Below are 52,187 nucleotides of genomic sequence, written 5' to 3' on the forward strand. Positions count from 1 at the left end.
AGTCCACCGCTTGGGGGGCGATCGCCAACATCTGACAGCGGCCATGGAGGGGATTGTTGTTGTCGCCCGTGGGGTCAAGGCACCAAATCAGGGGATCGCAGGCACTCAGCCATTCCCGCAGGGCTTTACTGGTGGGCAGCGGTCCCAGTTGAATCACCCCTTCAGGACGCAGATATTCCCGAAGGTGGGCATCTCGCAGCAGCAGATCGTAATGGCTAATCCCGTGGGGCAGTCCCCGCGCCGAAGAGAGGGCATCGGCAAGCACCGGCCACTGAAGAAAGCGACTCAGGCGATCAATCGCGGCAGCTTCCGCCAGAGGATCCACCCCATGACTGGGCCCCGCAATAATCAACCCCCGCTGTATCTGTTGCCATGTTTGCCAAGGGAGAGAGGTGACAACCCGAGGCGGTACAAAGGGCTGCACCTGATCAAAGAAGCCTTTTGGAAGTACCCCATGAAAATTGGCCTCAGAGCGCAGGTCAAGGGGATCCCGTAGAGGAATATTCAAATGTACTGGCCCCGGATCCGGCCAGAGGGCAGTTTGCCAGCTATGGCAGAGGGTTTGCCGTAGGTAGGGCAGCAGGGGGAGTTCCGGCAGACTCACTTCGCGATAGTGACGTACTGCATGACCATAGAGATGCACCTGATCAATGGCTTGCCCCGCTTGGCAAAAGCGCAATTCGGGGGGGCGATCGGCAGTCAGCACAATTAGCGGTAAATGACTGAGGCTTGCTTCAATAATGGCCGGGTAGAAATTGGCAGCGGCAGTACCTGAAGTGCAGACAAGGGCAACCGGTCGCCCCTGCTGTTGAACAAGGCCAAGGGCAAAAAAAGCCGCCGAGCGTTCATCAAGAATCGGCACAGCCTCAAGATGGGGATGGGCAGCCGCCGCGATCGCCAACGGTCCAGAACGCGATCCCGGCGAGAGAACCACTGTCCGCAGTCCCAAACGGTAGAGGGTTTCAAAGAGGACACTGGCCCAGAGGACATTCAGATTTTCAGTGAGAATCATCCATCCATCCATCCAGAAGTACTGTCCTAGCCTACGGGGCTGAGCCCTAGGCCATAGAGTTCTAAATCCAGTTTGAAATTTGAGACCCTCAGAGAGCTCTCAGAATCTCTGAAATGCCCTCAATAGCTTGGTTTTGGGGGTTTTGAGTCCTAAGCGGGCAGCGGGAATCGAACCCGCGTCTCTAGCTTGGAAGGCTAGGGTTTTACCATTAAACCATGCCCGCAGCCCCAGGGAATACTACATTAGCACGACCCTTGGGGCGATCGCAAAGGACCATCCTAGGGAATCGTTGCCATCTTGACGTCGTTGCGATCCAAGATGCTTTGGAGTTCCTCAGCATCGATCGTCTCTTTTTCAATGAGCACTTGGGCAATTTGGTCAAGGACGTGGCGGTTGTTCACCAGTACCTCTTTGGCACGGCGATAGGCCTGCTCCACTAGGTTGCGCACTTCGTCATCAATGGTGGCAGCGGTTTCCTCAGAGAAGTCCCGTTCCGCCATAATGTCGCGGCCCAGGAAGACATTCCCCGTTTGCCGTCCCAAAGCCACAGGCCCTAGGCGATCGCTCATCCCAAAGCGGGTAACCATTTGCCGTGCCACCCGCGCCACCTGTTGCAGATCGTTTGAAGCACCCGTTGTCACCTCATCCTCGCCAAAGACAATTTCCTCAGCAATGCGACCCCCAAGGGCAACGGCCATTTGGTTTTGTAGGTAGGCACGGCTATAGAGACCCGAATCCATCTGATCTTCGTTGGGGGTAAACCAAGTTAGCCCCCCTGCCCGCCCCCGCGGAATGATGCTCACTTTTTGCACAGGATCGTAGTCCGGCATCAGGGCACCCACAAGGGCATGACCCGCCTCATGGTAGGCGACTAACTTCTTGCGGCGATCGCTCATGACGCGGTCTTTTTTCTCAGGCCCTGCGAGGACGCGATCAATGGCATCGTTAATCTCATCCATTGAGATCTCGGTGAGGTTACGGCGAGCCGCAAGAATGGCGGCTTCATTGAGCAGGTTCGAGAGATCCGCACCCGTAAAGCCGGGCGTACGGCGTGCAATTTTATCGAGATCCACATCCTTAGCGAGGGTTTTGCCGCGGGCATGGACTTTGAGAATATCAAGCCGACCTTTGTAATCGGGGCGATCCACCACCACTTGACGGTCAAAACGACCGGGACGCAACAGCGCTGCATCCAAAACATCTGGACGGTTGGTCGCGGCAATAATAATAATGCCCGTATTCCCCTCAAAGCCATCCATTTCCGTCAGCAGTTGGTTGAGGGTTTGCTCCCGTTCATCATTGCCACCCCCTAGGCCGGCACCGCGCTGGCGACCAACGGCATCAATCTCATCAATAAAAACGATACAGGGGGCATTGGCTTTGGCCTGTTCAAAGAGGTCGCGCACCCGTGAGGCACCCACCCCAACAAACATTTCCACAAACTCAGAACCCGAAATTGAGAAGAAGGGGACACCTGCCTCACCGGCAACGGCACGGGCAAGGAGGGTTTTACCTGTTCCTGGCGGCCCCACCAGCAAGACACCCTTGGGAATTTTGGCACCGACTTCCGTAAAGCGATCGGCATACTTAAGGAATTCCACCACTTCCCCCAGTTCCAGCTTGGCCTGATCAATCCCGGCCACATCATTAAATGTCACTTGGGTTTGGGGCTCCATCTGTACCCGGGCCCGCGACTTACCGAAATTCATCGCTTGGTTGCCAGGACCCGCTTGGGCACGCCGCAACAGGAAAAAGAGCAGTACCAAGAGGCCAATGGGAACGAACAAGCTGCTGAGGGCGCGGAACCAGAAGCCATCATTGCTTTGCGGCAAAACAGCAATGTCCACATTGTTGCTTGTGAGAATGTCGAGGAGTTCGGGGTCATTGGGAAGATTCACCAGAACTCGCGTGCCATCTTGGGTAATCGCTTGAGCTTGAGAGCGATCAGGGGTGATACTGACTTTGGTGATTTGCTTACTTTCGACCTGTTGAATGAACTCACTGTAGGGCCATGTTTGTTTGGTCGTGGGTTGGCGATCAAAGAAGGCCGTGGCCAAGGCCAGCACCACGATTGCCAGAAGCACGTATAAACCTGCGTTTCGCCATTGTTTATTCACCGATCGCCATCCTCCGCTAGGAAAACTGAAAAGTCTTTACATAAGTTCATACTAACGCATTCTTTCGCAACCCTAGGTGAGCAGTCCCGTGGTTAAGATCATCAATATCCATGATAAGCCGTCAGAAAATGCTCGATTTAGACACCTGCTACCGGGTACTGGAGTTGGAGCCGGGGGCAACCCTAGAGGAGGTCAACCGAGCTTATCGGGATTTGGTGTTTATTTGGCATCCCGATCGTATCCCCAAGGACAACACACGGCTAATCGAGAAGGCACAGGAGAAGATTAAGCAGTTTAATGAAGCACGGGATCAACTGCGACAGCATATTGCCCGACAGGGGAGGCAAAGCTCCCAGCGAGCTGCTAGCCAGCGGCAGGCCTATCGCGCTTCGCCTCCCCCCCACTCACCGCCGCCGCACTATCAGTCAAATCCCTACACCTATCGCAGCTATCATGGAACCCATGGGCCGCAGCAAGCTACACAGCACAGCTATGCTCAACACCACAACCCCACCTACAGCACCTATCAACGCCAACGGACTGCTGCCCCGCCGCCCCCAGAGCCACCCCGCACGACGCCACCCCATAAGGATATGTCGGGGGTCAATTTACAGGGGGCCAACCTCAGTGAAAAGGACTTTGAAGGCCGTAACCTCAGCCATGCCAATCTCAGCCATGCCGATCTCAGTGATGCCTTTTTGCATCGGGTGATTCTCCACCGCGCCAACCTGCGCCATGCCAATCTCTTCCGCGCCAATTTGCTGCAGGCGGATCTCAGCTATGCTGACCTCCAAGGGGCCAATCTCATTGGTGCTGACTTGAGTGGTGCCGATCTGCGGGGTGCCGATCTGCGGGGAGCAAAGATGAGTCAAGGCAATCGTCTACTCGTCAAACTAACCGGGGCACGCCTCACAGGAGCCATTATGCCCGACGGACACGTCCACACCTAGGCTTGGATCACACCCTTAGAACTGGGAATTTGCTGAGTGCGGCGCGGGTCAAGGGCGATCGCCATCCGCAGGGCACGGGCAAAGGCTTTGAATGTCGCTTCAATAATGTGGTGGGAGTTAATGCCGTCCAATTGGCGGATATGCAGCGTCATGCGGCTGTGATTCACCAAGGCCACAAAAAATTCCCGCACCAGTTGCGTATCATAGGTGCCAACCCGCTGCGTCGGAATCTGTAACCCATAGTTAAGGTGGGGACGTCCCGAAAAGTCTAGGGCAACTTCCACTAAGCTTTCATCAAGGGGCGCAACAAAGTGGCCAAAACGATGAATTCCGCGGCGATCGCCCAAGGCTTGATCCAAAGCCATCCCCAAGGTAATGCCCACATCCTCATTGGTGTGGTGGTCGTCAATATGGGTATCTCCACTGGCCTGCACCCGCAAATCCACAAGGCCGTGGGTGCAAAGCTGATCCAGCATGTGATCCAAGAAGGGAATCCCCGTGTGATTGTCCGCTAGACCATGGCCATCAAGGGTAAGTTCAATGTGAACCTTGGTTTCTTTAGTCTGGCGATCGACCGTGGCTTGGCGCAACGGAGGTGCGTGGCCATTACTGAGGAGAGAATCATTCATGAAGAATTACTGACGCGGTTGGGGATTAGTAGGGGTGGCTGGTGGCGAGGTTGCCGAAGGAATTGCCCCCGTACGCGGAAAGGGCACATCCACAAAACCTAATTCTAGCAATTGCTGATAGGCTTTTTGTCCCAGTTCACGGGTGGGGTTTTGGCTCCGGATAATTTCCACTAAAAGGGGCACTGCAAGCTCGGGTTGGTTATTGGCGCGATAGACCAACGCCAGTTGAAAAGTCGCTTGATCGCGCAGTTGTGCTGCTTCTAGGGCACGGCGACGGTTACTGTCTGCCGCAGTATTATCAATTCCCAAAAAGCTAGAGTTGAGGGACTGATAAAAGTTCGAAAGTTGGTTCATCGCCGTACGCGCCTCCAGTAGCTTGCGAGCGGCGACGGCATAATTTTGGTTATTGACTGCGGCGGCAGCCTCATCTATCAAGCGCTTGCCCCCTTCAAGGGTATAGATTGAAAGGCTGGGTGGGGGTGTGGGATTCACAATCTGGACATCGGGCCGATTAGACTGATTCTGGGCAAATACCGCCCGAGGCAGTCCCCCTAGCAGTAGCACCCCAAGGAGCAGGGATGGTCTTGACCAACGAGGAAGTGTATTCAGAGGCATGGTGTAAAGCCTTTACTAAGATAGAGGCAGTTCAGCGGACAATCAACATGGCGTATCTTATCACCAAGTAATGACAGCCCGTGCAGGATCATAGGTTCCAATTTTCCTCAACACTAGGGCCGTGGCCATGGTAAATCCCACCCCTCAGGGGACAACTGCCCATGATGCTATTCGTGAACGGCGCCGCCAGCTGCAAAGTAAACGCCGCTGGCGCCAACTGGCAGGGCTTTGGCGTACCAGTGTTCTTTTGACCCTAACGGGAGGGCTAGTCTGGGGACTGACGCTGCCGTACTGGATCATCCGCGGCCCTGAGCAAGTGGTGATTCGTGGCAATCAACTGCTGAAGAGGGAAGCGTTGCAGGCACAATTGCCCCTTCAGTATCCTGAGTCGCTGCTCCGTTTGCGGCCACAGGAGATCATTCATGTCCTAGAGACCACGCTGCCTCTGCAACGAGTGACGATCGCCCGCCAACTCTTTCCGCCCACCCTGATTGTTGAAGTTCAAGAACGCAAGCCTGTCGCCGTTGCCACCTGTAATCAATGCTGGGTGATGAGTGAAACGGGTCGGCTTCAAGGGCCTGCCAGTCGCTGGTTGGTGGATGGCCTCGGATTTGTTGCGCCGCTGAGTAGTTATCAAGCCAGTGCCGTAAAGTCAATGCCGACCCTCCAGTTGCAGGGGTATTTTGTACCAGTTAAGGAGGCGCCGCGTCCGCAAACATTGGCGGTGGATAGCGATCGCCAGCAGCAGTGGCAGCAGATTCACCGGATTCTCCAGCAGCAGGATTTACCCATTACGGGCTTAGATTGGCGCAATGAACAGAATCTTGTGGTCCAAACTCCCCTCGTGCCGGTTCACCTTGGGGTCGTGCAGTGGAATAGTCCCACCTTCAATAAACAACTCAGTGCCCTGGCCCGTCTCAAGGAGTTGCCCCAGTATTTGGATCCTCGGCAAGTGGCCTTTATTGATCTGGTGAACCCCGATGAACCCTTGGTGCAACTGCGGCAACAACCAACACAGCAGCCGCTTCCCCGCAGCAATTAAGGGTCAACAGTACAGCATAATAGAGAGGTTAGCTTGGAGTGGCTGGTCAATGAAACCCCTGAAGTGCGGCACAGGATTGCCACGATTTCTGCAACGGTTGGTGATGGTGCTCAGTGTGCTTCTGCTGGTGAGTTGTGCGTCACTCTCTTCAGTGGCTGACACGAGTTCAATTCCAGGAGCACAAAGCCCAACCCCTATGGCCAACTTACCTCGACTCAATGGCGATGCAACGGTTGTGCTGACGGTCAACGATCGCCCAATTACGATTCAAGTGAAGGGGGATGCTGCCCCAATTACTGCTGGCAACTTTGTGGATTTAGTGAATCGGGGGGTCTATGATGGCACGATTTTTCACCGCGTCGTCCGTGAACCCCGACCCTTTGTGGTTCAAGGGGGAGATCCCCAAACTAAAGACCCCAAGGTATCGCCGCAACTTTACGGTACGGGTTCATTTATTGACCCAGCAACCAATCGCCCCCGCTATATTCCCCTAGAAATTCTTGGTCAGGGCAGTGACACCCCCACCTATAGCCAAGCGGGCAAAGTCTCACCCATCCTGAAGCACACGCGCGGTGCGGTGGCCATGGCGCGATCGCAACTACCGGACTCGGCCTCAGCCCAGTTTTACATTGCCCTCGATCAACTGGACTTTCTGGATGGCAATTACGCCGTTTTCGGCTATGTCACCGATGGTATGGACGTAGTGGACAGGATCCAACAGGGCGATCGCCTGCAGTCTGCTAAGGTTGTGGCCGGTTTGGAAAATTTACAGCAGCCCTAGCAGAATGCCGGCGAAAGCGTTGCCGCAGGGGGGGTAGCAGACGCAAACACAGGGCATAGGTGAAGAGTCCAGCTATGATGCCCACCCAAACGCTGCCAAAAATGAGAATCATTGCCATTTGCCCCCCTTGTTCTAGGAGCTTTTCCCAAGATTGCCATTCACCAAAAGATAGGGCAGGCTGCCCCATCAGCCACCAACCCACCTGAAAGTTAAACCAAAACAAGGGCACATAGGTGAAAGGGTTGCTCACCCAAGTGGCAAGGGCGGCCAAGGGCTTATTTCCCCGCACTAGGAGCGCTAGGGTAACGGCAATGAGCATCTGACCACCAAACAGAGGCAGCATGCCAGCAAAGACCCCTGCCCCGAGACCACGGGCAATACTCTCGATGCTGCTGTGGGAGCGCATCAGGCGCAAATAGTGATAGCGGAGCGATCGTCGCCAACAGTAGAGCCAACGGGGCTGTCGAGAAGGCTGAGGAAAAGACAACCGCATCATAGGTGAGCTGCGAGAGGGTGCAAAGGTTGGAAAAATAAAGGAATGATAGTCTTTGCTTAGCAGTTTGACATATTTTGCTTAGAGAGTGCTAGGGGTCGCATCCTTGGGCTTGCCCAACCCCAGCGCTAAAAAGCCAAGGGCGATCGCCATCATCACACTGCTTTGCCAAGCGGGTGCCACCCCACCCCAGCGATCGAAGGCCCATCCTGCCCATGCAGGGCCAGCAATTCCCGCCACACTTTGGAGGGATTGGCTAGCGCCAAGAATTTTTCCCTGATCTTGATCCCGCACCCGATTGGAGATCACTCCCCGCAGCGAGGGCAACATGATGCCCACACCAAAGGCCAAACCGATCACACACGTGTAGAGTAAAGGCACACTCAAGCTGCCCACAGTGGGAATGGCGGCAATCCCCAACAGGGCCAAGGCCACCAGTAGCAGTCCCCCCAGGCTCAAGCGCTGCTCACCAAACCGAGGAATCAAGGATCGAATCAAGCCCGCCTGCACAATCGTACTGACAACGCCAATGATCACAAAAATGATCCCAGCTTGGGCGGGTCCCCAATTCAATTGTCGCTTCAAAAAGAGGACGAAAATACTGGTAAAGCCCGCAAAGGCAAAGTTGAAGATAAAAAAAGCCATTAGTAAGGCTTGCAGTGTGCGTTGATTGAATAGCGCCAACCACTGCTGCTGCAAGGCAAAACTCTTTAGGGTCAGGGGCGATCGCTGGGCTGCGGGCAATGACTCCGGCAAGATAAAGTAAGCCAAAACCACATTGACCAGTGCCAAAACAGCGGCAAACCAAATCGGCCACTTGAGATCAATGGCTGCTAGGCTGCCGCCAAGGGCCGGCCCAAAAATGAAGCCAATCCCAAAAGCCGCCCCCGTTAAACCAAAATTCTTAGCCCGATTTGCCGGAGCTGAGGTATCGGCAATATAGGCCTGAGCCGTTGAAACCACGCCCCCCGTAAGGCCATCAATAATCCGCGAGACAAAGAGCAACCATGGCGCTGTGGCCACAGCAAAGAGAATGTAGGACGCAGCAGTGCCGGCAATACAAATCAGCAACACCGGACGACGTCCCCAGTGATCCGAGAGGGCACCTAGTAGCGGAGCAGCAATAAATTGAGCAGCAGCGAAAGCAGAGAATAGCAGTGTCAGGCTCAACGCATCAAAGTTAAATCGCTCTACGAGGAAGGGCAAAATGGGGAGAATCAGACTCTCACCCAAGCGGTCGATGACAATTGTGAGCAAAACAATAAATAATGGTGAGCGTAGGTTTATCCCCATTGATTCTGATCCGTCCTCAACTGTGATGGATGCCTGCCCTGTAGAGTTTTGGCCCTGAGAAAAAGGCAGTACAATAAAAGACTACAAGTTAACACAATACCGCCCTTTTTCCATCGATCGAAGACTGCACAAACCATCCTACTGATGAGGTGATGCAACCCATGTCCGCTTATATAGAATCTTTGAAGCGATCGCTCTTTTTGACCCTGATTGCCCTAATTGTATCATTGACGATTTCGTTCTTGATGGCAATCTAAGTTTGCTCTGAAAATCATTTATCATCTTCTATTATTGATGTGAGTTTAGTGATGTGAGTTGAGTGAGGTATGGCCACTCCTTCTGCCGCTGCACCCCCGCCGCTGCCCCTCTGGGTCATGTTTCGCTTGGGTCTCTTTCAGATGGGACTGGGCATGATGTCGATTCTGGTATTGGGGGTTCTCAACCGCATCTTGATCAAGGAATTGGCGGTGCCAGCGACATTGGTGACCCTCACGATTGCCATGCATCAACTTGTCGCACCGGTGCGAGTGTGGTTTGGTCAGCTCTCTGATGCCTATCCCATTGGTGGCTATCATCGCACGGGGTATGTCTGGGGTGGGGCTTTGGCCTTTACCTTGGTCACCTATGCCATTGTTCAAGTGATCTGGCAGGTGGGACAAAGTTTAGATCAAACGGGCTGGAGTCTGTTCACTCAAGGATGGATTGCCCTGTTGGGATTACTCTTTGCCGCCTATGGCATTTGTGTTAGCAGTAGCTCGACTCCCTTTGCTGCCCTGCTAGTGGATGTCTCTGAAGAAGAGGATCGAGGCAAATTGGTGGGCATTGTCTGGTCCATGTTGACCGTGGGCATTGTTGTCGGTGCCATTCTCACTAGCGTGCTGCTGCGGCAATTGGAGCTAGATGCCCCCATTGAACTTCTGCAACAAAGTGTCAATCGTCTTTTTTTGGTGGTTTTGACGGTGGTCTTTGCTCTCGCGATCGCCAGCACCTGGGGAGTTGAGGCCAAGTATTCCCGCTACCATGTGCGCAGTTACACCTGTAACAACCCTGAAAACATTACCCTTGGTCGCGCCCTAAAAATTCTTACTGCTAACTCCCAAACATGGCGCTTTTTTCTCTTTCTTGTCCTGATGACCCTGAGTTTATTTATTCAGGAGCCGATTCTTGAACCCTTTGGCGGTGAAGTCTTTGGTATGACGATCGCCGAAACCACCCGCTTGAATGCCTATTGGGGCATGGGCACCCTTGTTGGTTTGAGTTTCACAGGATTTTTGATTGTGCCGCGCCTTGGCAAGATTCGAACCACCACCTATGGCTGTTGGGGGGTGGCCTTGATGTTTTTACTACTCATCATCTCAGGGGTCACGCACCAGGTGTGGCTCTTTCAGTTGCAACTCTTTCTCTTTGGCATTGCCGCGGGAGTAACAACAACAGGAGCCCTGAGTCTGATGCTGGATTTAACGGCGGCAGAAACGGCAGGGACATTCATTGGGGCTTGGGGCTTGGCCCAGGCCATTGCCCGGGGATCAGCTACCATTGTCGGCGGGACGGCCCTCGATATTGGTCGTCAACTGTTTGGCGTGCCGATCCTCGCCTACGGCTTTGTCTTTTGTCTGCCGATGCTAGGAATGCTGGCCGCCGTTTTGCTGCTCAAAGGAGTGGATGTGAGTCAATTTCGGCAACAATCTCAGGTGGCGATCGCCAAGATTTTGGCTGAGGACTTGGAATAGAAGAGCCTACCAGCGGGCAAAAAAGGAGAAATCCAATTTGCCAAAGTGGGTGGCATGGGCAATATTAAAATGCTCTAGGCAATTCACCAGCCAGCGCACCTTGCCCCGACTAAAGGATTGATAGTGGTTAAACAAGATGGCAAAGCGTTTTTCAAGGTAGGGTTTCACTTTCCGGCTGAGGAGAACAATCTTGAGCAATAGGCCAATGGTTGCCGCCGTGCCGATGTTATTGAGCAAGTCAACAAAAACCAGATGGTTGGGGTTCTGGGCGCTCTCGACAACCAGGTAGTTGAGGGTCTGGCTACAGGTGCGCACAATGGTAAATTCATTTAGAGGCTGTGGCTGCTGAAAGAGGGGCAGCGTTTCCAAATACTGGTAAAAGCGCTGGCGAAACCGACCCCGACCCACATTCGCCGTGGTGTCCGTCAAGTAGTGGAAGAAGGCATCCCGAAAGTCGCGGGTGGATTTCATCCGTTGCAGCCGCTGCTCAAATTGACTGGCCAAGTCGCGATAGGTGTGGCGGCCATCCACCTTACCGACAAAATGCTGAATTGAGGTTCTGACTTCCTCTGTAGAGAGCAAGGTGGGATTTTTGATAGGGGGGATATTTTGATGTCCCTGGGCACGGCGAAACTCACTGGTGAGGTAGTGACTCAGGTTCATTTCAAATTCCTGTGTGGCTTTTTGCTGAACCTCTTGAATGTAGCGCAGCTCTTCCGGTGGGGTGTCATCCCCCACTAGGCAGTGGTTGTAAAGATAGGGGTAGCGGCGAATGAGGGTGGCAAGGGGGCGATCGCCATTTCGTTGAATCTGTACAGTATCCTGGGCATCTTCTTGAAAGAATTGCACTATGCGCTGCAGCTTTTGAAAGGCTTCACTCTCTAAATAATCCTTGACGAGTAGCCGCAGCTTACGCACCACTGGTGCCCGGCTCAGACCGCCTGCGGGCATTCCCACAGGGGTTTGCAACATGGCCAGAAATTCCGGAACAGCCCCTTGCAGCAAAGGACGCGACTGCCAGCGGTTAATTAAAATGTGGCAGCAGCGGTTCATGAAGGGACGGAAACGGTCTGCCACCTGTGCCTCAGTCACAATCCGATCCATCGCCCCTTGAATCTGGCGATCGGGATAGGTATAGCCCATAAGAAAAAGGGCACGAAACCGCTCAATGACTTGCTGCGGGCTCTCATGTTGCACGCATTCCAGCAAGTGATCGTAAATCAGTTGGTAGTCGTTGCCCTTGATCCAAGTATTCATAGGGAGGAATGCGCTCCTAAGCCACGCCGCTACCGACAGTGCTGGAATTCGGGGGCACAACTGAAAGGTCCTAACATATCTGCATGATAGAAGGCAACATTTCGTTAGCCTGTGATCGAAACTACGTTTTTGTCGTGATCCTAATCACAAGAATGCCCTGGGTTCTTTCGATTGCCCAATAGTGCAAACGCTCTACTCCCTTGTGAGGATAAGCAACAGAGCAATCAATTGACAATTGACTATAAAAGTTTGACTATAAAAGTTAGTGCTAAATTCTCTGCCCAAAAGAGTTTTTAGGCCTCGAGAGCATCAGCGCCCCTGATACCCCGAGAGCTGAGCTAGACCCTCTAGGGGATAGACGCCCTCATAGCGTTTACCGTTGATTTCCCATGTGGGATAAGCACGGATATTGGCCTCTTTGCACAGTTCTGGTTGGCCATTGGTACCGCGTGCATCGCACTCAATGTAGTTAATTCTCTTAAAGGCGCTGCCAAAGAGCTCCTTTTGCTTCATACAGGCAGGACACCAGTAGGCACCGTACATTTTGGCATTGATTTTCTTCAGGTGGTTTGCCAGCCCTTGGGGAGAAATAGTCCGACTAGTTCCCTGTGCCATAACCATGTCGGCAGATTGAAAAACAGGTAACCGCGGTACAAGGGCGATCGCCAGCCCCACACCCAAGGCAAACAGGAGATAGCGCAAGGAGTGTTTCATCGAGAACCATCCACTAACCCGATACAGTGTACTGCATTCTACACAGTGCTAGAGCTAGAGACCGCGAGCAACGTCCGGTGGTTCCGCAGCACCGCTTTAATAGTTGGGTGGGATGCGATCATGGATGCCCCCACTCAAATTGAGCGATGATAGCTGATAGTCCTCCCTTGCGGGATGACCCAGCTCGCTAAGCTTGCTACAGGCTATGGACATGCTCACCGCCAAGCAGCAGAGCAAACGGGTTGACCACTAAGCCCCTTTCCTGACACCTTGCCATAGCTCCTAGAGGGGTTTTGACCCAGAATTGGCTCCCCCAAACGTAGTCAGCCGAAGATTCGCTGGAAAGACTGTATGGGCTGCATTCGCGCATGCCGTTGCCGTTAAACTAAAACTACACTATAGCGGCAGTGCCTTTGCGAATTGTTTAATGGCAGCAATTTTTGAGCTTCATCCTGTCAACCCCCAGCCCCGCACCATCGCCCAAATTGTTGAGGCGCTCAAAGAAGGGGCAGTCATGCTCTACCCCACGGACACGGTCTATGCCATTGGCTGCGACATGAACCACAAGGGAGCGGTGCAACGGGTACGCCAACTCAAGCAACTCTCTAACGATAAACCCGTCACCTTTTTGTGCTCTTCTCTCTCCAACATTGCCCAGTATGCCTATGTCAGTGATTCCGCTTATCGCCTCATGCGTCGCCTGATTCCGGGACCCTACACCTTTTTGCTGCCCGCTACCAAACTGGTGCCCCGCCTTGTCCAAAATCCCAAACGCAAAACTACGGGGATCCGTGTGCCTGACCACGTAGTGAGCCAAGCGCTGTTGACCGCCTTGGGGAATCCAATTATTTCCACCTCAGCACGACTACCCGACGACGAGACCTATTATGTGAATACTGCAGATCTCTTCGATGCCTTTGACAAACGGGTGGATTTGATTATTGATACGGGGGAAGGGCCGGGACAACAAATGTCGAGTATTCTTGATCTCACCGTCGAACCACCGCTGCTGGTGCGCAAGGGACAAGGGTGGGAAGCACTACCGGCAGAAATGGTGACTGTTGAGTGAGCCACTCTAGCTCTTCGGTAGGTAGAAATCGCTATGCAAGGTTGAATTCAAGAATGAGTTCATCACAATTGATTGGCAAAGTATATTTGGTGGGCGCAGGCCCCGGAGATGTCGGGCTGCTCACGCTTCGCGCCAAAATGCTTCTGGAATGTGCCGATGTGGTGCTCTACGATGCCCTGATTAGTCCGGAGATCCTAGGACTAATTAATCCCCAAGCGGAAAAAATTCATGTGGGCAAGCGGCGGGGTAACCATACCCTTTCTCAGGCTGAGATTTGCCGCCTATTGATTGAGTTGGCAGGGCGCCATGCCGTCATTGTGCGCCTCAAAGGTGGTGATCCCTTTGTCTTTGGCCGTGGCGGCGAAGAGTGTCTTGCCTTGGTTGAGGCAGGTATTGCTGTGGAAGTAGTCCCCGGGGTTACCAGTGGCGTAGCTGCACCTGCCTATGCCCGAATTCCCTTAACCCATCGGGACTTTAGCTCTTCGGTAGTCTTTGTTACGGGCCATGAGGCGGCTGGCCGCTATCAACCGCGCGTCAATTGGTCAGCTTTGGCAACTGCGGTGGATACGCTTGTGATTTACATGGGACTTCACCATCTGGGGGAAATTGTGCCGCAATTGCTGGCAGGGGGGCGATCGCCCCAGACTCCCTTAGCCTTTATTGAATCCGGAACAACACCGCAACAACGGGTGGTGGTGACAACCCTAGAGCGAGCGATCGCCACCTATGACGAGGCAAAGATTCAAACACCTGCCTTGATTGTCATTGGTGAGGTCATTCACCTGCGCTCCCAGTTAGGGGGAAGTCTCCACGAGGTCTGAAGCAACCGGTTCAGGTTCTAGGGGCAATGACAGCATCGCCCGCTCCAAATAGGGCAGTAGCTTACGTCGGGTTTGATCCAGAGAATAGGCAAGGCGGATATTCTCTCTGGTGAGTAGTCCTAACACCCGTTGGGGGTAATTGCGATCCACTACAGGCAACTGCCTTAAATCCCGCGCCGCCATGCGATCGATAGCATCCTTCAGGGGTTCATCACTATAGGCCAGCAACAGCTCCCGCGTACAGACACTCCCTACCGTTTGGGTTTGATAGGCGGTTGTTTCCTGATCCGCTTCCCAACGGGTCAGCACCCGATTAATATCCCCAAGGGTGATCAACCCCAGCAAGTTCTGCTGACTATCGGTCACAAAGGCACAGTAGACTTTTTTTTGAATGAGTTGTAAGCCCGCTTCGACCACAGGCGTCGCTTCGCTGAGAAACAGCACCTGCGATTGCATGGCCTCTGCCACAAAAAGGTTGGGGAGACTTTCCTCCTGCTCCTCCATGTGGGGCTCAATGCTGCTGGGTGCCAAGGCGGGCAGCTCACCCGGTTTTTGCACACTAAAACTATTCACTAACCAGACACTTAAGCCCACCGCTGCCATCAGGGGCAAAATAATGCGATAGTCCCGCGTCATTTCAAAAAGCAGCAAAATAGCGGTTAAGGGTGCATTGACACTAGCAGCAAGGACGGCGGCCATTCCCACGGTTGCATAAGCGGCAGGAGCAGCAATACTGTTGGCAAACATCGGTAAGAGAATAGGTAACACCTTACCGTAGGCAGCCCCAAGGGAGGCTCCCAAAAAGAGTGCCGGCGCAAAGATGCCCCCCACGAGACCACTGCCTAGACTCACTGCCGTTAAGAGCATCTTGGTAACGAGCAACACCAACAGCAAGCCAAGGGAAAAATTCACATCCCTGAGGATTGCTTCCACTGTTTCATAGCCAATGCCCAGCACTTGCGGCAAATACAGGGCAACCAAGCCAACGCAGAGGCCCCCCATCAAGGGACGCACTGGTAGGGGAATGCAACCTAAAAACTGCAGAGGTGGAATCCTCCCCTGAAAGGCTTGCGGGAGCCACTGAAGTAACTGGGTATAGACAATGGCAACGCCGTAGGCCAACAGTCCCAAGCCCAAATACAAGGGCAACTCAAGGGAACTGCGTACCTCATAGGCGGGCAGCTCAAAGGCGGGTTGTGACCCCAAGCCAATTTGGGTAATTAGGGCAGAAATCACAGCGGCCAAAAGCACCACACTCACAGCCGTTGTTTCAAAGGTGGTTCCTAAGACCACCTCTAGGGCAAAGAACACGCCAGCGATCGGAGCATTGAAGCCTGCTGCTAAACCTGCCGCTGCCCCTGCCCCAAGGAGCAGCTTTTGCCGTTCTCGCGAGACCTTCAACCCTTGACCAAGGAGAATGCCGATGTTGGCGCCCACTTCCACACTGGGTCCTTCTGGACCAAGGGACGCACCTGTACCCAGGGAAATTGCCGCCGCAAGGGTTTTGGCAATGGGGCGAATAAGGGGAATTTCCTTACCAGCTTCGACAGCACCCATCAATGACATCAGGTTGGGACTAAACTCTTGGACAAGCCAACGGACAATCCCCACCAGCAAGCCCCCAAGGGTGGGAACACAGGCCAGTGTCCACCTCCCCCAGCGACCAATGATCCCCATCAAGTTTTCAAGGGCAAGGTAATGAATTGTTTCAATCAGGTAACGAAACAGCAGCACACTGAGGCCAGCGCTGCCGCCAATGAGCACTGCCAAGACCAGTACGACTGTTTCCGGAGGGGGGTGCAATTGATTGAAAAGACGAGTGAGGCGAGATTCAGCAGTAGAAAGGGGGAAGAGGGAGGACACTGGTGGAAAAATTTTTCCTGAAACGGGATAGCTCTAACTCAATTATGCGCAATTTCCAGGGGAGAGGCTAAAAGGGCAAGAGTTGCTGTGTCACATGGTAAAAGGAGGGATGCAGCCACCACAGCAGGGCGACAAAAATAACCACTCCCCCATAGGCGGGGCGCAAAAATTCCTGCCATACCAGTTGTTGCTTACCCTCCCAAATGGCTTTGAAGGGAATGATGGAAGTGCGGTTTTTCAGGGCAGCAAATGCTTCTCCATGCCGTGCGTACCAGCGGCGATCGCCATGCCAAACCCCAAAGCAGTGATGGGCAATCAGACCAAGGGAGGTCAGCAGGCTAAAGGACGTGCCCAACCATAGGGTATGAGCCACACACCAGATCACCTGTCCCCACAACTGTGGGTGGCGGGTAATGCGAATAATGCCCGTCTCGTAGAGGTGCACCTCTGGCTTTTGCACAGCGGCAATTTCCAGCAGGTTAAATGTGGCTGGATAAAGAAAGAGAAACGAGAGCGCCGATAGTCCCCACACTAGCGCCCCCATTCCCGGCACCCCTTGAAGTTGCCACAGTTGGACGCCGTCGTAGCGATGCGCTAGAAAGTAGAGAATCAAGATTGTGGCCAAAGGCAGACTCACTAAGGCGAAAAAAATGCGATAGGCGCGGGCACCCACCTGCTTTTCTGCCCAAGGACGTAAGCTGGCCAAGCCACTGTGGGCGATCGCAAACAGGAGCAATAGCCCCACCATGATCCACTGCGAACTGGTTTGCCAACTGTGGTGATCCACGCTCATCTACTCCCGACGATTGAGATCCCTTCCCATGATCCCAAAGGGGCAGACCATTTGTAAAGCAATGTAACTGGACAGAAAAACCAAGCCTATGAGCTATAGTCAAAGCGTTGGGGGCATCCGGCATGAATTTTAATCAATTTTATGTTTAATTGGCTCGATCGCCTCGAAAACCGCCGCCTACTGCGCTTGCTCCTGCTCTTTGCTTTGGGCTGGATTGGCGTGCAACTTTTGCACTACTTTGCCTACGTCTTACTCATCTTTCTTTCTTCGTCTATTTTGGCGTTTTTACTCAACTATCCCGTGCGCTGGCTCAAACGTTACTTGCCCCATGGTTTTGCGGTTACCATTGTGTTTCTGGGGACATTGGCACTGCTCATCGGCTTGGGGATTACTCTTGGGTTGGCGATCATTGGCCAGTTGCAGGACTTAATCACCCATTTGCCCAGCCAAGTTGATCTGTGGATTGACTCCCTTGAGAGAATGCAGCAGTTTCTGGCGCAATGGAATCTAGACATCAATTTTCAGCAACTGGAGTCAGAATTACGCAACTTTGCCCTTGCTGGGATTCAGTTTGGGTTTGGTAAGCTCCAGTCTATCTTTGCCCTCTTGCTGGGGGGCATGATTGTTGCTGTGATTACTTTCTTTATGCTGTTGGAAGGGGAACAGCTATGGCAGTACCTGTTGAGTTTTTTGCCCGACCCGTGGCGCGATCGCCTGCCCCAAGCCTTAAAGCGGAACTTTTTGGGCTTCTTGAGTGGCCGTTTCCTTCTATCTCTATTCTTTGGTACCGCCACATTTATTGTCTTGCTGGTGTTAGGTGCCCCCTACGCCCTTGCCCTTGGGGCGATCGCCGGCGGCTTGGATCTCATTCCAGGGATTGGCTCAACGATGGGCATTTCCCTACTCTGTTTGATCCTGTTGCCCAAGAGCATTGCCCTGAGTGTACAAGTTCTGATCAGCTGTATTCTGCTCCAACAGGTAGAGGAAAATATCCTCATGCCCCGTGTGATGCGCAACTCCGTCAACCTCAATCCGGTGGTTCTATTTTTTTCCCTCCTGGTGGGGGCAACGGTCGCAGGAATTGTTGGTATCTTCCTGGCCATTCCCATGACGGGGACGATCGTCAGTTTGCTGGATCTCAAAGCCTTGCAGGCAAGCCGTGAGGCTGCTCCAAAATCCTCGTCCTAGGGTTGCGATCGCCCCCATCCCGTTGATATACTAGACAAGCTGATTAAGGTGCCCTCGGCACATCAGTGTATTTTTTGCGCATTTCTTGGTTGGACACCATCATCACTGTAGGTTGGGTATAGTTGCATGGCTCGATATCGTGGCCCTCGTTTGAGAATTGTCCGTCGTCTGGGTGAACTGGCTGGTCTCACCCGCAAAGTCCCCAAGCGGAGCTATCCCCCCGGTCAACATGGCCAAGCCCGCAAAAAGCGTTCGGAATACGCCCTGCGCCTTGACGAAAAGCAAAAACTACGCTTCAACTACGGGGTCTCGGAGCGACAACTCGTGCGCTATGTGCGCAAAGCCCGCCGCGTGAGTGGTTCCACCGGACAAACCCTCCTGCAGTTGTTGGAAATGCGGCTAGACAACACCGTTTTCCGCCTTGGAATGGCACCCACGATTCCAGCAGCTCGCCAATTGGTGAATCATGGCCATATTCTGGTCAATGGTCGCACTGTTTCTATTCCTAGCTATCAGTGCCGTCCCGGGGATGTGATTACTGTCCGCGATAACGAGCGATCGCGCCGTCTGGTGGAAACCAACCTTCAAAATCCCGGGCTTGCCAATCTCCCCAGCCACTTGGAACTCGATAAAAGTACCCTCACCGGCAGAGTCACCGGTATCGTTGAGCGCCAATGGGTTGCTCTCGAAGTGAATGAACTCCTCGTGGTTGAGTACTACTCCCGCAAAGTTTAGAGTATCGCCGCCTTTCCTATGGCAGAAGCCTATCTTCTGGAAAAACTCCGCACTGTCGAGCAAACCTTTACGGAACTTACCCGTCGCTTGGCGGATCCGGATGTGGCAGTCAATCCAACCGAATTTCAGAAGATAGCCCGCTCCCGTGCTGCCCTAGAGGAGACGGTAAACGCCTACCAGGAATGGCAAAGGTTGAATCAGCAACTGCTGGACGCACGTCAGCTTCTCAAGGAAGCCATCAATGAGCCTGAGCTGCGGCAAATGGCTGAGGAAGAAGTGGCGGATCTCAGTCACCGCATTGCCAAACTCGAGGAACGCCTGAAAATTCTGCTGCTGCCCCGTGATCCCAATGATGAGAAAAACATTATGCTGGAAATTCGGGCAGGTGCAGGGGGTGATGAAGCAGGGATTTGGGCCGGCGATTTGGTACGGATGTACTCCCGCTATGCCAAAACCCAAGGTTGGCAAGTGACCCTCGTGAGTGAATCCCTGGCTGAAATGGGCGGCTTCAAAGAAGCTATCCTTGAAATCAAGGGCGATCGCGTCTATAGCAAGCTGAAGTATGAATCGGGTGTCCACCGGGTACAGCGGGTACCAGCAACAGAAGCTAGCGGCAGAATTCATACCTCCACTGCCACCGTCGCTGTAATGCCCGAGGTGGATGAGGTGGAGGTCGAAATTGATCCAAAGGACATTGAACTCACCACCGCCCGATCTGGCGGAGCCGGCGGCCAAAACGTCAATAAGGTGGAAACCGCTGTTGATTTATACCACAAGCCAACGGGAATTCGTATTTTCTGCACCGAAGAGCGGAGTCAACTGAAAAACAAAGAGCGAGCGTTCCAGATTCTCCGTGCCAAACTCTACGAAATAAAGCTGCGGGAACAACAGGAAGCCATTACTTCCATGCGCCGCTCTCAGGTGGGCACTGGCGATCGCTCCGAAAAAATCCGTACCTACAACTACAAAGATGACCGCGTGACCGATCACCGTCTGGGACAAAACTTTAGCCTCAGCAGTGTCCTAGAGGGGGATTTGGAACCGATTATCCAAGCCTGCATCAGCCGTGATCAGCAGGAACAACTGGCGCAACTTGCTGCCGAACAAGCCTAGGAGGATCAAATGACCAAATTTGTGGCTTGGGGACGCTACTGTGAAGATGTCCGCGAACGGCGTGCCCCCCATCGCCAGGCACACCTCGATGGCCTTGCAGCTCAAAAAGACCAAGGGCTGCTCATCACCATTGGCCCTACCAAAGACCTGCGCTACTTTTTTGCTATTTATGAGGCGGATAGTGAAGAGACCGTGCGCCAACTAATTGAAAACGACCCCTACTGGCAGCATCAGGTGTGGACAGACTACAGTATTCATGAGTGGATCCAAGCCCTCTAAGGGCGAGGGCGGATCCGAAACTCACCTAGGGCGCAAGGGCATTGCCCCGCATCAGGCTCCCAATCGTTTTTGCCGTAATTTTCAACTGCACTAAGGGATTAGCGGGCACAACAGTCTTATAGAGGTAGCTATCGAAGGTGAGCTTTTGCACATCAAGATCACTACACATCTCCACAAAAGCCTCACGGGTGGCATCGGAGCGATAAAAGACCCGCTGCAGCAGATCCAAAACAAGATAGGTCATGCCGTAGGCTTTGTCCCAGCGCTTCAGGTAGAGCTTGAGATCGGCTTCGGTAGGGATACGGCGACCGCTGTTGGAGGTCTCGACAATCGTTTCAGCACACAGGCGGGCTGACTTGGCGGCAAAGTAAATGCCTTCTCCGGAGGACTTGGTCACGGTACCCGCCGCATCGCCCACAAGGGCCACGCGACCGACCACTCGCCGAGGTCGAGGATGCTCAGGAATGGGGTGGGCTTCCACTTTAATAATTTGCCCCCCCTCCAGTTTGGCGGCAGCGCGGTGGCGGATTCCTGCTTGCAATTCCCGAATACGGTCTTTATTGACCTTCATGGTGCCCGTACCCACGGCTACATGGTCATATTTCGGGAAAACCCACGCATAAAAGTCAGGGGACACGTCATCCCCCACGTACATTTCTGCTAACTCGTTGTAGTAGGCCATTTTGTCCTCAGGCAGGCGAATCCGCTCCTGGTAGGCAATGGCGTAGTTGTAATCGCCGGCATCAATTTCCTTGGCAATGCGAGAATTTGCGCCATCGGCACCAATCACCACATCCACTTCGAGGGTCTGAACTGCGCCATCCTCTTGGACATAGTGGAGGGTGTAGGGCTGATCGCTGGTGATGGGCTGCTCTAGCTTAAAGACAGTGCCATTGATCAAGTTGGCGCCCAAAGCCGCTGCCCGATTGCGCATAAAGCTATCGAGGACTTCGCGGCGGCACATACCGATATACTCGTGCTCCTTGAGGGTATGGCCAATGTTCACCTCAATGTTGGAGGGGGATATCATTTTCATTTTGCGCACGCGGCGGTCAATGATTTCCGGGGGTAAGTCAAATTCACTGACCATGCACAGGGGGATCGCACCGCCACAGGGCTTGGCATTGTCTAATTTACGTTCAAAGAGATAGGTTTGGATTCCGGCTTTGGCTAAGGTTTCGGCGGCTGAGGAACCCGCTGGACCACCACCGACTACTGCTACCCGAAGTGACAACGGACGACTCCCAAATTTTGGCTAACAAACAACAGTTTGGATACTATCACGGGAATTTTTTGTCTTCAAGGATTTAATCCCGAAAAGCCGTATCTGTAACAGTTTTCAACATTTGGCCATCTTTAGTGATCTGCTAGGATAGATCCATCTATTAGCTAATAATTGATCCAACCTGGGACTGGAGCGGAAGTGACCCGATTTGTCTCTCGCGGTCGAGAATGGTATCATTTGCGAGGTTGTAAAATTTACGCCATTTCCCAGAGAGGTTAAGGTAGGGCATTCACATGGCATCGTCTCCTGTTGCGCCCGTTGTTTTGGTGATTTTGGATGGCTGGGGCTATCGCGAAGACACCTACGGTAATGCGATCGCCAGCGCCAATACCCCTGTGATGGACAGTTTGTGGGAAGCCTATCCCCACACATTGATTTACACGTCTGGGAAGGCGGTGGGACTCCCCAAGGGACAAATGGGTAACTCCGAGGTGGGGCACTTAAATATCGGTGCCGGTCGCATTGTTCCCCAAGAATTGGTACGCATTTCCGATGCTGTCGAAGATGGCAGCTTCTTTAGCAATCCCGTCCTTGTGCATCTGTGTCAAACCGTGAAGGAACGCAACGGTAAGCTGCATTTTATCGGTCTGTGTTCTGCTGGGGGGGTGCATTCCCACATTGAGCATCTTTACGGCTTGGTGGAACTAGCCAAACGCCACGGGTTGCCCGCCTGTATCCATGCTATTACCGATGGTCGTGATACGCCCCCCCGTGATGCCGCAGGGGTCCTTGAGGAATTGGAGCAGCGCCTGAAAACCGCCGGCTGCGGACGAATTGTGACGGTAAGTGGTCGCTACTATGCCATGGATCGCGATCGCCGCTGGGACCGCACCGAGGCGGCCTACCGCGTTATGACCAGCAATGAGCATATTCAACCCCTCCGGGCAGTGGATGTGGCCCGTAGGGCCTACGCGCAGGATATTGGCGATGAATTCATTGGGCCCACACGCATTGCTGAAGGAGCCGTTGAACCTGGCGATGGGGTGGTGTTTTTCAACTTCCGTCCCGATCGCGCTCGCCAGCTGACCCAAGCCTTTATTGATCCTGACTTCAGCGGTTTTGAACGGACGCTGATTACGCCCCTTGAGTTTGTCACCTTTACCCAGTACGACGCTAGCTTTAACTGTGGGGTTGCTTTCCCGCCGCAAAATCTCAGCCACATCCTCGGAGAAGTTATTGCTGAGCACGGCCTGAAGCAACTGCGGGCAGCCGAAACAGAAAAATATGCCCACGTCACTTACTTCTTCAACGGTGGCCTTGAGGAACCCTTTCCCGGCGAAGATCGCATTCTCATCCCCAGTCCCCTGGTGGCCACCTATGATCAAGCCCCAGCCATGTCTGCCCTGGCTGTAACCGAATCCGTCAAGAAGGCCATTGAGAAGCAGGAGTATGCCCTAATTGTAGTTAACTTTGCCAACCCCGATATGGTGGGGCACACGGGGCAGTTGGCGGCGACGATTCAAGCCATTGAAACCGTGGATCGCTGTGTGGGGATCTTGGTGGAAGCGGCCACAAAAGTGGGGGGAACTCTGCTCATCACTGCAGATCACGGCAACGCCGAATACATGATTGATGAGGACGGCAACCCCTGGACGGCTCACACCACCAACCCGGTTCCCTTCATTTTAGTGGAAGGGGAGAAACGCAAAGTTCCTGGCCATGGTGGCAATGTGATCCTTCGGGAAGATGGCTGTCTGGCGGATATTGCCCCTACGATTCTTGAAATTCTGGAGCTGCCCCAACCCCCCGAAATGACGGGGCGATCGCTAATTGTCAGTGCACCCTATGAAACGCGCCTAAATCGCACCCCTGTTTCCCTCAAGATCTAAAGCCTTCTCAAGGGCGACGGCACAAAATTTTAAGAAATCTTAAAATGGGAATAGTGCTTGTCGTATTTTTATGGCCTCATTTCGCTCCATTCTGGGTTACTATCGCGCCTATCGGGGGATAGCGATCGCCAGCATTACCGCAGCCAGTCTGTGCGAGATGGTGGATTTGCTGGTGCCCTATGCCATTGGTCAAATTCTCAACCTGCTCTCCCAACAACCCCTTGACCCGCCAGTGGTGGCGATCGCCCATAGACTCCAAACATGGACAGGCTGGAGCGATACCTTTAGTGCTCATCTCGCCGTTCTCGGCAGTATTGTTTTTTTGGCCACTGTGGTGCGTGCCCCGATTCAACCGTGGCTAGGGGTATGGTTCCACTGGTGGATTGCCTTGGCTGCCCGTCGCGACCACGCTCGCAAAGCAATCGAGAAAATCCTGACCCTTCCCCTAGAATTCTTTGAGGAAAATAATCCTGGCCGCATTGCCAACCGTGTTAGTAAAGGGATTTCCAACCATACGTGGAGCTACCCGGAAATTGCCGGTCAACTCATTCCCAAAGTTGTACGGGTCCTGGGGATTGGTGTTATTGTTTGGTGGTTGGATTGGCCAATCGCCCTTGGGCTCTTGATCTCCTTTACAGTCATCTTGTTGCTGACCCTGCGCACCCTAAGGCGCATTATTCAAAAGGAAGAAATCCTCGACAGCCACATCGAAAGCACGGAAAGCCGCACCTCAGAGATCATCACCAATATCAAAACCGTCAAGGCCTTTGCCACTGAAGCCCGTGAACTGGCTCGCCAGAAGCAGCGGCTGGATCGCGAGTTCAAGATGGTGATTGACCGCATCCATCGCGGCTACATGCACCTAATCACTTGGCAGGGAGCGGTGGTGCAGTTTTGCCTTTTTAGTGTGTTGGGGTTTTCCCTAGCAGCGACCATCGCTGGACGGGTCTCCATTGGCCACTTTATTACGATTTACACCCTTGCCAGTATGGCCTATGCCGAAATTACGCCCCTCTCGCAGGTGTCTGAGGTGTTTGCGCGGCGCTATGCCTCAATTTTACGCTTCCATGAATTTATGGAATTGCCCGCCGGTCGCGATGCCATTGATCTTGAGCAACAGGAAATTCCTAGCCTGCAGTTTTCTGGCAAGGTGGATTTTCAGCATGTTTGGTTTGGCTACACGCCAGGGCGTCCCATTCTGCGGGATATTAACTTACTCATTGAACCCTGCCAAACGGTGGCCCTGGTGGGGCGATCGGGGTCGGGGAAATCCACCCTAATCAAGCTCCTCTTTCGTTACTTCCAGCCAGATCAGGGGCAAATTCTCATTGATGGCCAAGATATTCAAACCCTCGATGTGCGCGCCTATCGCCGCCGGCTAGCTATTGTCCACCAAGAAGTCGATGTCTTTAATGGCACCCTCTGGGATAACCTGACCTATGCTAACCCCGAGGTCAGTGCCGACGCGGTCTATGAGGCCTGTGCCATTGCGCGGGTGGATGAATTTGTGCAGCAGTTGCCCTTGGGCTATCGCACGATTGTTGGTGAACGGGGGTTGCGGCTTTCGGGGGGACAGCGGCAGCGCTTAGGGATTGCCCGTGCCCTCTTGGCGGATCCTGATGTGCTGATTTTTGATGAGGCAACCTCAAGTTTGGATTACGAATCAGAGCGGGAAATTCAGCTAGCCCTACGCGCCATTACGGGTACTCGCACCATGATTGTGATTGCCCACCGCCTGAGTACAGTGCGGGATGCCCATCAGATTGTGGTGCTGGATCAGGGCACGATCCGTGAGCAGGGCGATCATGACACCCTCCTTGCCCAAGGGGGATTGTATGCCCATCTCTATTCGATTCAGCGCGATCGCCCCCCCGTTGCTGCAACTAACTGAGATTTATCCCCAAGAAGCGATCCAAGAGCCGATACCGCCAAAAGCTGCGCAAAAGAATCACCCAGAGTAGGACAATTAGCACAATGAGTGCCCACAATGACCAGGAGAGGGGTTCTAGCTCCGCCACCGATCGCAGGGTGGGCGATGTGCTAATGATGACAAAGCCAGCCAGTAGGATAACTACAACTGCAACATACCGCCAGTTGCCCACTAAGGGAGCACCGCCGACCCATACGGGATGGGGAGGTTTTAGGAAAAGCACTAAACAGAGGGAGGCCAAGATCAGGCTCGTCACCAAGGCCGTGCGCGCGATCGCCACACTGTGGCCCAATTCCGAGAGCACCTCGCGATCATTCACCAGGGCTGGATCAAACCGTCCTTGGAGCAATTCCACAAGGGGTGTCAGTTCCCGTGCTAAAACCCCTAAGTACATGAAAATGGCTAACAGCGCCAGGCTCAGGGTGGCGGGGATGACAAAGTGCAGCAATGAACGAATCAAGGAGCGATGGGGACGGGGCCCCGGCACTGCCCAAAAAGCCACCGCCAGTGTGGGTAAGCCCACTCCCCACAGCGTTAGCAGGCTGTTGTGCTTAATCAGCAGCGGAAAGGCGCGCCCTGCCATAACAGTGACAAGGCACAGTAAACTAAAGCTAAAGACCCGTACCAAAAAGAGCTTGCTGACATCTTGAATACCGTTGTAGATGCGCTGCCCTTCGCGAAAGGCTGCTGGTAAGGCTGCAAAGGAATCCGCAAGCAGCACAATATCAGCCACATTGCGGGTAATGGCACTGCCACTTTCCATAGCGATTCCCACATTAGCTTGCTTCAGGGATAGGACATCATTCACACCATCACCAATCATTGCCACCTGATGCCCGAGGGCACGCAAGCGAGTGACGAGTTTAGCCTTTTGCTCTGGTGTAATGCGACCAAAAACCGTGGCTTTCTCAGCCATTTGATCAAAGCTGGAATCATCCATAGCGGCCAGTTCTGCCCCGGAGATGGCGATCGCCCCCCCATCGAGGCCAACTTGCTTGCCAAGGGCAACAACGGTTTCCGGATGATCCCCGGAGATAATTTTGACTTGAATTCCAGCTTGCTGAAAACGCGCTAGAACCTCACGGCATTGGGGTCGCAGGCGATCGCCCACCCAAATCACTGCCAAAGGTTCCAACTCTGAGGGCAACAGAGGCGTTTCCTGCCGCTCATCCCAAGTGGGATCACTGCCACTGCGGGCAAAGAGGAGCACCCGCAATCCCTGCTGTCGCCCTCGCTGGAGCAGCTCAACCACCCTAGGGGAGAGGTCCTCACTCTTGAAGAGGACATCCGGTGCCCCCAAAATAAACGTTTCCGAGTCGTGCCAGGCCACTGCACTCCACTTGTAGGCGGAGGAAAAGGGAATTTCGAGGCGCATCGGTTGGGGCGTTCCCGCAAAAGCCTCCGTTAGGGCAACAATGGTACGGTTGGGACTGCTGACACTGGCCGCAAACTTTCCCAGGGTTGCTGCCGTTTGCTCCTTCGCTTCGCTGAGAGGGTACCAGCTATGGAGTTCAAGGGCATTGGCCGTTAGGGTTCCCGTTTTATCAAGGCAGAGAATATCCACCCCACTGAGGGACTCAATGGCATTCACCTGCTGCACCAAGACGTTGGCACGGGAAATGCGCAGCGCCCCCAGGGCATAGGTGAGGGTAATCGTAAGGTACAGGCCCACAGGGACAAGGCCCGCAATTACGGCTGCGGTTTGCACGCTCATTTGTAGAGTGGTCAGGCGCACCAAGAGCGAGAATAGAACCAATAGCCACAGGAAAACCGCCAGGGCAAGAATCACGCGGATAATCAGGTTAATTTCCTGCTGAAGGGGTGTGAGTTTATGGTGGTGGGTTTTGGCGGCAGCAGTCAGTTGATGGGCAGTGCTCTTTTCCCCCACCTGCTCGGCAACATAGGCAGCGGCACCGCGCACACAAAAGCTGCCGGAATAGAGGCGATCGCCCGCCCGCTTGGGAACGAGATCCGACTCCCCTGTGAGCAATGACTCATCTACTTGAATCTGTCCATCGCCAACCACCCTACCATCAGCAACGATTTGATCCCCAGGCGTCAACAGGAGAATATCCCCTTCTACGACCTCTGCAGGATCGATAATCACCTCTTGGCGATCGCGCAGCACCTTAACGCGGGGTCGGCTTAAAAGGCTAATGGCATCCAGTTGGCGTTTGGCGCGAATTTCTTGAATGATACTGATGATGGCATTGAGAAACACAACAACGACGATCGCCACCACATCCCCTGGGCGACCTAAAAAGATCAAGATGAGGCTAATAAAAGCAAAAACCCCATTGATAAACGTGAAGAGGTTTTCCCGCAAAATCTCGCCATAGGTGCGATTGCTTTCACTCACCTGACGGTTAATGCGGCCCCTGGCTTGCCGCTCCGCTACTTCCGCTGCAGTAAGACCGATTAATGGGGTTGTCATATTTCAGGTTTCCGCTGACTTCACCACCAATACCGAACAGGGGGCATCGGCAAGGACGGCACTACTGACGGAGCCCTGCACCACGCGCTCCACGCCGGTGAGGCCACGACTGCCCAGCACAATCAAGTCAGCACGGTAGATATTTGCAAGGCGTAAAATTTCCTCTACGGGGTCACCGCTAACAATTTCAATTTCTGAATCACAGGGAAGCTGGCGTTGAAACCGTTGTAAATGCTGCTCAATACTGCGGTAGGTTCCCATTTGGGGATGCAAGGAGGGGCGATCAGCGCTGACCCCAAACCCCGACTCCACCGGTGAAATCACATGACTGAGAATCACTTGGGCATCTGGGTCTAAGTTTAACTGTGCCACCGCCGCCATCACCCGTGCCGATAACTCACTGGTATCGAGGGCAACTAAAATTGTTTTGAACATGCCTGTGACTCTGTACTTGCAATCTCCTAGTCTGCCACAAGAGCGCGAGTAGCAGTCAAACTGCCCTTCTGGCTACTTTCTTACGCTGATGATTAACCACACCTATCGATTCATTTTCCTGAAAACTCGTAAAACTGCTGGCGTCAGTAAATTGCCCTCTGCCAGTTTTGTGGTAGTGAGGTATCATCACACCGATTTGCTGCCAGGATGAGTACATTCATCCTCAATTGGGTTATCCGCGGCTGCGCAATTTTTCTGCTCCTTTGGTTAACTGTTCCCTATCAGGCTGGCTCGCTCTCTTTTATCAAGGGGCTAAGGCAAGCTTAATAGCCACTTCAGGGCTGCCCAAGTTAGGTTTTGCTTTGAATGTAATCCCCTTGATAAGGCAATTCGTCAGTCTGGGGCATTGATACCATCGGCGATGAAATCCCTGTGGACTTTGTTGACCGGTATGAGGGCTTGAATGAAAACTTGGCACTCATCTGTGAAAAACTGGGACTGCTAGCCCCCTGAAAGTTGCCAAAGGGGGGATAGCGCAAAAACTACGACCACCATAGTCAAGTGCCCAATCAAAGCGCCTGCAAACAGAGGAAGGAATTGCAAAGGAATTGAAGCAGTATGCGCGGAAGGAGATTGCTGCTTTTGGCTACTATTGGGAAAGCATTAGCTAAGTAAAAGTACTCAATAATAGTGTCAAGATTTGTTACAAAGGTTACTGGGGATCATAAGACTTGTAGAGAATCCCCATGAAACGCTGACATTTTCTCGCATTCCTGAGGGGATCGCAGTAGCGTGAGGATCAGTACAGAACAGTATGTGCATGGGTTGTGATGGTGTCGGGCTGTTATAAAACAGAAGCCCTGATGACTACACCAAGGAAGTGTTCTGTAAAGCGTGCAAACCCTATCCAAGAGTGCCTATGAAAGTTGGGGTCGTTAAGGAACGCGAAGTGGGGGAACAACGGGTTGCCCTGATTCCCGAAGTTGTTGCCAAGCTAGTGCAGCAGGGGTATCACCTCTGTGTGGAGTCCGGTGCAGGGGATATGGCTCACTTTAGCGATGATGACTACCGTGCCGCAGGTGCAGAAATTGCTTACTCCATTGAAGAGATTTGGGGCGGTGTCGATGTCCTGCTCAAGGTTGCGCCGCTGCGCGATCGCGAGGTGGAGTGGATTCGCCCCGGCACCACCCTCATTAGTTTTCTCAATCCCCTAGGGAATCCGTGGCAGATGCAACACTTGGCAGAGCGGCACATTACTGCCTTTGCCCTCGAGTGTATTCCCCGCACCAGTCGGGCCCAGACTATGGATGCCCTCTCTTCCCAAGCGGCAGTGGCGGGCTATGGGGCGGTGTTATTGGCGGCTTCCCATTTGCCGCGCTTTTTCCCCATGCTGACGACAGCCGCGGGTACGATTCCCCCCGCCAAGGTGTTTGTGATTGGGGCAGGGGTGGCTGGCTTGCAGGCGATCGCGACCGCCCGGCGTTTAGGCGCGGTTGTTGAAGCCTTTGATATTCGCCCTGCGGTCAAAGAAGAGGTGCAAAGTCTCGGTGCCAAATTTGTTGAAGTCAACCTTGAGGAGGACACGGGAGCGGCCGGCGGCTATGCCAAAGAGGTTTCTGAGGCCGCAAAGCACAAAACCCAAGAGGCGATCGCTGCCCATGTCCACAGTGCCGATGTGGTCATTACCACGGCCCAAGTTCCCGGTAAACCGGCTCCCCTGTTAGTTACAGAACGTATGGTGGCCAGCATGAAACCGGGTTCGGTCATTGTGGATTTAGCCGCTGAACAGGGGGGCAACTGTGCCTGCACAGAACCGGGGCGCTCCATTTGTCATCAGCGGGTTACCATTATTGGCCCGATTAATCTGCCCGCCACCATGGCGGTGCATGCCAGTCAAATGTATGCCAAAAACATTTCAACGCTCCTGAAGTACCTTGCTCCCCAGGGGGAATTGGTGTTGAACTTTGGCGATGACATTGTGGATGCCGCCTGTGTCACCCATGAAGGGCAGGTCCGCAACCCACGGGTGCTGCAACTGCTGCATCCTGCTCAAACCTTGGCACCAATGCTTTAGTTCTTTTCTCAGGGGGTTAGTTCAATGACAGAACCTGTACTTGTGGGTCTAATGATTTTTGTCCTGGCCAGTTTCATTGGCTTTGAGGTGATTAACAAAGTCCCACCCACGCTGCATACTCCCCTCATGTCTGGCTCCAATGCCATTTCTGGGATTGCTGTGATTGGTGCCCTGCTGATGGCGGGGAGTGGACACACCACTTTAACAGTGGTCTTGGGATTCATTGCGACGGTGCTAGCCACAATTAATGTGGTGGGCGGTTTTTTGGTTACGGATCGCATGTTGCAGATGTTTAAGCGGTAGGAACCATGGATTGGCTAACACGCATTGAAGAATTGAGCTATCTGGGGGCTGCGGCGCTCTTTATCTTTGGTTTAAAAAAGTTGGGCTCGCCAGCGACGGCACGTCAAGGAAATCGCCTTGCCGCCTTGGGGATGTTGATTGCGATTGTGGTCACGCTCCTCGATCGCCAGATTATGAGCTACACGGGTGTCCTAGCGGCCATTGGCCTCGGCAGTGTCATTGGCGCGATCGCTGCCTACAAAGTGGAAATGACGGCCATGCCCCAGATGGTGGGGTTACTCAATGGCTTAGGAGGGGCGGCCTCTGCCCTGGTGGGCATTGGTGAATTTTGCCGCACTGCGGCCATGGGTGAACCACTGACCCCCAGCACACTTATCACCATTATTTTGGGGGTGCTCATTGGCGGGGTCACCCTCACTGGTAGCCTTGTTGCCTTTGGTAAACTTCAGGGACTGATTTCAGGAACCCCGATCATTTTTCCGATGCAGCAGGTCATTAACCTCGGCTTGCTGGTGGCTTTCTTGGTTGCCAGTGGCTGGGTGGGGTTGCATCCGAGTCAGCTGCCGATGTTCTGGGGCTTGGTGGCGATCGCCAGCATTTTGGGGGTGCTCTTTGTCCTGCCCATTGGTGGTGCCGATATGCCAGTGGTGATTTCCCTCTTGAACTCTCTCTCAGGGCTGGCTGCCAGTGCCGCTGGCTTTATCGTTGGCAACAGTATGTTGATTATTGCGGGTGCCTTGGTGGGGGCTTCAGGGCTGATTTTAACGCAGATTATGTGCAAAGCCATGAATCGCTCCTTGGCCAATGTCCTCTTCGGTGGTTTTGGCAGTACGACGACCGGTAACGCGGCGGTGGCGGCTCACGCCACGGCGAAGTCAGTGCGCACCATTGACCCTGAAGAAAGTGCAATGATGCTCGGCTATGCCAAGTCGGTGGTCATTGTCCCCGGCTATGGAATGGCGGTGGCTCAAGCGCAGCACAGCGTCAAAGAACTAGCGGATCAATTGGAGCGGCTCGGTGTTGATGTCAAATACGCGATTCACCCCGTTGCCGGTCGCATGCCGGGACACATGAATGTGCTGCTGGCCGAGGCAAATGTCCCCTACCCCCAACTCAAGGACATGGAGGACATCAATCCAGAATTTGAGAATGTGGATGTGGCACTGGTGATTGGTGCCAATGATGTTGTCAATCCCGCTGCCCGCACCAACCCCGGCAGCCCCGTGTATGGAATGCCCATTCTCGATGTGGATCGGGCACGGCACACAATTGTGATCAAGCGCAGCCTCAATCCGGGCTTTGCTGGTATTGACAATGAGTTATTCTACAAAGATAAAACCCTGATGCTTTTTGGCAATGCCAAGGAAGTACTCAATCAACTCATTGCCGAGGTGAAACACCTCTAGGAGGGGGTGGAGGCCACCCTGCGCTCAAACACTGGGGCAATTTCCGCAAGGTCAAACTGATCCAGGCGATCAAGTACCCAATGACAGCGACGCTGAAGCATATGGAAGGGATAGGTGTGGGCTACCCCCAAGACTTTGACACCAGCTTCGCGGGCGGATTGAATCCCCACCAAGGTGTCCTCGATCGCCAGACAATCAGCGGCTGTGAGATCACTCCCTAGGGCTTGCAAGGCCTCAACGGCACGTAGATAGGGGTCAGGATAAGGTTTGCTGCGCTCCCCGCTTTCGGCACTGATAATGCAGTCCACAATCGAGTGGAGCTGGCCACGCTCAAGGGCTAAGTCCACATCGGATCGCACAGCACCGGTGACAATGGCGATTTTCAATTGCGCAGCATGGAGTTTCTGCAGTAGGGCGATCGCCCCCGGAAAAAAGGGAAACGGTTCGATACTAGCCAAGCGGGTACGGTAGGCGGCTGCCTTTTGAGCCACCAGTTTATCCAAATAGGCCGGGGTCACTGCCCGTCCACGGCGGCTGAGGAGGTTATCCAAACAGGCGCGATCGCTCCGTCCCAAGCAAAAAAGGTCGTACTCCCCCCGCTGTGGCCGCAGGTTCTCTTGCAAGAGGATCTCATCAATGAGGGCAGCATGAATGGCCTCATCATCGAGAATCACACCATTGAAGTCAAACAAAACCGCCGTCAGGGGCATACCTAGGGGGCTAACTCTGGGAATAACTGCTGAATCCGCGCTTGGAGTTGCTCCGCCTCACTGAAGTGCGCCATCTCCGCTGGGGGGCGCATGAGGGATTCTCCGACTAAAATGGCTTGGGCGCCGGCTTGTGCCACCCGTTCGACATCGGCACGCTGATGAATGCCCGATTCGCTGACCACAAGAATGTTGCGATCGCGCAGCTGCGCCCCATACTTGGTCAAAAGTTTTTCAGTAGTGGCCAGATCAACACTAAAATCCGTCAGGTTGCGATTGTTGATTCCCACAAGCTGTACCTCCTCCAGTGCCAGCACTCGTTCCATCTCCTCGGCGGTGTGTACCTCCAGGAGAGCCGTTAGACCCAACCCACGGGCAATCCGCAGAAAATAGCGCAAATCCTTGTCCGAGAGGATAGCCGCGATCAGTAGCACCGCATCGGCACCCCGCAGCCTTGCCAGAAACATCTGGTAGGGATAGAGGATAAAGTCCTTGCACAGCAGCGGCACCTCCACCACTTGGCGAATTTGGGCGAGGTATTCAAAGCTGCCCTGGAAAAACTCACTGTCCGTTAGGACGGAAAGGCAGGTGGCACCCGCGGCAACGTAGCCTTGGGCGATCGCCACCGGGTTAAAATTGGGCCGAATCATGCCTCTACTGGGGGAGGCCTTCTTGACCTCAGCAATCAGCGCTGGCTGGGTAACAGGATTCTGGAGAGCCGCCAAAAAAGAACGCACCGGTGGCGCATCCAGTACCTGGCGCTGTAAATCAGCCAAGGGCAGGACTTCCCGCAGTTGCTCCACCTCCTGTTCCTTGTGCCAAACAATCTTCTCAAGAATGTTGCGAGGGGCATCATCGGCCACCGGCACTTGGTAGTGGAGGTTGTGAACAGTAACAGCGGGATTGGGAGGACGGCGGCGAATTTGCATAGTCAGCTTCGTAGGGAGTTGCAATCGTTGACCATAAGAATAAACCACAAAGACAACCCTTAACCACCCTGTCTAACCCTGCTATGGTGTCAAAGGAGCAGTAGGAAACCACCGTTGATGGCCATTGGCGTTTGGGTTTTAGGGGATCAACTGTCGCTACAGCAGGCCGCGCTGCAAAGTTGCGCCCATCCTGTCCCCGTCATCCTCATTGAGTCCCACCAGTGGGTCAAACAACGCCGCTACCATGCCCAAAAACTGGTGCTGGTGTGGTCGGCCATGCGGCACTTTGCCCAAGACCTCGAAGCGGCCGGTTGGCCAGTGACCTACGCGATCGCCCCCGACTTTGCCACCCCGCTGCGGCAGTGGATCAGTGCCCACAACATCCACGAAGTGCGGATCATGCAACCTAGCGATCGCCCCTTTCGTGACTGCATTGCCACCTTTGACCTGCCCTGTGCCATTAAATTGCTGCCGAACAATCACTTTCTCTGGTCAGAAGCGGACTTTCAGCAGTGGGCAGCCGGTCGCAAAACCCTTGTCCTGGAGCACTTTTACCGTGCAGGGCGGCAGCGGTTTCAAATCCTGATGGAGGGCAAATCTCCTGCCGGCGGCAAATGGAACTACGATGCTGAGAACCGCCAAGGGCCCGCTGCTAACCTCAAACCCCCACCACCGCTGCGCTTTTGTCCCGATAGGATTACCCAAGAAGTCATTGAAACAGTGCGCCAAGGAAACTTTGACACCTATGGCCACATCGAACCCTTTTACTGGGGGGTTAGCCGCGCCCAAGCCCTGCAAGTCTTGGAAAACTTTATTGAATACCGCTTGCCCCAGTTTGGCCCCTACCAAGATGCCATGGTGGTAGGAGAAGAGACCCTGTGGCACAGCCTCCTTTCCCCCTATTTGAATTTAGGCCTACTGTCTCCCCAAGAAGTGATTGATGCGGCCTTAGTGGCCTACGGTGAACGGCAACTCCCCCTAAATAGCGTTGAGGGGTTTATTCGCCAAATTCTTGGCTGGCGCGAGTATATGTATGGCCTTTATCACTACCTCGGTGCCGACTACTGTCAGCGAAACTTCTTTCAGCACCACCAATCTCTGCCGGCTTTCTTTTGGCAGAGCGATCGCGCTACAATGAGCTGTCTGCGCTACGTTCTTAAGCAAATTGAGTGCACTGGCTATGCCCACCACATTCAGCGGCTGATGATCCTGGCCAACTTTGCTCTCATTACTGGCTTAGCTCCTCAGGAAGTGGAAAACTGGTTCCACAGTGTCTTTATTGACGCCTATGATTGGGTGATGCAAACCAATGTCTTGGGAATGGGCTTATTTGCCGATGGCGGACTCTTGGCCTCCAAACCCTATGCCGCCTCCGCTAACTACATTCAGCGCATGAGTAATTATTGCCAAGGATGTGCCTATAACCCAAAGCAACGCGTGGGCGATCGCGCTTGCCCCTTTAACTTTTTTTATTGGCATTTCCTAGCACGCCATCGAACAGTCCTGAGTCGGCAAGGACGCATGGCCATTGCCCTTAAAAATCTGGAAAAATTGAGCGCCTTGGAAATGGCCGCAATTCAACAGGAGGTAGAGCGGTGGTATTTTGAAAATTCATAGATCGAGAAGATATCAATTGTATTTCAGATTACATTTACTTGTAAAACTTGAACCCACCTTTTCTGAGTCATCCACTCATCTATTGATGATCTATACTCCATAGCTGTTTCGAAAGGGAGTGATATATTACAAAGAGAGATAAATTACCCTTGAAGAATCCGCTGGCATCCTTAAAAAACATGAGCGATAGCTTAGACTACAAGAGCCAGTTATCTCCTATGCTAAGTAAGGTAGCGAATGATGATGAGGTGATTTGCAACTATTCTGCTTATTCTGCTGCCTAATGTCTCATTCTTTGTTGGAATAGCCATAATTCAAACCTAAGGCATTTTTCAAATCCATTAGGGAAAAGCTTAACCAAAAGATAACCGAAAAATAATGTTCTCCTATGCTGAATTCGACATAATTTAGACAGGTGGCATCAAGTGTAAGTACAGTTGCCGCTTTCAAGCAATTCAATTCGATGCTCATTCCGGGGGGATACGCAAATGAATGAGACACTAAAGGGCACATCCAAAGTTCACTTTGCCGCCGCCACCACCTTAGCAGACCTGCCCTATTTTTCCTATCAGGTTTCCCCCGAGACCATTGCCGAAGAGGTGGCTGAGCAATTTCAACGTGATCCTGAGCTACCAGGGGTCTTGGTGGCGGCGGGCGATCGCGTCATCGGCATGATCTCCAAGGTCAAGTTTTTTGAGCGCATGAGTCAGCAATTTGGCCGGGATCTATACTTGCCGCGCCCCATTAAGTTAATGCCGGAAATTGCCAATCCCAAAGTTCCTCCGCTTGTCTTGATGGCACGCACCCCCGTCGAAGAAGCTGTGGAGCAGGCCTTGAATCGCCCCCCTGCCTTTGTCTATGAACCCATTGTCGTGCGCACGGGCAAGCAACTGGTCTTGGTGGATATGCGGGTCGTCCTAATTGCCCAGGCTCAAGTCCTGAGTAGGAAAAATCTTTTTATTCAGCAGCAGCACCTCCACACCCAGCAAATCCTTGAGAGCCTAAGAGTGGAAAAAGAGCGCAACCAGGACTACGCCAAGCGCCTTGAAAGCGAGCTCACCCGCACTCAACAGATGAATGAAGCCCTAGAGCAGCAGGAGCGCTCTGTCCGTGAGCAAGCAGAGCGGATTGCTCAACTGAACCAACGGTTTATTTCCATCAGCCAAGTGCTCTCAGAGCGCGGCCAAAAGGCCTTTCAGGAAACCTTCACAGGGGTTAACCAAATTACCCGCCACACCGCGGAGGTCTATCGTCTCAGTGAAAGGCTGAAGCGGGACGTGGAAATTATTGACCAAGCCACCCATCAAATTGCCGAGATTACCCGTCAGGTGAAGCACCTTGCGGTGCAAGCGGGGTTGATTGCCAGTCGCAGCGGCCAGCGGACGGTGGGCTTTGATTTTATTACTGAGGCAATTAACAAACTGGCCAACCAAGTGGTTGTTGCCAACCAGCAGGTGGAGGAAATGGCCAATCATTTTCGCCATCACATCCGCGAAGTGGTGCAGTCCACCGCCTCTGGCGAAAAAATCGCGCGATCGCTCCTCAGTCAAGTAGAAACTACTCAGCAAGCCATCCAAGAACTGCAAACCCTCCTGGATGCTGAGGGTACAGCCGCCGCCGAAACCGAGAAGGAAGTTCTGCCAACCGCTGTGGTTGCTTAAGGCGGTAGATTTAGGCCATGGCCACAGGCTATCTTGGAGCTAGAACACTTTTAATTTCTAGGCTTAATTTTTAGGATTGAGGATGCCCCGACCCACTGTTATTCTCCATGGCGGCGCCGGCAGGTCGCTCCAAGATAAAGGTGGTCTCATTCCTGTCCGCCAATCCCTCCATGGCATTGTCACCCAAGTAGTTCAGGCCCTCAAAGAAGGAGCAACGGCGATTGAGGCAGTGGTTTTGGGGTGTCGGCTCCTAGAAGATGAACCGCGCTTCAATGCCGGCACAGGCTCGGTGCTGCAGTCCGATGGGCAGATTCGCATGAGCGCCTCTTTAATGGATGGGCAGCGGCAGCGCCTTAGTGGTGTCATCAACGTCTCGCGAGTAAAAAATCCCATTGATCTTGCCCACTGGCTACAACAGTGCCCCGATCGCGTTCTGTCCGATGTGGGGGCAGCAGAATTGGCTCGTGAATTGCAGCTTCCTGTGTATCAACCCCTAACGGATCAGCGACTCTACGAATGGCTCGAGGAACGCAAGGGGAATTTCTCAAAATCAATGGCGAGGGTGGTGGCCGAAGAGGCAGGACGGGGCACGATTGGTGTCGTGGTTTTAGATCAGCAGGGACACTTGGCTGTGGGGACTTCCACTGGCGGCAAAGGTTTTGAGCGTATTGGGCGGGTGAGTGACTCCGCAACCCCAGCTGGAAACTATGCCAACAGCTTAGCAGCGGTCAGTTGTACAGGCATTGGTGAAGACATTCTCGATGAGGCGCTGGCCACGCGGATTGTGGTGCGAGTAACCGATGGCCTGTCCCTCGGGGCGGCCTTTGAAAAATCCTTCCGGGAAGCCGCCAGTCGGCAACGGGATTTTGGCGCCATTGGCTTGGATCATCAGGGGGCGATCGCCTGGGGTAAGACCTGTGATGTTCTTCTTGCGGCCTACTGGGATGGCACGACCATTGGCGATACCTTGGAATTACCACCAGGGCTACAGGTGGGCAGTCAAAAATAATTTATCCTTGATGTCAAGTTTTTTTATTGCTTGCTGGAGCGGATTGGGTGCATCCGTTGGGGCAAACCCCTATAATCTTAAATGTTTTTACATTTGGCCGATGTCCCTTGAGGGAACCCTATGACCAATACGACCTCGCCTGCCATTCTCAATCCGATTGCCCGTCCTGAAGTTCCCCAAGAACTTGCTGAAAATATCATCCTCACATCCCTCAATGATGTCTATGACTGGGCACGGCTATCGAGCCTCTGGCCGCTCATGTATGGCACTGCCTGCTGCTTCATTGAGTTTGCTGCCATGATTGGCTCGCGCTTCGATTTTGATCGCTTTGGCTTGGTGCCCCGCAACAGCCCCCGTCAGGCAGATTTGATCATCACCTCCGGCACAATCACAATGAAGATGGCACCGGCTTTGGTACGCCTTTACGAGCAAATGCCCAACCCCAAATACGTGATTGCCATGGGTGCCTGCACGATCACAGGGGGCATGTTTAGCTCTGATTCTTATTCCGCTGTGCGTGGTGTGGACAAGCTGATTCCCGTAGATGTCTATTTGCCTGGCTGCCCACCCCGTCCAGAGGCAATCATGGATGCCATTATCAAGCTGCGCAAGAAAATTGCCAACGAACATATCAACGAGCGGGGTAACCTTGCCCAAACCCATCGCCTCTTTACCGCCAAGCACAAAATGAAACCCGTGCCGCCCATTCTGACGGGCCAATATCTCAATGCTCCTACTCGTCAAGCGCCTCCCCCTGCCCTTGCGGCAGCGATGGGAATAGCCGTTCCTGCCCTTGGAGAAGCCGTGAGCGAAACCAGCAGCACTGGAGAATAATTCAAATTCAATCCTTCTTGGCAAAGAGGTAGCAAGCAATGGCAGTTTCAACAGAGCTTTTAGTTCTTGGTGTGTATGTGGCCTTGGCGGGGCTGTATCTGCTGGTGGTGCCGGCGATTGTCTATGCCTATTTGAAAGCGCGCTGGTATGTGGCTAGCTCCTTTGAGCGGGCGTTTATGTACTTTCTAGTTACTTTTTTCTTTCCGGGATTACTCCTGCTCGCACCCTTTATTAACTTTCGCCCACAACCGCGCTCTCTCAATTCCTAGGTGCTATGCGCCGCATTGATGTTCTAGGAATTGGTGTTGGTCTTTTCTTTGGCGGTGGTTTGGTCTATCTCCTGTTGCGGATGGCCGGGGTTGAGCCACTTCAGGCGGGTGTTTGGAGTCAGGCTATTTTTGTCTTGGGAATTCTTGGCTGGCTCTCCACTTACCTACTGCGGGTTTTTACGGGGCGGATGACCTACCACCAACAACTCAAAGACTATGAAGAGGCACTTCTTAGCGATCGCCTAGCACGGCTGTCGCCAGAGGAGCGAGCGGCCCTCGAAGCTGAGATTCTCGCAGAAACCAACCCTACAGCTGATCCTGAATTGGGAGATAATTAGCTCAAGTTTCCCCTATGGCTTGGCAATGCACTTTCCCCGCTCCTGTGGTTTACTGCTCCATCCCACCTCCCTTCCCGGTGGTCACGGCATTGGTGAGTTGGGTGCCGCTGCCCGTGAGTTCTTGGAATTTTTAGTGGCCAGTGATCAGCAGTACTGGCAAGTGCTGCCCCTAGGCCCCACCGGCTTTGGGAATTCTCCCTATATGTGCTATTCCGCTATGGCGGGTAACCCGCTGCTGATTAGCTTGGAGGAGGTCGCAAAAGCCGGTTGGTTAACGGAGGCTGATCTAGCGCAGATTAACCTTGAGAATCGCGATCGCGTGGATTTCGACGCTGTGATCAACCAGAAACTGCCGCTCCTACGCCTTGCGGCGCAACGTTTTCAGAGTCAAGCTACCCCAGGAGACTGGCAGGCCTTCCGCGACTTCCAAGCCCTTGCTCACTACTGGCTGCCCACCTATGCCCTCTTTATGGCAATTAAGGAGCACCATGAGGGACAGCCGTGGTATGAATGGCCCGCTCCTTTGCGCGATCGCGAACCAACCGCCCTTGCCGCTATCCAAGTTGTTCTCAAAGACCGCATTTTTGAGTACGAGTTTCAGCAATTTCTCTTTTACCAACAGTGGCACGCCCTCAAGGAAGCCGCCAATCAACGGGGGATTCAAATTATCGGTGATATTCCCATTTACGTTGCCCACGACAGTGCCGATGTCTGGGCCTTTCCTCAATTTTTTGAACTCAATCCAGAAACAGGTGCGGCTGCCCTCATGGCCGGTGTGCCCCCCGACTACTTTAGCGCCACAGGACAACTGTGGGGCAATCCCATTTACAACTGGAAAGCCCTTGCTGCCGATGGCTACTCTTGGTGGATTGAGCGCTTCCGTGCTCTCCTTTCCTATGTGGACATTATCCGTGTCGATCACTTTCGCGGCTTTCAGGCCTACTGGCAAGTACCGGAAGGGGAGAAAACAGCTGTCAACGGCGAGTGGCAACCAGGTCCTGGTGCTGCCTTCTTTGAAGCTTTGCAAGCGGCCTTGGGACGACTGCCTATTCTAGCGGAGGATTTAGGGGATATTACCCCCGATGTCATTGCCCTGCGGGATCAGTTTCAGTTTCCGGGGATGAAAATTCTCCAGTTTGCCTTTGGCGGTGGTTCAGATAATCCGTTTTTGCCCTTTAATCAAGAGCGCAACTGCGTGGTGTATACCGGCACTCACGACAATGACACAACTGTGGGCTGGTATCGCAACCTGAGTGACTGGGAACGGCAGCGTTTTATTGACTATTTGGGCTATACCCCCAGCGAACCCCACTGGGCATTGATTCGCATGGCCTTGGGAACCGTGGCTAACCAAGCCATTATTCCCGTTCAAGATTTGCTCGGCCTCGATAGCCATGCCCGCATGAATTTTCCTGGGACTGGCGAAGGCAACTGGGCATGGCGACTGACTGCTGGTCAACTCACCCCTGAACTTGCCGCTCATTTGAAGCACCTGGTACATCTCTTTGGCCGCCAAGCGCCCCCCAGGCCTCAACCTAGTGAAGCCGAGGCAGGATCCCTCGGAATTGAGACGCAGCCCTAAGCTCGCCGTCGGCCATCGGGCATAATCGTGCCCCGCAAATCCACTTCACTGAGATTGGCACCACTCATATCTGCAGCAGTCAGGTTGGCCCGCGTCAAATCGGCCCGCGACAGGTTCGAGCCTGAGAGGTTGGCATCTCCTAAGTCTGCGCCACTCAAGTTAACACCGCTGAGGTCTACGGTTCCCAGCAAGCTGCCGCTAAAGGTTGCCCGGCTTAGGGTGGCTCCACTCAGGGTGGCGCGGCTCAGGTTTGCTTCGGAGAGGGTAGCACGACTCAGGTTGGCTCCCACCAAGCGGGCGCGGCTGAGATTGGCTTCTACTAAGTCGGCACGGCTAAAGTTAGCTTCCGTTAAGTCCACCTCGCGGAGATTGGCACCGCTCAGATTAGCCCCCCGCAGCTTCACCCCATTAAAGACTAGGCCACTGAGATTGGCACTGCGTAGATCCGTTTGACTCAAATCCGCATTATCCAGCAATGCACCCTGCAGATTTGCCCCTTGGAGATTCGCTCCCCGCAGATTGGTGCCCACCAGTTTAGCATGGCTGAGGTTGGCGCCCTGCAAATTTGCGCCACTGAGATTCGCACGGCTCAGGTTGGTATGACTCAGGTTCGCGCCACTGAGATTGGCACCACCAAGGTTGACCTCTGATAGCTCTAGGGACGATAGATCCGCCTTTGCCAGTTCGGCGCCGACAAGTTTGGCCTTGGTAAGGTTGGCTTCACTGAGCTTGACTTCCGTGAGATCAACGCGACTCAGATTGGCACCTGTAAGATTTGCCGCCGTTAAATTAGCACCCCTCAGGTTGGCACCGCTGAGGTTTGTGCCACTGAGATTGGCATTGCTGACATCCGCCTGAATTAAATCCACACGGGTCAGGTTTGCCTGCTTTAGCTCTGTTCCATGCAAATTGGCGCCCTGTAAATTTGCTCCCGAAAGGTTCACGCCGTCGAGGGTCAATCCCCGCAGATCTGCATTGGCCAAATCCACACGGGAGAGGTTTGCACCCTGAAGCACTGTTCCCCGCAGTGTGGTTTCACTCAGTTCAGCGCGGCTGAGATTAGCTCGTGTCAGGTTTGCCCAACTGAGATCACTACGACTCAAGTTTGCGCCAGCGAGGTTGGCATCCACCAATTCTGCTTTGATGAGCATCGCATTGACAATTTCTGCACCACATAGCACGGCGCCACTGAGATTTGCCCCGCTCAGGTTGACCCACTCCATGTCGGCACGGGAGAGAATAATCCCCCGTAGATCAGCGTTAATAAACTCGCCATTTGTCAAACTGGCGCGATTAAAGTCCCGTTCACCGCTGGCGTAGCGTTTTAACAACTCTTGGGGATTCATCAAAAAAAATTGGCTCTGGAACTCCGCCCCTGAGAGCGGCTCTACACTCTAAGCCTAGCTTAATTCGCTAAAACCACACTACGCTCGTGAGAGGATGACTCGTGAGAGGATGATAATAAAGACTTGCGCTCGATGCTCTCATGGATACCATTCCTATTCTTGATCTCAAAGCCCAATATCAGTCCCTCCAACCAGAGATCGATCGCGCAGTTGCCCGGGTACTCGCATCAGGTCAGTTCATTCTAGGGCCAGAGGTACAGGCCTTTGAGGAAGAGGTGGCCGCCTATTTAGGGGTGCGCCAGGCGGTAGCCGTTAATTCAGGAACAGATGCATTGGTGATTTCCCTGCGCAGTTTGGGGGTGGGTGCTGGGGATGAGGTGATTACAACCCCTTTTTCGTTTTTTGCCACGGCAGAGGCGATTAGTTTGGTGGGTGCCCGCCCAGTTTTTGTGGATGTGGAATTGGACTCCTTTAACCTTGATCCCAGTAAAGTTGCTGCAGCGATTACCCCTCGCACCAAGGTGATTTTGCCTGTGCATTTATTTGGCCGACCGGCAGCGATGGGGGCAATTATGGAACTTGCTCAGGCTCATGGGTTAGCGATCCTTGAGGATTGTGCCCAGTCTTTTGGGGCCCGCTATTGCCCGCCCTGTGAAAATTGCCAATGTGAAGCGGCAACTCAAGAAGCCTTGGCCCATCGGTTCACGGGCGCGATCGGTACGATGGGTGCCTTTTCCTTTTTCCCCACGAAGAATTTGGGTGCCTATGGTGATGGCGGTCTGATTACTACCAATGATGAGGATTTAGCAGAGCGATCGCGCATGCTGCGGGTTCACGGCGCCCGTCAACGCTACCACCACGAAATAATTGGCTACAATTCCCGCTTGGATAGCCTCCAGGCAGCAATTCTACGGGTGAAGCTGCCCCATATCGATCGCTGGAATCAACAGCGACGGCGAGTCGCCCAAACCTATAACCAAGCCTTGGCTGGTCTTGAGGCAGTAGTGACCCCAGCCGTGTCTGCGGGGCATGTGTTTCATCAATATACGATTCGGGTGCTGAATGGCCAGCGGGATGCGCTTGTGGCTTACCTAAAGGAGGCTGGCATTAGTTCAATGATTTACTACCCCATTCCCCAAGATCACTTTCCGATGTACAAGGGGCAATCTCCTCCCAATCCTGTGAGCGATCGCCTTGCTAGCGAGGTTCTTAGCTTGCCCATTTGGCCTGAATTAAGCGATGCCACCATTGAGTATATTGCGGCAACCATTCGGCAGTTTTTTCACCCGTCCTGAGGCGTTTCTGTGAGTATCTCTTCAGGCGTTGCCTTAGCATCTGCACTAAGGCAGTCTTTGCCGCAACTTAACAGAACCTTAAACTGAGACTCGCTAGGCTAGCTACAGCTCTTTGCCAAGATGGGGCGTTACAAACACAACACGGGACATGGTTTCCTAATTAGCTTTCTGGGTATTGGCTGTGTTTGCCCCCTCTGGAAAGGGCTGTCCTGTTGCTTACCCGAGGAGATCCCCCATGAAGGTTGCGGTTTTTAGTGCGAAATCCTACGATCGCCAGTTTTTGGATGCTGCCAATGCGGCTCAAGGCCATCCCCATGTTCTAACCTATTACGATTTGCTGCTGCGGCCTCAAACAGTGTCCCTGGCTGAGGGGCACAATGCAATCTGTGCCTTTGTCAATGACGATCTTGGGGCACAGACCCTAGAGCGACTCGCACAGTTGGGGGTGCGTCTAGTCACCCTGCGCTGTACGGGCTTTAACAATGTGGATTTAGCTACGGCGGCCAACGTGGGCATAACGGTTACCCGCGTGAGTACTTATTCCCCCTATTCGGTGGCAGAGCATACGGTGGGGCTGATCCTGATGCTCAACCGCAAACTCCACCGTGCCTACAACCGGGTGCGCGATGATAACTTTTCCCTAGAGGGACTGATGGGCTTTGACCTCCATGGTTGTACCGTTGGCATCATTGGCACGGGTAAAATTGGCCGAGTTGTTGCTCAGATTTTGCATGGTTTTGGCTGCCACCTTTACGGTTACGATCCCTACCCTAGTGAAGCTTTTAGGGAGATTGGTACCTACACAACCTTAGAAACATTGCTGGCGGCATCCGACATTATTACCCTCCATTGCCCCCTGCTTCCCGAAAATGAACACCTGATCAACGCCACCACGATCGCCCAAATGAAGCGGGGCGTCATGCTAATCAATACCAGTCGCGGCAAACTGGTGGACACCAAAGCCGTCATTGAGGGCATTAAAAGCGGCCAAATTGGTTATCTGGGCATTGATGTCTATGAAGAGGAAGACTCCCTCTTTTTCCAAGACCTCTCGGACACCATCATCCAGGACGACACCTTCCAACTCCTGCAATCCTTCCCCAATGTGGTGATTACTGCCCACCAGGCCTTCTTTACCCGCAATGCTCTCACGGATATTGCCCGTACCACGATTGAAAATTTGACCTGTTTTGAGCAAGGCCTGCCCCTAGCAAACGAAGTGAAACAGCCCTCACCCTGAGGCTCAACCAACTCAACAGGGGGACTAATGACTTTTCGGGCAAACAGATCCGCTATAGTAGCGATCGCGTTTGTTTCAGACAAGTCAGGAAAGACTCATGGGGCGTGCAGAAAAAGTCATTTTGGCCTATTCGGGGGGGGTGGATACCTCCGTATGTATTCCCTATCTCAAGCACGAGTGGGGAGTGAAGGAAGTTATTACCCTCGCAGTGGATTTAGGACAGGGGGATGAACTGGAGCCCATTCGCCAAAAGGCCCTTGATGCAGGTGCCAGCGCCTCGTTAGTGGCTGATGCCAAAGCTGAGTTCATCCGCAACTATGCTTTTCCAGCCATTCAAGCCAACGCCCTCTACGAAAATCGCTATCCCCTCTCGACGGCCCTTGCTCGCCCCTTGATTGCCAAGCTCTTGGTGGAGGCGGCTACCCAATACGGTGCTGACGCTGTTGCCCACGGCTGTACTGGGAAAGGGAATGATCAAGTCCGCTTTGATGTGGCGATCGCTGCCCTCAATCCCCATCTCAAGGTCTTAGCACCCGCGCGTGAATGGGGCATGAGCCGTGAAGAAACCATTGCCTACGGCGAACGCTTTGGCATTCCTGCGCCTGTCAAGAAATCTTCCCCCTACAGCATTGACCGCAATCTTTTGGGACGCAGTATTGAAGCTGGCCCCCTTGAGGATCCGTGGATTGAACCCCTTGAGGAGGTCTATTTGATGACCCAAGCCATTGAACACACCCCCAACTCACCGGAGTATGTGGATATTGGCTTTGAAGCAGGGGTTCCTACCAGCCTCGATGGTCGCCCCCTTGATCCTGTGACATTGGTCAGTGAACTCAATGAGCGAGTGGGTCGCCACGGCTTTGGCCGCATTGACATGATTGAAAATCGCCTGGTTGGCATTAAATCCCGTGAAATTTACGAAGCCCCTGGTCTACTGGTGCTCATTGACGCCCACCGCGATTTGGAAAGTTTGACTCTGACTGCTGATGTGACGCAGTATAAGCGGGGCATTGAGGAAACCTACAGCCGCTTGGTCTATAACGGCCTCTGGTACAGCCCCCTCAAGGAAGCCCTCGATGCCTTTATTCAACAGACTCAGCAGCGGGTCACAGGTACCGTGCGCGTCAAGCTCTTTAAGGGAACTGCACGGGTGGTGGGGCGGCAATCTCCCTACTCCCTTTATACGCCTGATTTGGCCACCTATGGCAGGGAGGATCAATTCGACCACAGGGCAGCTGAGGGCTTTATCTATGTGTGGGGGCTACCCACCCGTGTCTGGGCAGAAAAACTGCGCCAAGGCTAGTCGGGGGCTTCGACAATACACCACTCATGGAGTTCGTAGTGGACGCACTGGTGTTGGACGAGGGGATCACGGGCAACAATTTCCTCAGCCGCCTTGCGGGAATCGGCCTGAAACAACAGCATGCCACCCCCTCGCTCAGCCCAGTATCCCGTGCGGGCTTGATGGCCGGCGGCAATGAGGGAGCGTACATAGGCCCGATGGGCAGGAACATAGCGATCAAAGGTTGCTTTGTCCACAATGCCGCGCTCAATTTTGACAAACCATGGCATTGGTGATTGGCTCCTGTGGATTCGAATCAAGACCTAGAATAGCTATAAGCAGTGTGCCTGAGTGACGCTGTTGTGCCCTGATTGTGAGCGGCTATGAGCAAAGCCATGACCCTTGAAACCTTGTTAAGTGAATTTGCCCGTGGAGTGCGGAATTTCCGTGGTGTTAATTTGGCAGGCAGTGTGTTTCCTTTAGTACAACTCAGCCATGTTGATCTGGCGGGAGCCAATCTGCAGGGCATTAATTGGAGTGGGGCGGATTTGATCAAGGCTAACCTGGCCAATGCCAATCTGCGGGGAGCCAACCTGATTGGTGCAGATCTTAGTGGGGCTAACCTCACCGATGCAAACTTGCAGGACGCAATCCTAAGTGGTGCTGTTTTGGTGGGAGCCTACCTCTCCCGAGCCAATTTGCAGCGAGCAGTCCTCAGCGGTGCCATCCTCAAGGGGGCAGTTCTCCACGACAGTAATCTCAAGGATACGAATGTGGTGGGTGCAGATTTATCGGAGGCGGATTTGACTGGGGCGATCGCCCGCCGCCAAGACCTGGAGGAGGCCAAGCTCGCAGGCACCATCCTACCCAACGGCGAAGTGGTTTTGGAGGATGGAGACATTCAAGAGATACCGTTGCCACCCCCAACCACCACTCCCCAGCCAATGGCGGTTGCTAACGAAACTACTCTCATTGAGTGGACAAATGAGCAGGTGATTCAAATGCTGATCCTGCAACAGCACCCCTTGCCCAGTACCTATCAAAGTGCCGATTTGAAGGTGGTGGATTTGGGCAATCACAGTTATCAACTGCGCACTGTCACTGACACGGTCGTTGCGGTGGTGGAGGGAGCCAGTGTGGCCGATGAAAAAGTAACCCTTTTTACCGAGGCACCCTTTGCAGATTTAGTGGCCAGTGTACTCCAAGCCCATTCATTTTTGCCCACCCAATACGTCAGTGAACCGCTGCCGGCATGGCGGTACGAGCAGGTACCGATTCCCCAGGGGGGCGAGGTGCGTTTAGGAACGGCACGGCAACTCTGGAAGACCTGGTGGCTGCTGCTGAAGTCGGCTGCTGCTGCGCAAGAGCCGTCGCAATTGCAACTTTTGGTGGGTAAGGAGTGGCAACCCATTCGGGAGATTGCCTTTTCAGCCGCGGCAGCGGGGGGGCTGATCATTAAGACATCTGGGGGCGATCGCCACTATCCTGGGGATGCCTCACTGATTTGGCTAGAAAAGATATCCCCGGCATCCCTAGCAACGGGTACCCCAGCGCCAACTCTGACTGTCCCTCCCTGGAAGGGGCTACTGAGATTTGATAATAACCGCTTGACTATTCAAACTGCGGCTGGACCCGTCTGTGTTGAGGGGGAAAATCTGAGGGTTATCATTGGTGGGCAAGCGATCGATCTCAACCAGCTCTGATGGTCGTTGTTCAACCCTTTGATTTTAGCCGCTGGCCCATTGCTGTCAGTGATTTACCCGCCGATACTTACCTTGTGGGGGGGGCGGTGCGGGATGCTCTCCTCGGTCGGACAACATTGTACCCCGACTGGGATTTTATTGTGCCGAGGGATGCCATTGCCCTGAGCAAAAAACTGGCGGATCAGTACAAGGCTGGATGGGTTCTTTTGGATCGCGATCGCGGGGTTGCCCGCTTAGTCTTTTCCCATACGACGGTGGACATTGCCCAGCGGCATGGTGAGACGCTCTTAACCGATTTGAGCGATCGCGATTTTCGGATCAATGCCATTGCCTACGACATTCATCACCACCACATTGTCGATCCCCTCGGTGGCCTCTTAGATTTGCAACGCCGCCAAATTCACTATGTAGCGCCAGAAAATCTTGCTGCTGATCCATTGCGACTCCTACGCGCCTATCGCCAAGCCGCTCAACTCCAATTTACGATTACGCCCGAAACACGGCAGGTAATCCAAGCCCTTGCCCCCCAACTGCGGCGAGTGGCAGCAGAACGGGTACGGGTAGAACTCAGTTATCTCCTGAGTGCTGTTGAGGGTGCGGCTCAAGTGACCCTCGCCTTTCGCGATGGGGTATTGGCGGTGTGGTTGCCTTCGGTAACCGAGGAGCGGATGACCCACTACCATGCCCTTGAATCTACCCTAGCGAATTTCCCTTTCCCTGCCCTGTGGCCGGCGCTGACGAAATCCATTGCCGCAACGAATGCCCCCGGTGAGCCCCAACGGCGAACCCTAGCGGCTTTGGCCAAGCTCACCTGCCTCGTGAATGCCAGCGATCGCCAAGCTGCCGAGGAATTGACTGCACTCACCTACACCACCGATGAAATTCGCATTGTCCAAGTTCTATGCCGCCTCCTCAGCCACTGGCTAGTCCCCCTCCAACAGCCCCTGAACCGTGAGCAAGCCTTTTATCTATTCCGCGCAGCAGGCAGCTATTTTCCAGCCTTTGTTGCTCTGGCCCTTAGCCGTGGCGTCCCCAAAGCGCATCTGGTACCCCTGGTCAGAGGGTGGTTAGACCCTAAGGATGCCATTGCCCATCCCCCCCAGTTGGTGCGAGGTGCTGATCTGGTGGAAGCGTTTCACGTCTTGCCAGGGCCGCGTGTGGGTGAATTGTTGCGAGCGGTGGAAGCAGCCCAAGCGCGGGGGGAAATTAGCGATCGCCCCCAAGCCCTAGCCTATGTGGCCCAACTCCTCAAGGGGGCAACGGAACCAAGGCCGAGTTAGGAACTCCTTAGAAAAATCTCTTGCCAAAGGGTGTCATAGGCCTTTTGGGTCGCCCCATCGAGGGGAAGCAGGACTTCACTCTTGGCAAAGGCCGTTGGCGTTGCAAAGGGAATATAGCGGCTGAACAGGGTTTCCCTGAGATTCCTGACAAGGGGTGAAGGAGCATGGCTAAACTGACTCAGTTGTTCAGCAACCTGGGGTTGCCACCAGTAGTTCAACCAAGCCAGTGCTGCGGCATTGGGCTCCTGAGGACAGACCCACAGGTCCACCCAAAGGGCTGTGCCACTGGCTGGAAACACTGCCCCGTAGGTCCGGGGATCTTGCTGCAGGAGCGGCAGTAGATCCGTTGACCAACCCACTGCCAATTGCGTGCTGCCGAGCATTAGGGGCTGCAAGTAGGCGTCAGAACTAAAGAAACGACAGCCTTGGCGCAGCTGCTGCAAGCGTTCCCGCAATTTGGGGTGGGTGGTTGGGCCGTTGTAGGATAGCCCCAAGGATTTCAGGGTTAAGCCAATCACTTCGCGGGGGGTATTCAAGAGGCTGTAGTGTCCCTGCACTGCGGGGTGCCATAGAACGTCCCAATCGGTGGGCTGCCAGCCTAAATCCGCAAAAAAATCGCGGCGATAAATGAGGGCGGTTGCCCCCCAGCGATAGGGAAGACCCCAAAAGGCGTTCCCTTGGCTGATGGCTTGGAGAAGTGGCTGCCACGGTTCAGCCCAGTCAAGCCGGTTTTGAATTCGGGTTTTGGGAATAGGGGCGATCTGGTGTTGGCTCATCGCCTGATTTAGCCAAGCGTCCCCAAGACTGAGAACGGCTGACCCTAGGTTGCCGGCTGCAAGGGTATGGGCTAAAGCTTGGGGGGTTTCCTGAAGGCGCAGATGAATACGGACGTCCGCTTGTTGACGAAATCGCTGAATCAGTTGAGGTGGTAAGGATTTGCGCAGCAGATGAACGGTTAGCCCGCTATTGGCACTTGCTTGGCCACCACTGAGGGCGATCGCCCCCAGGGCAAACAACCCCTGACAAAATTGCCGCCGCTGCATTAGCGTTGCCACCGAAACTGTAATTGACTCGGCTGAGCGGGATCCCCCAGTTGCTCAATGCCGCGATCGTTGGCCACCAAGTGCCGCAGAATCAGGTAAATTCGCTCCAGTTGATCGGGAGCATTGACAGCGCGGGCGATCGCCCCCAAGTCGAGGGGCTCGTCACTTTGTTCTAAAACTTTGACAATCTGGCGTTGCAGTGCCAAGTTTGCCGCCGCTGCTTTTTTCCCAGCTTCCACCCCCGGCTGATGGTAGGCATTGATATTCACCAAGAAGCCATAGAGACCCACCGCTCGCTCGTAGAGGGCAATCAGGGCACCCACTGTTTTGGGGGTCACCTCTGGAATAGTGACCGTCAGAGAGGGGCGATTCTTTTCATAGAGAGCTTGGCGCGTGCCCAGGAGCAGGCCACTGAGGTAATCCCCCGCGGTAATCCCTGGCTCCACATCAATGCTGGGTTCTTGACCATCCCGCAACACTTCAATAAAGGTAACAAAAAAGTTAGGTAGGCCATCCCGCAACTGCTGCACATAGGCGTGTTGATCGGTGGTTCCCTTGTTGCCATAGACGGCAATCCCTTGGTGGACTATGTTGCCGTCGAGATCTTTTTCCTTGCCGAGGGACTCCATGACCAACTGCTGCAAGTAGCGGCTAAACAGCAGCAGACTGTCTTTGTAAGGTAGGACAACCATATCTTTTTCCCCCCGACCCTTGCCTACATGGTGCCAAGCTAAGGCGAGTAGGGCGGCGGGATTTTGGCGGATATTCGGCACACGAGTTGCCTGATCCATTAATTTCGCTCCCGTGAGGAGGTCATCAATGTCAATCCCTTGGAGGGCAGCGGGCAAGAGGCCCACCGTTGAGAGTTCGGAGGTGCGTCCCCCCACCCAGTCAAACATCGGGAAAATGGCGAGCCAACCGTTTGACTCCGCCACTTGGGCAAGGCCACTGCCGGGCATGGTGATGGCCACGGTGTGATCGGCAAAGGCCAGACCGGCGCGTTGGAAGCGGGCTTGGGCTTCTAGCATGCCGTTGCGGGTTTCCGGTGTCCCCCCCGATTTGGAAATGACCAGCACGAGCGTGGTGCGCAGGCGATCGCCCAACTGCGCAAAAACCCGTTCAAAGCCTGCCGGATCGGTGTTGTCCAAAAAATGAATGTTCAAGGGAGGATTCACGGGCGCGAGGGCGGCGGCCACAAACTGCGGACCTAGGGCAGAACCCCCAATGCCAATCGAGAGAATATCCGTAAAGTGACCCCCTTGGGGTGGGGCAATGGCGCCGCTGTGGACTTGCTGGCTAAACTGCTTTACTTGGGCGATCGCAGCGCGGATTTGTGAGCGCAACTCCGGACTAGGGGCTAAGTCTGGATCCCGCAGCCAGTAGTGACCCACCATGCGTCCTTCATCGGGGTTGGCGATCGCCCCCCCTTCCAATTCCGCCATTTGCTGAAAGGCGCGTTCAAAGGCTGGCTCTAGGCGACGAACCCCTTCCGGAGTCAGCCCCATGCGACTGACATCCACATAAAATTCCAGTTCGGGGTGATAGTACAACCACTCTTGGTAATGCTGCCACAGAGCCAACGCATCCATAAAAACATTCCTGCCCTACGATCTCAGCGTACCTCAACAACCGTCCCTTGCTGATTCTAAGTAAGATAGTCCTACTGAGGTCAAAGGTGTGCCCCTTGTAGTTACCGGTCCTCCTCTACCTCAGCAGCTCTCCCTTTGGCCGCACAAAGAGATAGCAATGCCCCAGATTTACGACAACACCAGCCAAGTACTTGCCGATGGGCTGCGCCAGTTCATCGGCAGCGCCCAGTCCTGCGCCTTCTGCGTTGGCTACCTCAACCTACGGGGTTGGGA

The 52,187-nt window shown here is 53.8% G+C and carries 46 protein-coding genes and 1 tRNA gene; 27 read left to right on the forward strand and 20 right to left on the reverse strand.

The window, feature by feature from the left end:
- The 3 genes from menD to ftsH3 all read right to left on the reverse strand — a co-directional run.
- On the reverse strand, positions 1 to 1,012 hold a 1,012-nt coding region (menD, locus tag IGQ16_RS08965; protein WP_297061125.1), incomplete at its 3' end, for a 2-succinyl-5-enolpyruvyl-6-hydroxy-3-cyclohexene-1-carboxylic-acid synthase.
- A 152-nt stretch (positions 1,013 to 1,164) separates the two neighbouring features.
- A tRNA-Gly gene (locus tag IGQ16_RS08970) sits at positions 1,165 to 1,235 on the reverse strand.
- 55 nt (positions 1,236 to 1,290) lie between these two features.
- Positions 1,291 to 3,129, reverse strand: coding sequence for an ATP-dependent zinc metalloprotease FtsH3 (ftsH3, locus tag IGQ16_RS08975; RefSeq protein ID WP_024125602.1), 1,839 nt, complete (start codon positions 3,127 to 3,129; stop codon positions 1,291 to 1,293).
- 110 nt (positions 3,130 to 3,239) lie between these two features.
- On the opposite strand from ftsH3, the gene IGQ16_RS08980 reads away from it, so the two are divergent.
- On the forward strand, positions 3,240 to 4,079 hold the full coding sequence (locus tag IGQ16_RS08980; RefSeq protein WP_157869717.1) for a pentapeptide repeat-containing protein: 840 nt from the start codon (positions 3,240 to 3,242) through the stop codon (positions 4,077 to 4,079).
- Here the strand turns inward: IGQ16_RS08980 and hisB are convergent.
- Both hisB and IGQ16_RS08990 read right to left on the reverse strand, forming a co-directional pair.
- Entirely contained in the window at positions 4,076 to 4,708 is a 633-nt protein-coding gene (hisB, locus tag IGQ16_RS08985) for an imidazoleglycerol-phosphate dehydratase HisB (protein WP_024125604.1), read from the reverse strand. The genes IGQ16_RS08980 and hisB overlap by 4 nt on opposite strands.
- Positions 4,709 to 4,714: 6 nt before the next feature.
- Positions 4,715 to 5,323, reverse strand: a complete 609-nt coding sequence (locus IGQ16_RS08990) for a hypothetical protein (protein ID WP_024125605.1) — start codon at positions 5,321 to 5,323, stop codon at positions 4,715 to 4,717.
- Positions 5,324 to 5,450: 127 nt separating this feature from the next.
- On the opposite strand from IGQ16_RS08990, the gene IGQ16_RS08995 reads away from it, so the two are divergent.
- Both IGQ16_RS08995 and IGQ16_RS09000 read left to right on the forward strand, forming a co-directional pair.
- Complete coding sequence (locus IGQ16_RS08995; protein ID WP_297061128.1) at positions 5,451 to 6,365, forward strand: FtsQ-type POTRA domain-containing protein; 915 nt, start codon at positions 5,451 to 5,453, stop codon at positions 6,363 to 6,365.
- A 49-nt stretch (positions 6,366 to 6,414) separates the two neighbouring features.
- The gene (locus tag IGQ16_RS09000) at positions 6,415 to 7,146 is read left to right on the forward strand and encodes a peptidylprolyl isomerase (protein ID WP_024125607.1); all 732 of its coding nucleotides are present in this window, start codon (positions 6,415 to 6,417) and stop codon (positions 7,144 to 7,146) included.
- On the opposite strand, the gene IGQ16_RS09005 is transcribed toward IGQ16_RS09000, so the two are convergent.
- Entirely contained in the window at positions 7,106 to 7,642 is a 537-nt protein-coding gene (locus IGQ16_RS09005; RefSeq protein WP_024125608.1) for a DUF2062 domain-containing protein, read from the reverse strand. The two genes, IGQ16_RS09000 and IGQ16_RS09005, sit on opposite strands and share 41 nt — an antisense overlap.
- A gap of 78 nt (positions 7,643 to 7,720) precedes the next feature.
- Positions 7,721 to 8,932 carry a tetracycline resistance MFS efflux pump gene (locus tag IGQ16_RS09010; protein ID WP_024125609.1) on the reverse strand — a complete coding sequence of 404 codons (1,212 nt, stop codon included), beginning with the start codon at positions 8,930 to 8,932 and terminating at the stop codon, positions 7,721 to 7,723.
- Positions 8,933 to 9,258: 326 nt separating this feature from the next.
- On the opposite strand from IGQ16_RS09010, the gene IGQ16_RS09015 reads away from it, so the two are divergent.
- Complete coding sequence (locus IGQ16_RS09015) at positions 9,259 to 10,662, forward strand: BCD family MFS transporter (RefSeq protein ID WP_297061130.1); 1,404 nt, start codon at positions 9,259 to 9,261, stop codon at positions 10,660 to 10,662.
- Positions 10,663 to 10,668: 6 nt separating this feature from the next.
- Here the strand turns inward: IGQ16_RS09015 and IGQ16_RS09020 are convergent, their stop codons facing one another.
- Both IGQ16_RS09020 and IGQ16_RS09025 read right to left on the reverse strand, forming a co-directional pair.
- A complete protein-coding gene (locus IGQ16_RS09020; protein WP_024125610.1) occupies positions 10,669 to 11,919 on the reverse strand; it encodes a hypothetical protein in 1,251 nt (416 codons plus the stop codon).
- 309 nt (positions 11,920 to 12,228) lie between these two features.
- On the reverse strand, positions 12,229 to 12,633 hold the full coding sequence (locus tag IGQ16_RS09025) for a hypothetical protein (protein ID WP_297061132.1): 405 nt from the start codon (positions 12,631 to 12,633) through the stop codon (positions 12,229 to 12,231).
- Positions 12,634 to 13,060: 427 nt separating this feature from the next.
- Between IGQ16_RS09025 and IGQ16_RS09030 the strand changes: the two genes are divergently transcribed.
- Positions 13,061 to 13,702 (forward strand): L-threonylcarbamoyladenylate synthase, encoded by a 642-nt coding sequence (locus IGQ16_RS09030; RefSeq protein WP_297061134.1) that lies wholly within the window; start codon positions 13,061 to 13,063, stop codon positions 13,700 to 13,702.
- 53 nt (positions 13,703 to 13,755) lie between these two features.
- Complete coding sequence (gene cobA, locus IGQ16_RS09035) at positions 13,756 to 14,523, forward strand: uroporphyrinogen-III C-methyltransferase (protein ID WP_297039749.1); 768 nt, start codon at positions 13,756 to 13,758, stop codon at positions 14,521 to 14,523.
- Here cobA and IGQ16_RS09040 read toward each other — a convergent pair.
- Complete coding sequence (locus IGQ16_RS09040) at positions 14,497 to 16,386, reverse strand: chloride channel protein (RefSeq protein WP_297039753.1); 1,890 nt, start codon at positions 16,384 to 16,386, stop codon at positions 14,497 to 14,499. The genes cobA and IGQ16_RS09040 overlap by 27 nt on opposite strands.
- A 67-nt stretch (positions 16,387 to 16,453) precedes the next feature.
- Entirely contained in the window at positions 16,454 to 17,179 is a 726-nt protein-coding gene (locus tag IGQ16_RS09045; RefSeq protein WP_024125614.1) for an NnrU family protein, read from the reverse strand.
- Between the two features lie 141 nt (positions 17,180 to 17,320).
- On the opposite strand from IGQ16_RS09045, the gene IGQ16_RS09050 reads away from it, so the two are divergent.
- The 4 genes from IGQ16_RS09050 to IGQ16_RS09065 all read left to right on the forward strand — a co-directional run bounded on the left by IGQ16_RS09050 (position 17,321) and on the right by IGQ16_RS09065 (position 20,494).
- Positions 17,321 to 18,367, forward strand: a complete 1,047-nt coding sequence (locus IGQ16_RS09050) for an AI-2E family transporter (RefSeq protein WP_297039757.1) — start codon at positions 17,321 to 17,323, stop codon at positions 18,365 to 18,367.
- 126 nt (positions 18,368 to 18,493) lie between these two features.
- Positions 18,494 to 19,102 carry a 30S ribosomal protein S4 gene (rpsD, locus tag IGQ16_RS09055; RefSeq protein ID WP_024125616.1) on the forward strand — a complete coding sequence of 203 codons (609 nt, stop codon included), beginning with the start codon at positions 18,494 to 18,496 and terminating at the stop codon, positions 19,100 to 19,102.
- 18 nt (positions 19,103 to 19,120) lie between these two features.
- Entirely contained in the window at positions 19,121 to 20,215 is a 1,095-nt protein-coding gene (prfA, locus tag IGQ16_RS09060; protein WP_297061139.1) for a peptide chain release factor 1, read from the forward strand.
- Between the two features lie 9 nt (positions 20,216 to 20,224).
- Positions 20,225 to 20,494, forward strand: coding sequence for a YciI family protein (locus tag IGQ16_RS09065; RefSeq protein ID WP_297061141.1), 270 nt, complete (start codon positions 20,225 to 20,227; stop codon positions 20,492 to 20,494).
- A gap of 25 nt (positions 20,495 to 20,519) precedes the next feature.
- Here the strand turns inward: IGQ16_RS09065 and chlP are convergent, their stop codons facing one another.
- The gene (chlP, locus tag IGQ16_RS09070) at positions 20,520 to 21,728 is read right to left on the reverse strand and encodes a geranylgeranyl reductase (protein ID WP_297041498.1); all 1,209 of its coding nucleotides are present in this window, start codon (positions 21,726 to 21,728) and stop codon (positions 20,520 to 20,522) included.
- Positions 21,729 to 22,012: 284 nt separating this feature from the next.
- Here chlP and gpmI point away from each other — a divergent pair, with 284 nt between their 5' ends.
- On the forward strand, positions 22,013 to 23,608 hold the full coding sequence (gpmI, locus tag IGQ16_RS09075) for a 2,3-bisphosphoglycerate-independent phosphoglycerate mutase (RefSeq protein ID WP_297041496.1): 1,596 nt from the start codon (positions 22,013 to 22,015) through the stop codon (positions 23,606 to 23,608).
- A gap of 70 nt (positions 23,609 to 23,678) precedes the next feature.
- The gene (locus IGQ16_RS09080; RefSeq protein WP_297061143.1) at positions 23,679 to 25,499 is read left to right on the forward strand and encodes an ABC transporter ATP-binding protein; all 1,821 of its coding nucleotides are present in this window, start codon (positions 23,679 to 23,681) and stop codon (positions 25,497 to 25,499) included.
- On the opposite strand, the gene IGQ16_RS09085 is transcribed toward IGQ16_RS09080, so the two are convergent.
- Together IGQ16_RS09085 and IGQ16_RS09090 are read right to left on the reverse strand one after the other, a co-directional pair.
- Complete coding sequence (locus tag IGQ16_RS09085) at positions 25,492 to 27,972, reverse strand: HAD-IC family P-type ATPase (RefSeq protein WP_297061146.1); 2,481 nt, start codon at positions 27,970 to 27,972, stop codon at positions 25,492 to 25,494. The two genes, IGQ16_RS09080 and IGQ16_RS09085, sit on opposite strands and share 8 nt — an antisense overlap.
- 3 nt (positions 27,973 to 27,975) lie before the next feature.
- On the reverse strand, positions 27,976 to 28,407 hold the full coding sequence (locus IGQ16_RS09090) for a universal stress protein (protein WP_297061148.1): 432 nt from the start codon (positions 28,405 to 28,407) through the stop codon (positions 27,976 to 27,978).
- A gap of 919 nt (positions 28,408 to 29,326) precedes the next feature.
- Here IGQ16_RS09090 and IGQ16_RS09095 point away from each other — a divergent pair.
- Genes IGQ16_RS09095 through IGQ16_RS09105 form a run of 3 tightly spaced genes read left to right on the forward strand, consistent with a single transcriptional unit; the run spans position 29,327 to position 32,190 of the window.
- Positions 29,327 to 30,481: a Re/Si-specific NAD(P)(+) transhydrogenase subunit alpha gene (locus IGQ16_RS09095; protein ID WP_297041489.1), complete on the forward strand. Its 1,155-nt coding sequence runs from the start codon at positions 29,327 to 29,329 to the stop codon at positions 30,479 to 30,481.
- 24 nt (positions 30,482 to 30,505) lie between these two features.
- Positions 30,506 to 30,784 (forward strand): NAD(P) transhydrogenase subunit alpha, encoded by a 279-nt coding sequence (locus IGQ16_RS09100; protein ID WP_024125625.1) that lies wholly within the window; start codon positions 30,506 to 30,508, stop codon positions 30,782 to 30,784.
- Between the two features lie 5 nt (positions 30,785 to 30,789).
- Positions 30,790 to 32,190, forward strand: a complete 1,401-nt coding sequence (locus tag IGQ16_RS09105; RefSeq protein WP_297061150.1) for an NAD(P)(+) transhydrogenase (Re/Si-specific) subunit beta — start codon at positions 30,790 to 30,792, stop codon at positions 32,188 to 32,190.
- Here the strand turns inward: IGQ16_RS09105 and IGQ16_RS09110 are convergent.
- Together IGQ16_RS09110 and trpC are read right to left on the reverse strand one after the other, a co-directional pair.
- On the reverse strand, positions 32,187 to 32,900 hold the full coding sequence (locus tag IGQ16_RS09110) for an HAD family phosphatase (protein ID WP_024125627.1): 714 nt from the start codon (positions 32,898 to 32,900) through the stop codon (positions 32,187 to 32,189). The two genes, IGQ16_RS09105 and IGQ16_RS09110, sit on opposite strands and share 4 nt — an antisense overlap.
- A 2-nt stretch (positions 32,901 to 32,902) precedes the next feature.
- Positions 32,903 to 33,826 carry an indole-3-glycerol phosphate synthase TrpC gene (gene trpC / locus IGQ16_RS09115; protein ID WP_297041508.1) on the reverse strand — a complete coding sequence of 308 codons (924 nt, stop codon included), beginning with the start codon at positions 33,824 to 33,826 and terminating at the stop codon, positions 32,903 to 32,905.
- Between the two features lie 117 nt (positions 33,827 to 33,943).
- On the opposite strand from trpC, the gene IGQ16_RS09120 reads away from it, so the two are divergent.
- The 7 genes from IGQ16_RS09120 to malQ all read left to right on the forward strand — a co-directional run bounded on the left by IGQ16_RS09120 (position 33,944) and on the right by malQ (position 41,136).
- Positions 33,944 to 35,443 (forward strand): cryptochrome/photolyase family protein, encoded by a 1,500-nt coding sequence (locus IGQ16_RS09120; RefSeq protein WP_297061152.1) that lies wholly within the window; start codon positions 33,944 to 33,946, stop codon positions 35,441 to 35,443.
- Positions 35,444 to 35,931: 488 nt separating this feature from the next.
- The gene (locus tag IGQ16_RS09125; RefSeq protein WP_297061155.1) at positions 35,932 to 37,104 is read left to right on the forward strand and encodes a hypothetical protein; all 1,173 of its coding nucleotides are present in this window, start codon (positions 35,932 to 35,934) and stop codon (positions 37,102 to 37,104) included.
- Between the two features lie 82 nt (positions 37,105 to 37,186).
- Positions 37,187 to 38,113 (forward strand): isoaspartyl peptidase/L-asparaginase, encoded by a 927-nt coding sequence (locus IGQ16_RS09130; RefSeq protein ID WP_024125630.1) that lies wholly within the window; start codon positions 37,187 to 37,189, stop codon positions 38,111 to 38,113.
- A 120-nt stretch (positions 38,114 to 38,233) separates the two neighbouring features.
- Entirely contained in the window at positions 38,234 to 38,947 is a 714-nt protein-coding gene (ndhK, locus tag IGQ16_RS09135; RefSeq protein WP_024125631.1) for a photosynthetic/respiratory NAD(P)H-quinone oxidoreductase subunit K, read from the forward strand.
- A gap of 38 nt (positions 38,948 to 38,985) precedes the next feature.
- Positions 38,986 to 39,216, forward strand: coding sequence for a photosynthetic/respiratory NAD(P)H-quinone oxidoreductase subunit L (gene ndhL / locus IGQ16_RS09140; protein ID WP_297041755.1), 231 nt, complete (start codon positions 38,986 to 38,988; stop codon positions 39,214 to 39,216).
- Positions 39,217 to 39,221: 5 nt separating this feature from the next.
- Positions 39,222 to 39,554, forward strand: coding sequence for a DUF3007 family protein (locus IGQ16_RS09145; protein WP_297061160.1), 333 nt, complete (start codon positions 39,222 to 39,224; stop codon positions 39,552 to 39,554).
- 25 nt (positions 39,555 to 39,579) lie between these two features.
- Complete coding sequence (gene malQ / locus IGQ16_RS09150; RefSeq protein ID WP_024125634.1) at positions 39,580 to 41,136, forward strand: 4-alpha-glucanotransferase; 1,557 nt, start codon at positions 39,580 to 39,582, stop codon at positions 41,134 to 41,136.
- On the opposite strand, the gene IGQ16_RS09155 is transcribed toward malQ, so the two are convergent.
- Positions 41,133 to 42,482 carry a pentapeptide repeat-containing protein gene (locus IGQ16_RS09155; protein ID WP_024125635.1) on the reverse strand — a complete coding sequence of 450 codons (1,350 nt, stop codon included), beginning with the start codon at positions 42,480 to 42,482 and terminating at the stop codon, positions 41,133 to 41,135. The genes malQ and IGQ16_RS09155 overlap by 4 nt on opposite strands.
- A 140-nt stretch (positions 42,483 to 42,622) precedes the next feature.
- On the opposite strand from IGQ16_RS09155, the gene IGQ16_RS09160 reads away from it, so the two are divergent.
- The 3 genes from IGQ16_RS09160 (at position 42,623) to IGQ16_RS09170 (ending at position 46,320) form a co-directional block, all read left to right on the forward strand.
- Positions 42,623 to 43,777, forward strand: a complete 1,155-nt coding sequence (locus IGQ16_RS09160) for a DegT/DnrJ/EryC1/StrS aminotransferase family protein (protein ID WP_024125636.1) — start codon at positions 42,623 to 42,625, stop codon at positions 43,775 to 43,777.
- 235 nt (positions 43,778 to 44,012) lie between these two features.
- Positions 44,013 to 45,017: a 2-hydroxyacid dehydrogenase gene (locus IGQ16_RS09165; protein ID WP_297040450.1), complete on the forward strand. Its 1,005-nt coding sequence runs from the start codon at positions 44,013 to 44,015 to the stop codon at positions 45,015 to 45,017.
- Positions 45,018 to 45,114: 97 nt separating this feature from the next.
- Complete coding sequence (locus tag IGQ16_RS09170; protein WP_297040455.1) at positions 45,115 to 46,320, forward strand: argininosuccinate synthase; 1,206 nt, start codon at positions 45,115 to 45,117, stop codon at positions 46,318 to 46,320.
- Here IGQ16_RS09170 and IGQ16_RS09175 read toward each other — a convergent pair.
- Positions 46,317 to 46,589, reverse strand: coding sequence for a YciI family protein (locus IGQ16_RS09175; RefSeq protein ID WP_024125639.1), 273 nt, complete (start codon positions 46,587 to 46,589; stop codon positions 46,317 to 46,319). The genes IGQ16_RS09170 and IGQ16_RS09175 overlap by 4 nt on opposite strands.
- Before the next feature lie 105 nt (positions 46,590 to 46,694).
- Here IGQ16_RS09175 and IGQ16_RS09180 point away from each other — a divergent pair, with 105 nt between their 5' ends.
- Entirely contained in the window at positions 46,695 to 48,002 is a 1,308-nt protein-coding gene (locus IGQ16_RS09180) for a pentapeptide repeat-containing protein (protein WP_024125640.1), read from the forward strand.
- Complete coding sequence (locus IGQ16_RS09185; RefSeq protein WP_297061165.1) at positions 48,002 to 49,282, forward strand: CCA tRNA nucleotidyltransferase; 1,281 nt, start codon at positions 48,002 to 48,004, stop codon at positions 49,280 to 49,282. Before IGQ16_RS09180 ends, IGQ16_RS09185 begins: the two co-directional genes overlap by 1 nt.
- On the opposite strand, the gene IGQ16_RS09190 is transcribed toward IGQ16_RS09185, so the two are convergent.
- Together IGQ16_RS09190 and IGQ16_RS09195 are read right to left on the reverse strand one after the other, a co-directional pair.
- Positions 49,279 to 50,337: an extracellular solute-binding protein gene (locus tag IGQ16_RS09190; RefSeq protein ID WP_297061167.1), complete on the reverse strand. Its 1,059-nt coding sequence runs from the start codon at positions 50,335 to 50,337 to the stop codon at positions 49,279 to 49,281. The genes IGQ16_RS09185 and IGQ16_RS09190 overlap by 4 nt on opposite strands.
- Entirely contained in the window at positions 50,325 to 51,914 is a 1,590-nt protein-coding gene (locus tag IGQ16_RS09195; RefSeq protein WP_297061169.1) for a glucose-6-phosphate isomerase, read from the reverse strand. The genes IGQ16_RS09190 and IGQ16_RS09195 overlap by 13 nt, the downstream gene beginning before the upstream one ends.
- Positions 51,915 to 52,187 lie beyond the last annotated feature (273 nt).

Source organism: Thermosynechococcus sp. M3746_W2019_013 (assembly GCF_015296045.1).
Taxonomy (GTDB): domain Bacteria; phylum Cyanobacteriota; class Cyanobacteriia; order Thermosynechococcales; family Thermosynechococcaceae; genus Thermosynechococcus.

Excerpts from the sequence above, each read along its gene's own strand:
- rpsD (WP_024125616.1), top strand. The coding sequence starts at position 18,494 with ATGGCTCGATATCGTGGCCCTCGTTTGAGAATTGTCCGTCGTCTGGGT.
- IGQ16_RS09095 (WP_297041489.1), top strand. The coding sequence starts at position 29,327 with ATGAAAGTTGGGGTCGTTAAGGAACGCGAAGTGGGGGAACAACGGGTT.
- IGQ16_RS09110 (WP_024125627.1), bottom strand. The coding sequence starts at position 32,900 with ATGCCCCTGACGGCGGTTTTGTTTGACTTCAATGGTGTGATTCTCGAT.
- IGQ16_RS09005 (WP_024125608.1), bottom strand. The coding sequence starts at position 7,642 with ATGATGCGGTTGTCTTTTCCTCAGCCTTCTCGACAGCCCCGTTGGCTC.
- IGQ16_RS09130 (WP_024125630.1), top strand. The coding sequence starts at position 37,187 with ATGCCCCGACCCACTGTTATTCTCCATGGCGGCGCCGGCAGGTCGCTC.
- IGQ16_RS09080 (WP_297061143.1), top strand. The coding sequence starts at position 23,679 with ATGGCCTCATTTCGCTCCATTCTGGGTTACTATCGCGCCTATCGGGGG.
- IGQ16_RS09015 (WP_297061130.1), top strand. The coding sequence starts at position 9,259 with ATGGCCACTCCTTCTGCCGCTGCACCCCCGCCGCTGCCCCTCTGGGTC.
- IGQ16_RS09085 (WP_297061146.1), bottom strand. The coding sequence starts at position 27,972 with ATGACAACCCCATTAATCGGTCTTACTGCAGCGGAAGTAGCGGAGCGG.
- IGQ16_RS09145 (WP_297061160.1), top strand. The coding sequence starts at position 39,222 with ATGCGCCGCATTGATGTTCTAGGAATTGGTGTTGGTCTTTTCTTTGGC.
- IGQ16_RS09090 (WP_297061148.1), bottom strand. The coding sequence starts at position 28,407 with ATGTTCAAAACAATTTTAGTTGCCCTCGATACCAGTGAGTTATCGGCA.
- IGQ16_RS08980 (WP_157869717.1), top strand. The coding sequence starts at position 3,240 with ATGATAAGCCGTCAGAAAATGCTCGATTTAGACACCTGCTACCGGGTA.
- prfA (WP_297061139.1), top strand. The coding sequence starts at position 19,121 with ATGGCAGAAGCCTATCTTCTGGAAAAACTCCGCACTGTCGAGCAAACC.
- IGQ16_RS09050 (WP_297039757.1), top strand. The coding sequence starts at position 17,321 with ATGTTTAATTGGCTCGATCGCCTCGAAAACCGCCGCCTACTGCGCTTG.
- IGQ16_RS09025 (WP_297061132.1), bottom strand. The coding sequence starts at position 12,633 with ATGAAACACTCCTTGCGCTATCTCCTGTTTGCCTTGGGTGTGGGGCTG.
- IGQ16_RS08990 (WP_024125605.1), bottom strand. The coding sequence starts at position 5,323 with ATGCCTCTGAATACACTTCCTCGTTGGTCAAGACCATCCCTGCTCCTT.
- IGQ16_RS09100 (WP_024125625.1), top strand. The coding sequence starts at position 30,506 with ATGACAGAACCTGTACTTGTGGGTCTAATGATTTTTGTCCTGGCCAGT.
- IGQ16_RS08995 (WP_297061128.1), top strand. The coding sequence starts at position 5,451 with ATGGTAAATCCCACCCCTCAGGGGACAACTGCCCATGATGCTATTCGT.
- IGQ16_RS09010 (WP_024125609.1), bottom strand. The coding sequence starts at position 8,932 with ATGGGGATAAACCTACGCTCACCATTATTTATTGTTTTGCTCACAATT.
- IGQ16_RS09020 (WP_024125610.1), bottom strand. The coding sequence starts at position 11,919 with ATGAATACTTGGATCAAGGGCAACGACTACCAACTGATTTACGATCAC.
- hisB (WP_024125604.1), bottom strand. The coding sequence starts at position 4,708 with ATGAATGATTCTCTCCTCAGTAATGGCCACGCACCTCCGTTGCGCCAA.
- IGQ16_RS09195 (WP_297061169.1), bottom strand. The coding sequence starts at position 51,914 with ATGGATGCGTTGGCTCTGTGGCAGCATTACCAAGAGTGGTTGTACTAT.
- IGQ16_RS09175 (WP_024125639.1), bottom strand. The coding sequence starts at position 46,589 with ATGCCATGGTTTGTCAAAATTGAGCGCGGCATTGTGGACAAAGCAACC.
- IGQ16_RS09170 (WP_297040455.1), top strand. The coding sequence starts at position 45,115 with ATGGGGCGTGCAGAAAAAGTCATTTTGGCCTATTCGGGGGGGGTGGAT.
- IGQ16_RS09180 (WP_024125640.1), top strand. The coding sequence starts at position 46,695 with ATGACCCTTGAAACCTTGTTAAGTGAATTTGCCCGTGGAGTGCGGAAT.
- cobA (WP_297039749.1), top strand. The coding sequence starts at position 13,756 with ATGAGTTCATCACAATTGATTGGCAAAGTATATTTGGTGGGCGCAGGC.
- ndhK (WP_024125631.1), top strand. The coding sequence starts at position 38,234 with ATGACCAATACGACCTCGCCTGCCATTCTCAATCCGATTGCCCGTCCT.
- IGQ16_RS09165 (WP_297040450.1), top strand. The coding sequence starts at position 44,013 with ATGAAGGTTGCGGTTTTTAGTGCGAAATCCTACGATCGCCAGTTTTTG.
- IGQ16_RS09045 (WP_024125614.1), bottom strand. The coding sequence starts at position 17,179 with ATGAGCGTGGATCACCACAGTTGGCAAACCAGTTCGCAGTGGATCATG.
- IGQ16_RS09105 (WP_297061150.1), top strand. The coding sequence starts at position 30,790 with ATGGATTGGCTAACACGCATTGAAGAATTGAGCTATCTGGGGGCTGCG.
- gpmI (WP_297041496.1), top strand. The coding sequence starts at position 22,013 with ATGGCATCGTCTCCTGTTGCGCCCGTTGTTTTGGTGATTTTGGATGGC.
- IGQ16_RS09160 (WP_024125636.1), top strand. The coding sequence starts at position 42,623 with ATGGATACCATTCCTATTCTTGATCTCAAAGCCCAATATCAGTCCCTC.
- IGQ16_RS09185 (WP_297061165.1), top strand. The coding sequence starts at position 48,002 with ATGGTCGTTGTTCAACCCTTTGATTTTAGCCGCTGGCCCATTGCTGTC.
- IGQ16_RS09065 (WP_297061141.1), top strand. The coding sequence starts at position 20,225 with ATGACCAAATTTGTGGCTTGGGGACGCTACTGTGAAGATGTCCGCGAA.
- IGQ16_RS09000 (WP_024125607.1), top strand. The coding sequence starts at position 6,415 with ATGAAACCCCTGAAGTGCGGCACAGGATTGCCACGATTTCTGCAACGG.
- ndhL (WP_297041755.1), top strand. The coding sequence starts at position 38,986 with ATGGCAGTTTCAACAGAGCTTTTAGTTCTTGGTGTGTATGTGGCCTTG.
- IGQ16_RS09125 (WP_297061155.1), top strand. The coding sequence starts at position 35,932 with ATGAATGAGACACTAAAGGGCACATCCAAAGTTCACTTTGCCGCCGCC.
- IGQ16_RS09155 (WP_024125635.1), bottom strand. The coding sequence starts at position 42,482 with ATGAATCCCCAAGAGTTGTTAAAACGCTACGCCAGCGGTGAACGGGAC.
- trpC (WP_297041508.1), bottom strand. The coding sequence starts at position 33,826 with ATGCAAATTCGCCGCCGTCCTCCCAATCCCGCTGTTACTGTTCACAAC.
- IGQ16_RS09120 (WP_297061152.1), top strand. The coding sequence starts at position 33,944 with ATGGCCATTGGCGTTTGGGTTTTAGGGGATCAACTGTCGCTACAGCAG.
- IGQ16_RS09030 (WP_297061134.1), top strand. The coding sequence starts at position 13,061 with ATGGCAGCAATTTTTGAGCTTCATCCTGTCAACCCCCAGCCCCGCACC.
- malQ (WP_024125634.1), top strand. The coding sequence starts at position 39,580 with ATGCACTTTCCCCGCTCCTGTGGTTTACTGCTCCATCCCACCTCCCTT.